This window comes from Rhizobium sp. 05L419 (assembly GCF_056397845.1).
On the sequence record NZ_JBFTOF010000027.1, the window covers coordinates 1 to 57,671 of the forward strand.

Consider the following 57,671-nt stretch of genomic DNA (forward strand, 5'->3'; position numbering starts at 1 on the left):
GGGGGCCAGGTACATGACCCTTGAGACCATGGCGCAAATGAGCGATGATCCCCAAATCAGTCTGCCCGCTGTGGCACGCTGATATCCTCCGGCTCTATGTCGGAAAGCACGGCCTCCGCCGCGACCTACACCACCTCCGGGGACACGATCGGATCAACCGCTCCCCTGCGGCAGCGGAGCACCGGGATGCACCAACCCAGTAGTTCGCAGATCACGCCAGAAGGTTGCTGGAATAACTGTTGTGAAGTTGCGAATGTTGGCCTCGACTGTTCAAAATATTATGGGCGATCAACGGGATCCGATTCTATTCAGACTTTCCTTGGCGGCTTTGGCAGCCACCCCAATTTTGAACCTTGCCTTTCTGTTCAACGGATTCTATATTCCGTTCAACAGCGGAGAAGCCTATGGGTACCCAACCACGAACTGCTGCGGAACGTGAAGCGAAAGCCGCGTTGACGCGCAATAAGCTCGTGCTCGAGCAAGCGAAGGCCGTCGGTCTCCTTGGCACCGCGAAGAATACCCGCTTGTCAGGGCGAGTGCCCTCAGAGCTGATCGAGGCGGCCAAGAAGCGGGCTCATGTCACCTCCGACACTGAGCTGCTGGAGTTGGCGCTTTCCCGGTTGGCTCTTGAAGATGACTTTGGCGCGCGTTTGGTTGGCCGCAAGGGCAGCGTCCCGGCGGATATTGATCTTGGGGTTTGATCTCTCTGAAACGCTTCGATTACTAAAGCCCCAGAAACACGTCGAAACACTTGAGCGCAGGCGCGACGAGGATCTCCCATGGGTTAATAACGAACCGTCAATTGGAGGGCCGGTGTTTCTGGACACCAGCGTCTATCTGGATGTGTTGCGGGGGCGCTCGCCGGTGGAAGTCGATACGTTGCTTACTTATCGACTATGCTACCATTCGGCAGTCTGTCTGTCTGAGCTGACGCATGCCTTCGGACGGCTGGACCCAAAGCATACTTCCACGAAGTGGGCCCTCGAAACGATCCAGGCGACCGTAGAAGAAATTCCAGAGCACCGCCTTCATGCGCCAGACGCAGCCATCTGGGGGCAGGCAGGTGTGTTAGCTGGTTTGCTCTTCCGCTTGAGCAACCTGCCGGAGGGAGAGGGACATGAGCGGCGCTTCGTCAATGACGCTCTCGTTTTCCTGCAGGCGCGGCAGCTGGGCGCGAGTGTGCTGACCGGCAACGTTCGGGACTTTGATTTCCTCTCGCAGATCATACCAACCGGCCGGATTATTCTCTATCGAGCTTCGCTGGGCGCGTGATCACCATAAATGCCGAGTTCTCCCTTTCTCTCGCCACGGCACCGTAAACTTAACGCCGCGAAGACAATATTTTGGAGTACGGCTTTGCTTCATGCGGCGTGAAGGCGTGCGAGTTGGCGCCAGGCATCCAAGGCTGCGGCTCGCAGTTCACGATGGTGTGTGGATGGAATGTCGTGGCGGGGAATGTAAAAGAGGTTGGCGATCGGGTCGTGGATGGAAACGAAGCGTTGAAGATGCCTTGCTGACTTAAAGCGTTTCATGATCCTCTCACGCCTTCGGATAGGCTGATGGGAGTTTTCTGCCCGATTGTTCAGGCCTTGTGCGAGCGATGTTCGACGCCGGGCATGATTTCCCGCTTCGCCGCACCGTAGGATTGAAGCTTGTCTAACGGTGCCCCTATCCTCTCCAGTGTGGCGGATACGGTGACGTCCAGAGCTTTCCATCGGGGAATTTTGCGCGCATGTAGAGGGCCTGGCCGACCGTCAATGGGTTTGCTGTTGCTCCGAACTTGTTGTTGGTGATCAGTCGACGAAAACGCCGACGCTCGCGGCCCGGCCCATGGCATCTATCACGGTGAGCTTGGAATAACCTCCGCCATCCGGCATCCATTGATTGGTTCGGCGACGAGAGAGATCTGGCAACGGCTTGCCGTTGGCTAGCCAGCGGAATGGCGCTCTCCCGCCTTGCAGCTTCAGCATCAGCGGTGACAGGTCGCCGCTCTTGGCGCCGAGATCGACATGCGCGCCCTCGGGCGGGTAGACGATCTGAGGTGCGGGCTCGCGGCCGGACGTCGCCAGAAGCCCGCTTGGATTGATGGCGAACCGGCGCTGGCTGATCGGCAGTTGCCCCTGGGCGATCCGCATCGCACCCGATGGCGGCCGGGGGAGCGGTGTTGTCGCAATGTCCGACTTCGCAAAGCCTTCGAACAGTATGGGGGCGGCAGTACCGTAACCGGTCAATCCCGGTACGGCGCCGTTGTCGGGCCGGCCGACCCAGACGCCGAGAACATAACGCCCGTCATATCCGACGGACCAGGCGTCGCGGTAGCCGTAACTCGTACCCGTCTTGTAGGCGATGCCGCGCTGGGGGGCTCCCGCCGGCGCAATGACGCCCGATAGGATATCGGCAACGTTCCAGACGGCGACCGGATCGAGCAGGGCTTCGCCGTCGATCCTGCCGGGTTGGCTGTTGATGCCATCCCCGATCCTGACCGCCTGACCGTGATTGGCCAGTGCAGTATAGAGCTGCACCAGGTCCTTGAGCGTGATGCCGAGGCCGCCAAGGCCAATCGCCAAGCCCGGTGTCTCGTTCGGTGGCAGAACGGGACGCACGTCTGCGCGCCGGAAGCGGATCAGAAGTTTCACCGGGTTGACGGCATCGAGCAGTTTGACCGCGGGAACGTTCAGCGACAACTGCAAGGCCTCGCGCACGGTGACGTCGCCCTGATAGCTCATGTCGAAGTTGCGCGGCCGGTAACCGAAGAAATCGGCAGGTCGATCCTCGATGATCGTTTCCTGGCTGACCAATCCCTCTTCGAAGGCAAGACCGTAAATGAATGGCTTCAGCGTAGAGCCTGGTGAGCGATTGACCCGCGTCATATCGATCCAACCGGAGCGGCTCGCATCGAAATAGTCAGCTGAACCAACTTCACCGACGATCTCGCCGGTCCGCGCATCCGCCATGACCATCGCGAGAGAGAGTTTCGGTCCAAGCTTGAGGGCAGCAGCCCGCGCAACCGATTCGAGCCCGTCCTGTACCGGTTTCTTCAGGGTCGTGCGATGCCGCCAAAGGCCGGGCTCCTTGCGCAATGCGGCTTCCGCAACATGGGCAGCGAGCGCGGGGAGCTGCATGCGCCGTTCCGGAACGAGCACGGCCTCGGCACGTTCCGCCTCGCCGTCTCCGACCGCTTCAACGACGGCCACGCGCTCCAGGACGCGCTTGCGCGCGGCTTCCGCCGCCGCAAGATTGCGATCGGGGCGGCGTCGTTCGGGCAATTGCGGAAGAGCAACCAGGAGGGCAGCCTGTGCCACAGTCAGACGCCTTGGCTCCTTGCCGAAATAGGCAAGGCTCGCGGCACGCACCCCTTCGAGATTGCCACCGTATGGCGCGTGAGTGAGGTAGAGGTCGAGAATCTGCTGCTTGGAAAGCCGTCGTTCGATCTGGATTGCGCGCGCGACCTGCAGCAGCTTTGCCGACAACGAGCGGCCCTGACGCGGCTCGATCAGTCGTGCCACCTGCATCGACAGCGTGGACGCGCCGGAAACGATGCGACCGCTCATGACGAGCTGCAGTGCAGCGCGACCGATCGCCCATGGATCGACGCCACCATGCTGGTAGAAGCGGCGGTCTTCGTAGGCAACGAGCATCCGCAGGAACTGCGGGTCGACGTCGCCGACACTGGTCTTCAGCCGCCAGCGACCTTCCGGCGTTGCAAAGGCGCGCAATAGCTGGCCGTCGGCGTCCAGCACTTCGGAGGATACCGTGCCGGCCTTTTCGAGTGGCGGCGGAAAAGCCCTGTCCGCTGCGTAGAGCGCAACGAGCGCTGCGCCGGCCAGAAAGACGCCGCCCACAGCAACGATCGCAAGTTTCCGCCTCAGTCTCATGGCTGCGCTGCCAAAACCTCCATCTTGCCGGTCGCCGTACGTGCAGACAACTGCGGACGATACATGTCCTCGACGCTGGCGGCCGGATGATCGTAAGTGCCGGGAGTGACGGCGCGGACGACATAGGCGACGTTGATTTCGCGGTTGTCGTCGGCCGAACGATTGAAGGCCGCGACGAAACGGTCGTTGCGGAATTCGGTGTGGGCAGCCGTGACTTCGCCGATCCAGTCGAAGTTGGTGAGCTGAGCGCTGTCAACGAGACTTGGATTGTCGATCTGGAAGCCTGCCGGCAGCAGGTCGGTGACGACGATGCGTGACGGCCAGTTGTTGCTCTCCGTGACGTGCACAACGACCACGTAGCGCTCGTTCTGCTTGGCTTCGGTGACGTTCGCCTGTTCGCCATCCAACGTGTAGTAGGTCCGATCGATGGCAAAGCCGTCACCGCCGGCCGGCAGCGGCACAGTTGGGGCGGCAACTGTCGTCACGACGGCCGATACCGGATCACTCGTCTGGTTCGTGAGCGTCAGCGGATTGCCCATCAGGGCGTCGCCCGTCATCGTGGCCATATAGGCGCCACCGTGCAGCGCACCGTTGACGTCGAGCTTGAGTGAATCGTCGCCGCCCTGGATCGCCCGGGCAGCAAGCAGCATCCATGCCTGTTCCTGCGTACTGGTATACTTGGCCCGGTTCCACTCCTTGGCGACCGCCTTGGCGAGTTCCGGAACCACGGGGGGAACGGGACGGCTTTCCGCCGCCAGCGCAAGAATGGCCGCACTATCCCGGAGAACGGAGCCGTAGTCGGTGCGGGACAGGTTGACCCGGGTGACCATCGACTGCTCCGACATCTGCAGAGCGTCGACGAAGATATTCTTCGAGCGTGTCGCGTCGCCATAGAGCGCAAGGGCAGCTGCGATGTGGGCCTTGGCAAGGGGGGTCGGGAAGTCGTTGATCATCGTATCGGCGTAATAGCGCAAATCGCTGATCGCGGCCTTCTTGTTGCGGGCAAGAACATAGAGCGCATAGGCGATCTGGTCGCCCTGATCCTTGACGTTGACATCGTAGCTGAGGGCATTCTGAAGATTTTCGAGCGCCTGCGCGAGCGCCCGATCCGGCACGTCGTATTTCTGTTCGCGAGCCCGCGTCAAAAAGTCGGTGACGTAGGAATCGAGCCAGAGGTCGCCGCTATCCGGCCCCCAAAGACCAAAGCTGCCGGCTGATGCCTGATAGGAAAGCACCCGGTAAATTGCGTCCTGAACACGTTTTCTTACATCCGCGTCGTCTTCCAGACCGGATTGCTTGGCGAGATCGCTGAGATAGAGCAGTGGCAGAGCCCGGCTCGTCGTCTGCTCGGCGCAGCCGAACGGATAGCGGTCGAGCGACATCAAGAGCGCTGGAATGTCGAACGCGGCAGATCTGGTGACACTGACGCTGACGGAAGCGCCCGGCAGCACGCTGTCGGCGAGCAGAGCCTTGTCGACCGTCAGCTTGGCGCCCGGTTTGAGCGCCAGCACGCGGCGCTCGGTCACCGGCAAGACCGCAGGCCGAACCGGCACATCGACAGCCTGGTCCAGCGAGAGCCCGCCGGCGTCGGAAAGGTTGATCGAAACGCTGCCGTTGCCTGGCTGCCTGCCAGTTACCGCAAGCGTCACGGCCGATTTGGCACCGGCCTCAAGGCGGATCGTTTGCGAACCGTTGACGACTGCAACGGCATCATTGCCCGTGATTGCCAGCTTGTAGTCGCCTGCCGGCGCATCCGTGTTGGCTATATCGAGACGAAGCTCCGATGTGTCTCCCGGCGCCAGAAAGCGCGGGAGGCTGGCCGTGACGACAACCGGATCGCGGATGATCACATCCTTCGTCGCTTCGCCGACGCCGGTTTTCGACCATGCCACCGCCATGACGCGTGCGGTGCCGTTGAACTGCGGAATGTCGAAGCTCACATGCGCTTTGCCCTCGGCGTCCAGTTTCACGGGGCCGGAGAAAAATGCGACAAGCTTCTGTGTCGGCGGGCTGCCCTGCAGAGCCACCGCGCCGCCATCACCGCCGGTTCTGAGCTTGCCTGTCGCCCCCAGCGAGCCGTCGATAAGACGACCGTAGAGATCGCGAATTTCAAGGCCGAGCTGACGCTGTCCGAAATACCAGTCCTGCGGATTCGGCGGTTCGTAGCGGGTCAGATTGAGAATGCCGACGTCGACGGCCGCAACCGTCACATAGGCATCCTCGTTGGCGCCGGCGCCGGCCACAGCAAGAGTGATGGGCAGCGGCCCGCGCGGCAGCATCTTGTCCGGCGCGTCGATTTTCACCTGCAGCGCGCGTTCGGCCGGATCGACCTTCAGCCATTTGACGCCGATGGCGCGCATCGGCAGGTGGCTGTCTTGCGCATCGCCAGGACGGAACAGGGTTGCCGTCACGTAGGCACCTGCACCCCAGTCGGCGGTGACGGGGATATCAACCTCGCCGCCCTTGTCGCCGATCGCGGCGTTCTGGACGGCAACGAGCGTCTCGGTCCCTGCCGCAATCATCAGCTCGCCGGCATAGCGTGAAGAAACCTTAAGCTTGGCCGTTTCTCCGACCTTGTAGCTGTCCTTGTCGAGTGCGATTTCCAGCCCATCTGGCGTTTCCGTCGACGTTGCCTGGACGAACCATCCGGCATCGAACTCGACGCTCGACGTCGGCCCCTCGGCTTGTGTGCTTTCGACCTCCAGCCGGTAGCGGCCCCATCCGACGGGCGAAGAGATCTTGCCGCCGTCCATGCTTGCGTCGACGTTGCCGTTGGCGACCTGCTCGGCGGTATAGACCGGCTCGTATTTCCACGCTGTCCCGTCGCGATACCACTGGTAGTCGCGGTTGAGTTTGTAGAGCTTCCAGCGAAGCCCCTTCATCTCTTCTTTCTGACCGTCTGCGCTGACGCCGATTGCGGTGAAATTGGCGATCGAGTTTTCGCCGAGATCGCCGGAGAATTCCGGCTTGATGCCGATCATCGGTCCCTGGTTCTTCACCGGAATGACCAGCGAGCGCTCGATGGCACGGCCCCCGGTCTCCTGCATCCGGATGTAGACCGTTGCGTTGAGAAGCTGCGTCGTCGCCGGCAGTTCGCCGACCGTCAGATCCGTGACGCCCTCACCATTTTCGTCGAGTTCCGGCAGCCCTTCGATCGACTGGCGTGAATCCTCGTTTGCCTCTTCGTCGGCAAGACCAAAGAAATAGCCAGGGAAGACTTCGCTCTGGCGGGTTGGCTTGATGACGACGTCGCCTTCAAGCGCCAGGCCCGCGGCCGGCGCACCGTAGAGATACTTCCCGCTGATATTGACCGTCGCCGCCGTCTCAGGGCCGATGACCTTGGCTTCGGTCTTGATCTCCATATCGGTACGATCAGGCACAAAATCATCGACGAGGAAGCTTTTCGTCGCGATCGGTGAGCTCTTCGGATCGGTATGGATGTTCATCGTCCAGGTGCCACGCATCGCGTTTGTCTGAACGTCGAAGTCGAGCGTATAGCCGCCGATATCGCTGGTCTGGCGAACGATCCGCCGATCCTCGACCCCGTCTGGCCGCAGGAAGATAAAGGTGAGCGGAAGGTTCTCGATCGCATTGCCGTCATTGTCGCGGGCAAGGGCGGCAGCATGAACCGTCTCGCCGGCGCGGTATATGCCACGCTCCGTCCAGGTCAGAACGTCGATGGCGCCGGGGGAGCTGCGGCCGGTAACGCCGCGGTCGGAAAGGTCGAATCCAGCACGCGTCATGTCGAGGAAGACGTAGTCGGACGCCCCGTTCCTTGCCGTTATCACGGCCGGCGTCAGAGCCGATGTTCCGCGGATCAGGCCCGCGGTGAAGGTCGCGCGGCCGTTTTCGTCCGTCTTCGCCGTTCCGAGCACCTCATTGTTCTTTGCCAGTAGCTGCAGCTCGACGCCTGCCATCGGCTTCGCCGAGGCCAGCGAGCGGGCAAACACGTTCAGGCCATCCGTCCCGGCATAGGTGGTGATGCCGATGTCGGACACGACGAACCATTGCGTTGCCTGGGCGTTCCAATCCTGATCTGGCGCATTCGGTGCCGTTGCGGTCAGCACATAGACGCCCGGCTTGCGCTCCGGCAGCACCTCGTCCACCGGGAAGCTCGTGACCACATCCTTGTTCAGGTCGTTGGCGATATCGATCGCGCCCTGCCAGACCAGCTCGCCGCTTTCACTTTCGATGCGCTGGGCGCTGTAGCCGTCGAGTTGGGTGAGAAACTGCGAGCTCGTCAGCAGCGGGGCGATGCCGCGATCGCCAATGCGATAAAGCTTGAGATTGGATGACACCATATTGACCGAAACGATCGGAATCCCGCGCCTCGCCGTCGACGGCAGAACAAAGCTGTCGCCTGTGAAACGCACGCTCGCAGTGCGATCCTTGATATAGATGTCGAGGCTAACTGGAGCCTCCAGAACCTCGTCGACGGAAGACGGGAGACCGGTGCGGAAGGCTATCTTGTAGTTTTCGCCGTGCGCCAGGCCCTCGACGCAGATCTGCTTGTCCTTTGTTTCAAGTGCCTTCGGAGAGGCACCGTTGAGCGTCACGAAAGGCGTGTAGTCGGTCGTCTTGACGAGCGAATCCGAGAAGGTGACGCAAGCACGGGGTGATGCACTGTCTGCGTCGACCGTGTGCTCGGTGATGCGAAAGCCTTGTGTCGACTTCAACTGCAGGAAGGCGGCCTGCACCTCCTTGGAATTTACAAGCGCTAGGCTTGCCTTGTAGGCATTGAGGGCCGCACGGTAACTCGTATTCTTCTCAAGGGCAGCTGCAAGCACGGCGAGCGCGTCTGCACGGCTGGTCGCGGTTCGCGTGAGATCGTAACCGTTGAGAGCGGCTAGGACCGCCTGCGCGTAGATGTCACTGCCGCTATTGGCATCGGTTTTGACGAAGCTGTCGCCGGCACGCGCCGTTTCGAGCCACAGGTCGGCACTCTCCGGCGTCAGCGCCAGGGCGCTGCGGAAGGATTTCAACGCGTCGACAACATTGCCGGCAGTCAGATCAATGCGCCCGTTGGCAATCAGGCTGTCGGCACTCTGGCCCCGCTGATCCTCGGCAACCTCGAGGTTGGTCTTGTCGTCGCGCGCTTGCTCAAGGACGTCGCCCGATAGGAATGTGATCCGGGGCGCAGCGCCAACATCCGGCTCCTGCTCGTTGGTGGTCTCGACAATTCTTCCGGCAATCGCCCCCGGGAAGGCGTTCATCGTCTTGAAGTCTGACTTGAGGAAGCACCACTTCGCAGTCGGATTATAGGTGAATGCCCTGCAGACCTTGTCGCCGATGCAGCTCGTCTTGCATTGCTCGAGCGTGACATTTTGCTCGGTGCGCAGATCGAAGCCGAAATAATCAGCGTCCCGGACGGTCTGGATCGTGCGTTTCGTCTCCGCAGCGTGAGCCGCAACGCCCACGAAGACAGTTGAAAGAGCAACGGCGACAGCCGCGAAAAGCACGCGTGCAGACATAGAGCCTCCCAAGATCCTGGCGCTGGATTGCGCCACTCTCCGGTCTCCCGTTCCGCTTGTCAACTCGGCTCATGAGCTATGCGGCAACCAACTCTGGTTGTTTTCTCAACGCCAGCGAAGAACCTCAAGACAGGCGCAGCCGCCCTCGGGAGCAATCTGCTACCGTTAAACATTTTTTAATGTTAACAAAGTCTTACGCTGACATAAATCTGCATCGCGGCGGAACATATCTTCTGCGGGCCCGTTATGGGATCGAGTTCTTTCGACATGGAAGGCAAGAACTGTGATTGGTACCAGCGTAGAGCGTAATCCAGAGAGCAAGGCTGCCGGCAAACACCGCGTCTTGATCGTCGAGGACGAGCTGTTCATCGCTCTCGATCTCGAGGCGACAGTCAAGGCCATGGGATTTGACGTGGCCGGGCTTGCAACCGGCAAGGACCAGGCAATGGAACTAGCACCGGCAGCCGACATCGCATTTGTTGACGTCAATCTTTCCGATGGCCCGACGGGACCGGAGATCGGCCGTCGGCTGGTGGAAGAATTCGGCGTCACGGTGGTCTTCATGACCGGCAATCCCGAGGCGGTGGCGGGCCGACTGCAAGGGGCACTGGGCGTCGTCACAAAGCCGGCGATACCGTCAGCAGTGGAGAGATCGTTGAAGCACGCCTCGGATGTGCGCCGCGGGTTCGGCTGACTGCCACGCCAGACCGGAGATTTTGCGCGACGCACTTGCCCCAATCAGGCATAACGCGCCTTTCGCCGGGCCGTCAGCCTCAGATGAGGCCTGTCAGAAGGCCGACGCCAGCCAGACTGGCAATGCCGCCTGCCGCGCGCGTTGCAAATGTACCGTGGCGGTCGCCGATTTTTCCGATCAAATAGCCGCTCGCAAGACCTGCGGCGTGCAGGGTCGCGGTCGCGATCATGAAGCCAGCCGCATAAGCCATGCCACCGGCAGCCGCTGGCATTTCAGCGCCGTGGGCGTGACCATGGAAAATCGCAAACAGCCCGACGATGCCCGCCGCGATCGCGACCGGAGCCTGAATGCCAAGCGCAACGACCGCCCCGAGAACGATGACCGACAGCACGATGCCGGTTTCGACGAAGGGAACGGCAACCCCCATCATGCCGAGTGCACCGCCTAGCGCCATCACCAGCACAAAGGTCATCGGCACAATCCAGACGGCACGGCCGCCGAGCTGCCATGCAAGAACGCCGACCATCACCATAGCCAGCACGTGGTCCAGGCCGGAAAGCGGATGGCTGAAACCATGAACAAAGCCGAGCGTATCCCCAACGCCGGTGTGGGCAAAAGCCAGCGACGGAACAACAAGAATAGCCGCAAGCGCGGCGCTGAATTTAACGCTCTTTGAAAACATGTGTGCCCCTTGAAATGTGCGATGTCGCGTCGGAAAATGACACGGCAGACTAGCCCGATAAAGAGAAAAAACGCGCACTACCGTCATTTGACGTAGGGGTTGGATGGTGTCGGCAAGCGGGTCAGACCGGCGGCAAAGTGCCGATCCCTGCAACAAGCGCGACGACGGCGACGCCGAGGCCCACTTCGGCCGCGGTGGCGAGCTTCAGCGCCAGCGGGAACCGTCTGCGACCAAGCCGCGGCACAACGACATATCGGTTGACGATTGCCAGCGTCACCATAACACCGACCAGCCCGATTTTCACGACAAGCAGCAACTGATAACTGCGAGACCAATCAGATGGCACGCTTGCGACGACCAGCATCGTATTGGCGATGCCCGACAGAAGAACAAGCGCGACGGCAACATGCCCCGCCGTCGAAAAGCGCGTCAACGCCAGGCGCGCATCCTGTTGCCATCGCGGATCGTAAAGCAACGGCAAAACAGCGAGAACCGGCACGAGAGCACCGAGCCATGCGCCGCCCGACAGCAGGTGAATGCCATCGTTCGCCCGGTGGACGATCCGCAGCCAGCCACCGTTCATCGCCGCATGCCCGCTGATCACAAGAGTGAAGAGGAGCAGTCCGGCGCAAACGGCCCGGGCCGCTGGCCGGTGCCTGTTTGGTAGTGCAGACGTGGTGACAAGCAGTGCAGCGAGACAGGCCTGCGCCAGCCACGCACGACCCACGCCGGTATCAAGCGCAACGGTTTGCAGCACGGTAGGCGAAAAGGCATCGCGCCATCCCTCACCTATAGCAGCCGCCCGTAGTGGAAGCATCACGACCGTTGTTGCGACCACCGTCAGGACCGCAACGTTGCGCGGCCTGCAAAGCCGATGATCCAACAGCCGCGACAGCTGTGCCGGCACGAGACAGGCGAGATAAGCCGACATGCCCCACAGGAACAGAACCGCCCCGTCGAACAAAAAGCGGCAGAGGATCAGGTCACGGTCAAAGGTCAAGGTCAGGGCTTGACGACAAAGTCATAACTACCCTTGGTCTTGTGGCCATCGGTCGAAAGCACGTGCCACTCCACCGTGTAGCGACCGGCATCGAGCCTATCGGTCACCGGGACCATAAGCGTCTTGCCCTCGTCCAGCAGCTTTGCATCGCCGATCTTAACCACGGCCTTGCCGGGTCCAACGATTGTGATTCCGGAGAATTTGAACTCAAGTTCTTCGGAAAAATGCAGATCGATCTCGGTCGGCGCGTTTGCGACCGTGGCGCTGTCGGCGGGAACGCTGGTAGTCAGGTGCGCATGCGCCAGCGCCTGACCGGAAAGGCCGAGGCTGACGATAGCGGACACGAAGAGAAGGCGGGTGAGTTCATGCATGCGGATGTCTCCTAATCGAATAGAACGGGAATGACGGGTGGAATGGGCCTATTGCGGCTTGGACATATCCATGCCGCCCATGTCTGTGTGACCACCCCCGTCGCCCTGACTTGATCCGCCTGCGTTGCCAACGGCAAATTCCACGTCGACGGCACCGGCCTTTTCGAAGGTTAGCGTTGCCTTGATCATCTCGCCTGCCTTGAAGGGCTGCGCCACGCTCATAAACATGATGTGATAGCCGCCTGGCTTGAGCTCGACCATCTTGCCGGCTGGAACCAACAGGCCGCCGCTCACCGGCCGCATGGTCATAACCCCGCCGTCGACGCTCATCAGGTGAACTTCGGCCGACGCTGCCCGATCGGAGGTCACGCTGACCAGCTTGTCGTCGGTGGCACCATTGTTGGTGATCTTCATGTAGCCGCCACCGACCTTGGCACCGGGAACCATGGCGCGGGCATGCGGGTGACCGATCTCGATGTCGCCCACCTTGAAGCCGTGAGCGGTTGCGAAAGTGGCGAACAGACCTGCGAAAAACAGGGCCGCTATTGGATTAATGAACTTTTTCATTGTGGTTGCTCCTTGCGGGACGGCGTTTCGTCTTGACCGCACACGATGTCGCGCCAGCGTAGCGCTTGCCGACGGCCTTGGGTGCGGGACGAGATTGAACATGACATAATCTGCATATGACCGAACGCGACGCAGGCAGGCGCGGCGCTGGCATGGCAACGGGCGTTACGACGTCTGCCGGAACGCAGGCTCAAGCAAAAGCGAGATTGCCGGGAGGAGCCCTTGCGCCTCTGCTGTGGGGAAATAGTTGCCCGCGAAAGCCGACGCCCTTGGCCGGCCGCACATGGTTGGCTTCGATGCGAAGTCGCTCGCCGCCGCCACAACCGGGAACAGGCAACAGGACAGAGGCACTTACCCGGCAGGCTTCGCACTTAACGGCATGCGCCGGTTCGTGCGTATGCTTTCCCTCGACCTTGCCGGCGATACAGATGACGGGCAACGTGCCGTCGGGGAGAACGTATTCTGCAAACTCGGAAGAAATGTGGGCGCCGTTGGCGAAGACCGGGGACTGATGGGCAAAACCGACGAACAGCAGAGCGATGGCGCATGTCACGCGCACCAGCCACTGAGCTATGTTCGTTTTTCCGACTTTCACCTGTTCCTCGCCGTCTCCCGGTTCCGCTGTCTGTACGGAGGTTTCCACTAAACTGCAATGAGGCAATTTAGGCAACTCGGACAGGCCGGACTAACCTGCAGTGACGAAACGTGCACGGCGTCTACCGGCGCGTGCCAGCCGATTCCGGATCGGCGACGTAAGGCCTGGTGGCGAGCTCCATAAACTCGATCATCCCTGCCCAACAGACTAGCGGAACTCGTGAGAACGTCTAGCGGGCCTCCAATACCGACCCGTCTTCCCAAACGTTTCCGCTCCAGACATTGCCTTCACCACGTGGATCGAATGACGTTGTAGGGCCGTAGGACCCACATTTTCCATTGGGGCCCCGTGTCCAGACGTTGCCTGTCACGACAATAAATGTTGGATTGGCACCAAAGGGCTTTCCCGGATTGTATCCGAACGATGTGCAATAGCCACCCGGCGTGGCGAGAAACAGGTTGCGCTCAAACGTGAATCGAGTGAGCACGGCAAAGTCTCCATAAATCTGCGCGCTGCCGGAACAGCCACCTTCGTTGTCGTCTTCAACGTCGCAAACGATGGTATTGTGCCGAAGCGTCACATCATGCCAGCCATTGGACAAAAAGCCGCCGAGATGCTGCGGCTGACCGGGTTGAAGATACTGCCCGTGCAGCCAGGAATCCTCGATGAGGCAATTGGGCGTGCACTGGATGCTCGTTTGCCCGCCTCTGACGTCAACCCGCCGCACTGTGATGTCGGAAAAGCCTATGGCGGGTCCCTGCCATCTGCCTCCATCAACAAGACTGTCTTCGATCGTGAGCGAGGCGCCCGGAGCGTCAACATCGATCCGGCCCGTGGTGCTACGCGTGATGCGGACGCCGGGTGCCTTGACAAACAGGTCGCAGTCTACCGACCGTGCGTCGATGACCGTGTTCGGCTCGGTTATTTCGCATGGTCCGTCATAGGGCGTAAGCACGGTTCCCTTCGGTACGCCTGTATTGCCAGGTCCGGGGAAGGTACTAAGGTCGACCGGTATCAGGGGAACTTCGCTTGATTGAACCGGGCCTGGACCCAGCGCAATCAACACAAAAACGGCAATGGCCGGCCATCCCAGACGTGCGGTCAATGGTTTCGCCTCCATACTCAGTGAGCAAGAGCGCCCTGTCTTGGTTATGATGGTGTGACCGCTCATCGGGGGGGCGCTTTTCCGTCAGGGCCGAGCGGCAGCATTTCCCGGTTCCACCGACCGCTCAGACTTGCAGCATTCGCACCGAATGCCAGGGCGAGCATGATTCCGGCCCTGTAACTGCGAACGAGAACCACCCCTGCAAACGCGAGCCCGCGAGCGCGCCAGCCTTTCACCCGATCCGAAAGACCAATGCGGACCAATTCTGCCGCGGGCGAGGCGGCAACGGCCGCAGTGCGCAGAATCCAAAGTGGCCACCAGCCCCGCCGTGCCTGAATGCGTGCGAAATCATGCGCTGTATGTCGGTCCCATTTTCGAGCAAGTTCGCCAAGGGTCTTGCGCGCCGGGTGATAGACGATCATCTTCGGGCAGTAGTGGGTTCGAAAACCCTGCCGCAACGCCCGCTGCCCCCAATCCCGGTCCTCGGCGACATCGATTCCGCCAAACGGACCGACTGCGGCAAAAACCTCTGCACGCACTGCCAGGTTACCGGTTCCGGTAAAGCCCTGCTTTGCGATGTATTCCTTCATGCGGTAGGCGAACACACTCTCATAGGCTTCCAAAAGCGTCAGGTGGTCAGGATCGTCACATGCGATCCGCACGTCGCCACCCAAGATGGCTGTTTCGGGATGCGTCGAAAATCGATGCTCGATTTCGGACAGCCAACCGTTGCCCGCAACGCAATCAGCGTCGATGAACGCCAGGATATCACCGGTGGCGTTCGCCACGCCGCGGTTGCGCGCCGGTCCCGGGCCGGGAACCGGTTCGGACAAAAGAGTGACGGCGGGGAACCTGGAGCAGATTTCCAACGGTGGAGCTTTGGAGCCGTTGTCGACGACGATGATTTCCACGGCCTGCTGCGTCCCAGTCTGGGAAGACAGGGACGTCAGGCACACTCTCAGCGCCTCAGCCTGATCAAGATGCGGGATAATGACGCTGATCATTGACGTCCAATCTCCGTCGAAACAGGTCGCGGTAAGCGCCGAGATACCGGTGAGCTTCTCCCGTCCAGCGAAACTTTCGTTCAGCCACCGCACGCCCGGCTACGCCCATCTGGTGGCGTCGTTCCGGGTCGTCGACGAGTTCGAGAATGCCGTCCGCGAGAGCCCCGGCAGAGTGCTCCGACACCACGAGGGCGGCGCTTCCGGCATCGCTAGTTGCCTGGCGCAAATTGAACTGGACGATCGGCAGACCGAGCATCATGTATTCGAACACTTTGTTCATCGAGAGCTTGTCGTTGAAATCGTTCGGCGGATCGGGAATGATCCCGAGATTGAGCGCCGAAAGATGGGCCATAAGCGGCTGTCCGGTGAGATAGCCGGTGAAATGCACCGTGTCGCCAAGTTTAAGTTCTTCGGCCATCACCTTCAGGCGCCCGAACTCCGGCCCATCGCCGATGATCAGGCAATTGATGTCATTGCGCTTTCGCACATGCACGATCTCTGCGACCGCCTTGACCAAGGTCTCCACGCCATCCTGCGCGCCCATGATCCCGATGTAACCGATGAGATGCTTTCCAGGAACAAGCAGTGACTGATCCGCGTCGGTCAGCCGAAATCTCGAGGCCTCGGGATAGCTTTTGACGACAACGACGCGGTCGGGAGCCATACCCCCGCGTTCCACGGCAATATCACGAAAGGTTTCATTGGTGGCGATGCTGGTATCTGCCGCGCGAAAAGTCTGCCTTTCGAAGAACTGGAGCAACTTATGAAAAAAATCCTTTCGCCCGAATTTGCTGACATACAGCTCGGGGCTCAGGTCGTGATGATCAAAAACAAAGTAAGTTCCAAACAGCAATTTGTGTACGAGAGCCACCAAGAACATCAGGTCTGGCGGGTTGCATGCCTGGATCGCATCAATCGGCTGTCGGCGCCGAGCGCGAAACGAGAGATGGAACTGGTGAAAGAGTGCGAGCCAATACTCCCGGAAATACCCCGCGGCAGAAACTGCCTCCCGAAGGGGATGCCGATAGATGTGAATGCCGTTCAATACCTCGTAGGCCTGGTCGTGTCCTTTTCCCATCGGGCAAATGACCGAAACCTCGTAGCCACCCTCATTCAGCGCCTGTGCTTCTTGCCAGACCCGGCGATCAAAGGGAACAGGCAGGTTCTCGACCAAGATTAGAATGTGGTTTCTCATAGAAATGACAGCCTCCCAAGCTCGTGCATTCAACACGAAGAGGAGTGACCATACGACCGTGTAATCGTAACCCTCAAGTTAGCAAACGGGATAAGCAATAGACCTTTTGTGTAACTACCTTTCAATCGTAATTGTGGCTACAGATATCTTCACTAATACTTGTGCCAATGCTTGCGAGCATATGTTTTAGCGTGATTGCGAAGGAATTGGTGGGCTGTGTCAAACTCTGATTTCAAAGCGACAGACGGGGCTGTCGTGATCCGCCCGATCGCTCCCGGCGATGTTCCGGCGGTTGCGAATTTCCTTCATGCCGAGTTGAACGGCAGACTTTCGCCATCGACTTGGGCGGCGGCGATCCAGCCCTCGTGGCAATCGATATCCCCTAATCATGGCTTCATGCTTGCCAGCGAGAACCGCATTCGCGGCGTCTACGTCGCGTTCTACTCACAGCGCCGTATCGGCGATCAGGAAGAGAATTTCTGCAACCTCGCCGCATGGTGTGTCCTCGAGGCTTACCGGTCCCACGGACTGAGGCTTCTCAAAGCGCTGCTCGACCAGCGCKGTTATACTTTCACCGACCTATCGCCCAGCGGCAACGTGGTTCCACTGAATGCACGCCTGAATTTCCAGCATCTGGACACCGCCGCAGCGTTGGTACCCAACTTGCCGCTGCCGCGATGGGGAAGCGGAGTTCGCATCGTTTCCGAACCGTCAATGATCGATTCATGTCTTGAGGGGCGGGATCTCGAGATCTATCGGGATCATGCGCGTGCCCCGGCAGCACATCATCTTGTCGCGCTTCGCCGCGACCAGCACTGCTACGTCATGTTTCGGAGGGACCGGCGCAAGCAGCTGCCCTTGTTTGCGTCAATCCTGCACGTCGGCAACCCCGAATTTTTCCAGACGATCGCCGGCCATGTCTACAGTTGCCTGCTGACGCGTTTTGGAATTATGGCGACCTTGATTGAGAACCGTCAGGGTATTTCACCTCCAGGCTTATCCATCGCGCTTCGATCTCCGCGACCCAAGATGTTTCGCAGCAGCCGGGTTATCCCGAGCGAAGTCGACTACCTCTACAGTGAACTTACGTGCGTGCCTTGGTAGTAAGGAGTAGGGTGTCCATGCAATCAGCAACCACGACAAATCTGTCGCATCTGCTTCGCCGGGGGGCGTTGCTGCATGCTGCGGCGCCTGCGTTGACATACAAAGACACGACATGCAGCTACTTCGAACTATGGCAGCGGGTTTGCGGGTTTGCATCAGCTCTTGCAGCAATTGGGCTGCGGCGCGACGACCGGGTAGCCGTGTTTCTTGAAAAGCGTATCGAGACCGTCGTCACGATATTTGGCACAACGGCAGCGGATTGCGTCACAGTGCCGGTGAACCCGCTTCTTCGGCCTCAGCAGGTCGCCTACATCCTTGCGGACTGTAATGTCCGTCTCTTGGTGACGTCGTCCGATCGTTGGGCCCAGCTCCGCGACTGCCTGGCCGGCAACGAGTCGCTCGAGCACGTCGTGTTGGCGGATCAGGAGACGGACGAGACTGACCGGCTCGGCGGTGTTCGTCGAACGCATGGCTGGATGTCGATGTTGTCCAGCGCCACCGGGGACGTACCCGATATCGCTTCCGTCGATTGCGATATGGCGGCAATTCTCTACACGTCGGGAAGCACCGGCAAGCCAAAGGGCGTTGTGCTTAGCCACCGAAACATGATTGTCGGCGCCGAGAGCGTCAGCGACTACCTTGCGAACGGTCCACACGATACAATCCTCTCCGTGCTGCCATTGAGCTTTGATGCAGGACTGAGCCAACTGACGACAGGGTTCAATTCGGGCGCGCATGTCGTATTGCTCAATTATCTCCTGCCCGGCGACGTCGTCCGCTTGTGTGAGAAGCATMGGGTCACGGGCATCACCGGTGTACCACCTTTCTGGATTCAGATTGCGGCTCTGACCTGGCCGCCCGAGGTGGCAGCAAGATTGCGCTATTTCGCAAATACAGGCGGGCGAATGCCGAAGGCGACGCTCGAGCGTCTCCGGGTCCTGTTCCCCAAGGCAAAGCCATTTCTCATGTACGGGCTGACCGAAGCCTTTCGTTCGACCTATCTCGATCCCGCCGAAATCGACCGCCGTCCGGATTCGATCGGCAAGGCCATCCCGAATGCCGAGATCCTGGTTGTCAGGCCCGACGGGTCGCGATGCAGCCCGGGTGAGCCCGGAGAACTCGTGCATCGCGGCCCGCTCGTGGCGATGGGCTACTGGAACGACCCGGTGCGAACGGTCGAACGATTCCGAGCGCTGCCTGGAGCCAACGCAAACTGGAGATCGCCCGAGATTGCAGTCTTTTCCGGTGACACCGTCGTCGCTGACGAGGAAGGGTTCCTCTTCTTCGTCGGACGTCGCGACGAGATGATCAAGACGTCCGGCTATAGGGTGAGTCCGACGGAGATCGAGGAGGTCGCCTATGCCAGCGGCCTTACGCGCGACGCGGTTGCTCTTGGGATAGACGACGAAGCCTTGGGTCAGCGCATTGTTCTCATTGCCAGCCCGATGACGAATTCGCTCGACGTGAGCGCTTTGCTGACGGCGTTCAAGCGACGCCTGCCGCAATACATGGTGCCGTCTCAGGTTATTGAAATGACAGCGATTCCAACAAATCCGAACGGGAAATTCGATCGGGTTCTTTTACGGGAGCAATTGAGGTCGTGAGTTCTCACCCATCCATTGCCATGTTCGAGGCGGCGCAAAGCTGCCTGGCCGTCGGCGGCATTTCCCTCGATCGGCTTTCGGAGCGCGTCGGCAGCACGCCGTTTTTTGCCTATGATCGCAGGCTCATCACCTCGCGGGTGAGCTACCTTCGCTCCATGCTTCCTGCCGACGTCAAGTTGAGTTACGCGGTCAAAGCCAATCCAATGCCTGCAGTTGTCCAGCATCTTGCTGGTCTTGTCGATGCCTTTGATGTTGCTTCGGCCTTTGAGATGAAGACCGCGTTGGATACACCTATGCCGGCATCGCACGTCAGCTTCGCGGGGCCCGGAAAGACAACTGCGGAACTGATTCAGGCTGTCGCGGCCGGCGTGACCATCGAGATGGAATCTTCCAACGAAGCTGCGCGCATAGCCGAGATCGGACACAGGCTCGGCGTCAGGCCAAGAGTGGCCTTGCGTGTCAATCCGGATTTTCAAGTCAAAGGTTCCGGCATGCGCATGGGCGGTGGCCCTCAGCAATTCGGCATCGACGTCGAGGAAGTTCCGTCGCTGTTGCAGGAGCTCGCCGCTGCAGATCTGGAGCTTCTCGGGTTTCACGTGTTTGCCGGTTCCCAAAACCTCCACGCGGATATCCTTTGCGAAGCCCTATCAAGCAACGTCGCCCTAATGCTGCGGCTCGCCGGCGATTGCAAGTGGCCGGTTCGTTACCTCAATCTTGGAGGCGGATTCGGGATTCCTTATTTCGAGAAGGATCGACCTCTGGATCTCTTTCCCGTCGGTCAAAGGCTCGAAGCGCTGATGCAGAGCGAAATTCGTCCGAATCTGCCCGACGCCCGTGTCGTCATCGAGCTCGGCCGATACATCGTCGGCGAATCCGGCGTCTACGTCACGCGCGTTGTCGACCGCAAGGTATCCCGTGGGCGCGTCTATCTGGTGGTTGACGGAGGACTTCACCACCAGCTGGCCGCATCGGGCAATTTCGGCCAGGTCATTCGCCGCAACTACCCGATTGTGGTTGGGAACAGGATGCGAGAGACAGAGCTGGAAAACGTCTCCGTTGTCGGCTGCCTATGTACGCCGCTCGATCTACTGGGAGACAACGTTATGCTTCCACACGCAGAAATCGGCGACCTTATCGTCATCTTTCAAGCCGGCGCCTATGGCCTGACCGCCAGCCCGACGGCATTTCTTGGGCATCCGCTGCCACCGGAAGTCTTGGTCTAGAACATGAGCGGCAATGGTTCAAACATATCGGGATAGCGAGAAGGGTATCATGAATTCGTCAACACTCGAAGCCGTGAAAGATGTCATCGTGGAAACGCTGGGGATAGAAGACCGGGGTCGGATTGAAGGGGCCGCGACGCCGTTGTTCGGCAACATACCTGAACTCGACTCCTTTGCTGTGCTGAGCCTGGCCGCCGCAATTGAATCGCGCTTCGGATTTCAGATCGACGACAGCGAATTCACTGGTGAGCTGTTCGAAACCGTGGGGTCTCTGGCGCTGTTCGTGGATCGCAACCGGCTTCACTAGAAACCCATACGGGGATCATGCGCGTCGAGGCGACGGACTTTGCGTCGTGTTCCAGCTGCGCAATGAGGGGTCATAATGTGCGCGAAGGCGCCGAATTCCAGCAGGGGGCTGCAGATGTTAACCAACCAAAAGGACGGGCAAGCGCCGCTCGAGGCTGAGGTCGGTCAGGCGGCGGGGCTGGCGGTCGTCATCGTTGCATTCAACAGCGCCAGCGCCTTGCCCCCTTTGCTCGATTCACTGCCGGCGGGTTTAAGTGGTGTTGAGAGCTTCGAGGTGATCATCGTCGACAACGATTCACAGGACGGGTCCGCCGAGATCGCCGAATCTCATTGCCTCCGCCCCACGGTCATCCGGATGGGCCGCAATGCGGGATACGCCGCAGCGATCAACGCGGCGGCGTCGACGGTACAGCCTGATTGCCATCTTCTTATCCTCAACCCCGACCTTCGGCTCTATCCAGGTGCGGCACGACCGTTGGTGGAGCACGCGGCAACGCCGTCGATCGGCGTGGCCGTTCCCTTGAACTTCACCGAAGAGGGAACCATCGACCCTACCCTGCGCCGTGAGCCCTCCGTACTCACTGCCTGGGCAGATGCCCTGTTAGGCGGGTCACTTGCCGGACGGATGGGATTGGGAGAGGTCATCAGCGGCGCTGAGCGATATGAGCGCCGCGGTTCCGTGGAATGGGCAACCGGTTCGGCCCTGCTCGTCTCAGCCCGGGCGCGACGCATTGTTGGCGAATGGGACGAAACGTTCTTCCTCTATAGCGAGGAAGTGGACTATCTGCGACGCGTCCGCGAAGCAGGCTTCGATGTCATTTACGAGCCGCTATCTCACGTGATGCATGAAAGTGGGGGAAGCGGCAGGAACGCCAGACTTTATGCGCTGATGACCGCCAACAGGATCCGCTACTTTGGCCGCCATCACGGCGCTGTGCGCACCGCATTGTTCAGGCTCGGGATTGCTGTCGGCCAAGCGATGCGGTGCTGGCGGGGATCGTGGCACCGGGCGGCATTGTCATGCGCCTTGAAACCTCTGAGACCGGCTTCGGATTTCATGATGGGGTCGCGGAGTTGAATGATGAAGACGACGAAACGCCGGATCATCAACTTCCACGGGGTTGGAGAGCATGCGCGGGTACTTGAACCCGGCGAAGCGGACTATTGGCTCGGTCTGGATCGATTTTGCGATGTTCTCGATCGCATCGCGCGCCATCCCGATCGCGAGCTGTTGTCAATAACCTTCGACGACGGCAATATCTCCGACGTGTTGCTTGCCGCTCCGCAGCTGAGGCAGCGCGGTCTCGACGCCGAATTCTTCGTGCTGACAGGCCGCATAGGTCAGGCCGGATCTATGGGAGCAGACGACATCCGTGCACTCATGGCCATGGGTATGCGGGTCGGCAGCCATGGCATCGATCATCGCGATTGGTCCGGACTTTCAGCGAGAGACCTGGAAAATGAATTAAACGCCTCCAAGAAGATACTTGAGGAGATATGCGGGTGCACCGTTCGCTCCGCGGCAATCCCCTTCGGGCGATACAACGCCACGGTTCTGTCGAAGCTGCGCAGCGCCGGCTATGAAGCCGCCTATTCAAGTGACAAGGGAAGCGCCGATGCAGTTTCGTTCCTGAAGCCTCGTACGTCGGTCAGGCACGAGACGACGGACAGTATGCTTGGACGGATACTCTCCGGAAAGATGCCAGCCTGGAGCCGGTTGCGCAGGGCTGCTGCCATGGCAATGAAGGTTTCGACTTAAGTGCAGACCAGGCGCCGTCCGGCGTCCCTACAAGCCGTCAGCCACATTCCTTATTCTGGTTGCCGCGTGGATCGTGTTGCTTGGATATATTACGCGGATACCCGCACTCGATCTCAGGATATCATCACTCTTCCTCACCGGTGCTGGCTGCACCGTAAAACTCCAGGACCTTGCGTGCGGACGATCATTGTCTATACGAGCGACAACGGCGCCGAGATTATGACGTGGCCGGACGGCGGCAACACACCGTTCAGGGGCGAAAAAGCCACGAACTGGGAGGGCGGCTACCGCGTCCTACGCTCATCCGCTGGCCGGGCGTCATCAAGCCGAACACCATCCACAACGAAGCGTTCTCACACTACGATCTGATTCCGACGTTCTGCGCGGCAGCAGGTGAACCGGACATCGTCGCCAAGTGCATGACCGGATACGACGAGGGTGCCAAGACCTTCAAGGTCCACCTCGACGGCTATAACATGCTGCCGTTTCTCTCCGGCGAGGCCTAGTGTCAATGAAACGCCGCCTTGATTCTATTCAAGGTTCTCCAAACTTTCCAAGCTAAATATTCATGTCCTCTTCCGGACCCGAAGCGGGGATTAAAGCTGGTGGCGGGGCCCCTGGGCTTCCGGCCTTTTCAAAGGTGCTGAACTGAAATTTCTGCACTGATCCCCATGGGGTGGTGTGTTCATGCCGCCGCGTCCTCACGAGCCTAAACTGCTCGCCAAGAACAGCTTGCAAGCTCATCGCATCATAACGGGCAACAGGAAGGCCGCTGCATTTCTCCGGCCCATCCAAAGCAAAGGTGCCGATCACGGCTTTGCCCCCGTCTTTAAGGGCCTGTGCCAGCACGCGAACATAGGCTTGCTGATCGCCAACTGTTGTCAGGAAATGAAAAGCGGCCCGGTCGTGCCAGAGATCATACTCGCGGTCAGGCGTCCATGAGGTCACATCCGATACAACCCATTTCACAGGAGCCGTGTCAGCCAGTCGGGACCTTGCCCTGCCGAGGGCTGCGCTAGAAAGATCAAGGACGCAAACGTGGGCCTGATCGGCGTCCACCAGTGTGTCTACCAACCGCGACGCTCCACCACCAATGTCGATTACTGACATTCCTGGTGCCAATCCCGCTTCGTGCAGCAGAGTCAGTGACAGCTCCGGAGTGTCTTCGTACCAACTGACTTCGCTATCAGACTTGGTAGTGTACACACCTTGCCAATGCGTCCGTCGGTCAGGCGTTGCCATCAAATCGTCTCTGTTAAAAGCGTAGTTTACCAGATGTCGGCCAATTCAGTAGTAAAGCTTTTATGAAGGGGCGCGCCGTTCTCCCAGGGCACATCAATCGGCGGCTTCTGGCGCTAAGCCGTCAAATGAGACTTGGAGCTGCCCGGTTGCGGACAGCACCATTTGGTGTGATCCAACGGGAGCTTGGGAGTACGTTGAAAACGGTTCAGTGTGTTAAACCCCCGTTGATCTTATTCAGCAATTTCCAACAGAAATTCCGCAGCTTTACCTTTAAGTGCTTGAACATGGCCGAATAAGTCGAGCTTCCCAAGCTGAATATTCGCCAAGAGGACGATGGCCACTTTTGGCGCTCCCAATCAGTACGTCATACACGGGCCGACTGGAACAGCTCGACCAGGTTCCCAGAAGGATCGACCAACAATATCTGCATCCCACCAGGCCCGGTGACCATCTCATTCCGGAACCGTACGCCAGCCGTCCGCAACCGCGTCACCTCAGTAGCCAAGTCATCGACGATAATGTGAATGCGGTTCCAGCCTCCGGGACCAGGCTGCTCACCATCCGGCATTGGCCGTCCTGCCGAACTCTTCGGCCCGCTGAGCAGGAGCCGCAATGCTCCGCGCCTCACATCTGCAAAAGCGGGGGCGTGGTTCGATAGAAGCGCGAAGCCAAGGTGGCCGGTATACCAGGCGATAGCTGCCTCAACGTCATCGACCATGTAGCGGACATTGACGGTCGTCTCAATCATCGCTCGTCCTCCGAACCCACCCGATGCACCCTGGGTGTGGCGCTAGCCACCGGTTTGGCGCGAGCGCCACTATAGTCCTTGTCCTGCAATGGTGGATATTGTTGAAAACGTCTGTTTCTCAAACCCTGATTTTCTTAAAGCCGGCCAATTTTGCGTTCAAGCAGCGTGTGGACCGCGTAGCGGAAGCGAGGCAGCATCGAGCGGCAACATTCGCTCAAATCGCCTATTGGCTGACTTTTCGGTGAGCCTGTATTCTTGACTTTTTCAACACTATCGGCCCAAAGCAGCCCTGTATGGCGCGAGATCATTGCGCAATTTCAAGACGCAAACGGGCGGCCCCTCCGGCCACCCGTCTCGCGTCAGGCTCGCTCAGTTGCCCGGCTTGTTTTTGATGGCTGCTTCGATTTGCTTTTTTACAGCTTCAAGGTTGAACGAGGCCGGGTCTTGCATCGGCGGGTAGTCGATTGCCGTGAGCGCAAGTTTACCAACTTCCTGCTGAACACTGACGAAACGCCAGAATTCACGAGCGTAGAAGTCGTTCATGTAGCCTCCACCAAGGTCATTGAGGCTTTGACTGCCAATCGACGGCGTCCGCTCGAAGGGGTCCTGACGAATATTGACCATCGTGGGCATGTCCGTTGTGACCTTTGCACCCGGCCAACCCTGCGGCTGCTGCAAGAACTGGTACTTGAAGTCATCGATGCGAACTGCCCCCAAAGCAGGGCCGCCGAAGTAGAAAAATTCATGACGGGCTGATGGTCCTTTGCCCAACAGCAAGTCCAACTGATTGTAGCCATCGAGATGGTTCTTATAGGTATTCTCGCCAAGTTCCACACCCTTGAGCAACTGGTCAGTTATCTCTGGGTTTCCAGCTGTCGCCACCAACGTCGGGAACCAATCCAGGGCCGAGAAGATGCCGTTCTCGACTGTACCAGGCCTGACCTTGCCCGGCCATCGGATGATGGCAGGAGCACGGAACCCGCCCTCCATCACGGTACCCTTGGTGCCCTTGAACGGCGTCATGCCGCCGTCAGGCCAAGTGAAGACTTCCGCTCCGTTGTCCGTGGTGAAAATGACGATGGTGTTGTCGGTCTCACCCGCATCCTCGACGCATTTCATGAGAGCGCCGACGCTGTCGTCAAGCTGCGCCATGCCAGCTTCTTCGAGGCCATAGTTGGTGCTGCTGTTCATAAGGGCTTGGTATTTGGGCGACAGAAAAGTCCAGACGTGCATGCGCGTCGTATTGTGCCAGACAAAGAACGGTTTGCCGCCGGTCTTGGCCTTATCCATGAAGTCGCACGAAGCCTTGACCAGCACTTCGTCAAACGTTCCCATGTCGTATTTGGCCTTTGGCGTGATGTCGTGCATGTTGGGCACGTTTGACATGTCGGCGTACGGTGCCAGTGGCCCTTCATCGACGATACGCTGCTTGCCGACCTTGCCCCAGCGCGGCAGCTCGGTGGCGTCGTCCGTCTCGGTTGCAAAGCTGTGGACCAAATTGCGCGGCCCGACCTTGTCTCGATAGGATTGGTCATCGGGGAATGAAAACCAATAGGGATCGGACATCGCATCGAGGTGATAGAGGTAGCCGAAGAATTCGTCGAAGCCATGTAGCGTCGGTAGATACTTGTTCAGATCGCCGAGATGGTTCTTGCCGAATTGCCCCGTGGCGTAGCCCTGTGTTTTTAGCGCAGCCGCAATCGTTGCCGCCTTGGCGGGCATGCCCACGTCCGCGCCCGCCTGCCCAACCGTGGTCAAACCGGTGCGCAGCGGAATTTCTCCGGTGATGAAGCTCGCCCGGCCCGCCGTGCAACTAGCTTCCGCATAGTAGTCCGTGAACATCATGCCCTCGGCGGCTAGCTTGTCGAGGTTGGGCGTCTTGCCTGACATGATCCCCCGGTGATAGGCCCCGATGTTGAACCAGCCGACATCGTCACCCATGATGACGAGAATGTTAGGTTTGGAAGACTGTTGTTGTGCAACTGCTGACCCAGCGAGCGCGGTCGCCAACGCCGAAGCCAACATACCAAAGCAAAGGTTTCTCATGCTACTCATGATGCTCTCTCTCCGTTTTGGACTGCATTCAGGGCATAAAGGTGCCCCTCCTCATGTCTGCGGATAGGACTATCTACATGGCCTGATGAACGGCCCTGGCGTTCGAAGAGTGTTACGCTCGACAGGGACTAGCGGCTGGTAACAAGAAGACTTTGGCAAATATCCAAAATGAGGACGTGGTGTCCTTCGACACTCCTGAATTCCTCCCGAGCGCTGGACATTACTACAGGTCTGGCAATCCTAATATTGCCCTAAAGGGCTATAGGGAACTCCGAGTATCAGCCCGTAGAACGAGATGCCCCTTCCCGAAATGGTCTACGAGGGCTGCCCGCGTTTCGCGCACCCGCAGGCGTGGCTGCACATTCGCTTCCTTTGCTGTCGTTTCGAGCGACTGACGGGAGAGGCACAAAAGGAAATCCTCCGTTCCCATGTTCGGCAGGAACGCATCGGCGCCGATCGCCTCACCGGCGACGCGAGAGACGGCGCCGCTGTTCGACGTGGCGCGCCGGCAAGACAGTACGTCAATCAGGGCAAAGCGGGCCGCAACCCGGACCGTGTCCATGTCGAACGACAGCCGACCGTCTTCTGCAAACAAGCTGGCGGCATGACGTTCGAATCGGCTCCGTTGGCGCCGGAGTCGATCCGAACGTTGAGGCCGGCATAGGCGAGTACGAGCAACGCCATCAGCATGTCGTCCTCGACCGGTGCCCGGGCGAGCGCCTCATGCAACGCATCGGTGCGGAAGTCACCGATCATATCCAGGTCATTCTGGGTGACTTCGGGTCGTGACTTTGACACGACCGCCATGTCATCAGATTGCGAACCGTCCCCGGTTGCATCCGACTGGCCCTTGGCCGCCTTCGCTTCTGGCAAGCGATAATGGACGGTCTGGAGCTTGCCTTTGCGATCGAGATACAAGCCCGTGTGGTCGCCCTTCCTCGCTGAGAGTTGCGCGGTGAACGACCCAACCGATTTTCCTGAAGATCAAAATTCTTGGTATGGAGGCGTCGGCCGGAGGGCAATTCGCAATCGCAGCTGTCGTCCTCATCGTGCTCGCCACGCTGGCGGCGCGCCATCGACGATGAGGCCAGGTATCGAAAGACCCAGAAGAATTATCGGCGCGCGGACATTTCCGTCGCGTATGGTGCGAGCAAAAAAAATGGGCCAGCGGAAACCGCGGCCCATGAAGTGTGGAGATCTTTGACCTCCAGAGGGGAACAGCTGCTGCGGCGGAACTGGGAGGAGACCGCCATGTGCATCAGCTGCGAGCGTTATGCTTCTTTTTTGACCAATTGGAAAACATTTTTTGTGCAATGCAGCTATGCAACTGCTGCGTTGGTCTCCATTTCGACATCCACAGCAAGCTGAGCACTGCTTCCGTTCATCCTCGAACCCATCGAGGGGGTGCTCAAGCCGAGACACCGCACCGAGTGGCGCGAACAACTATTCTTTCGAGAGAGGCGATGCGTCGCCCCCCGAACGTGGAGTCCGACAGTGCCATGACACGGATTGCCAAGTCGACGCCTTCAACGACAAGATTCTGGCGTTCGTCAGCCATGGTTATTTCCACTCGAAGATTGGGATAGGCAAATGCCCGCCCACGGCCGTGGCCGGGGTCAAGCGGCGTGGCCGGCGATGTCACGTGGCGGAAACAACAACGCGGCCCGCAACGGGCCTCGGTGCCGGATGCGTGAGCAGCCGCTGGGCAAGCGATCGTTACCGGGATCGGCAGAGACGGACGCGGGCCGGCTCCGTGCCCTCGGCAAAGAGCGCGGCCGCCCAGACCGGGCGGTGGCTCAGGGATGCGGCCACCCGAATAAAATACGGATGGCTATGAGCCCTGTTTTCGAAACCAGGTTGAAGGGTTGGGCGATGACGTCTGTGGTGTAAACCTGTTTCCCGTGCCGTCATTGCCGGAATCGTCAGCGCGACGCCGAGCAACTCCGGGTCCACCGCTTCTTCAGCGGCAAGAGCGTCGGCGCGAACCTTGCCGATCAATCGGAAAGGTTCATTTTCTGAAGTGCCTCCGCCATTGATTTTGCGTCCGACGCGACCATCGCACTTTGCAGGCAGGTCTCGATATCGCCGATGCTCATGCCCTCCAGCAAAGCGATTTCGGCGACGGTCCGGCCTCGAGAAATCCACCGAAGGCAGGTCTTTTCAAGTGGCGAGAGTATCCATTCCTTCATGACAAAAATCGCACTCAGTCGCGCCACGGTCGGCGGCAGGTGTGGTGCCGGGTGCCAGCATTGAAGTCTCGGTAGAAACCATGCCCCCGAGAAAAGTGGCTGCCGCCGAGACCTGTGCGACGGCAGCCGAGGTGCCCCGGGAGGAGGCTGGGAGTTCAAAATCTCGTCTTCAGCATTCGCATGTTATGTTATAACAGATTGCATAATCCTTGCCCCGCTGTTGCTCCTCATCTCTAGCGTCGGCACCGGCTCTGGCATTCGATCGATCTCCGGTGGTGTCTCGGAACCTACTTTCCATCTAGCCATTCCTGCAGCTCCGCCTCGGCCCGCTCCAGGGCGCTGTAGTTCAGCAGTTTGCGCAGGAAAGCGACGGTGACGGCGCGGGCGCGGAGATTGAACCGGCCGTCCTCGTGGTCGTCGCCGGCGCTCTGGTAGACATCGAGTTTGTCGTAGAGCTGCTGCAGGCGGTTCTGCACGCTGCGCAGCGACAGGCCCCGGCGTTTGGCGATGGCCCGGTCGGTCAGGCCGAGCGCGATATCGACGAGGATCTCGTATTCGGAATCGGTGAAGCCGTTCGTCTGACCGAGGCTTTTTTGCTGCAGGCCCCGCACCTCGCGGTCGATGACGCACTGGCTCTCGATGAAGATCGAACGCAGCGCAAGCTTCAGCCGCTCGTCGGAGGCGGATTTCAGCACATAGCCATAGGCCGCACCATCCGGCACGATCCGCGAGACGCCGCGCACATAGGCCTCGTCCGAATAATTCGACCAGAACAGGATGCGGGTCTCCGGCCGCTCCTTCCAGATGGTGCGCGCCGCCTCGATGCCGTTGCGGTTCGCCATCTGCAGGTCCATGACGATATGCGCCGACTTGTGGTCGCGGGCGAGCTTCTCGCCGACGGTTCCGTTCTCCGCCTCGATCACCGTGTCGCATTCCGGCAGGGCCGCGTTAACAGCCTCGTGCAGATAGGACCGGTGCAGTGGGTCGTCCTCGACGATCAGAACCTTCATTGCGCCCATCTCCTTAGTTCGGCTCGCTCGCCGGGTCGTGCGGGTCGAGCGGCAGCACGACGCGCACCACAGTCCCGCGATTGTTGTGGCCTGGCCCGGTCGTGAAGCGCGCCGAAATCAGCCGCGCCCGGGTCTTCATATTGTCGATGCCGCCGCCGATCCGTCCCCGTGCCTTCGCGAGCCCGGTGCCGTCGTCGGAGATTTCGATCGACAGCCGCTCGTCTTCAGCCTCGAGCCGAACCGTGACGGCAAGCGGCGCGGCATGGCGCACTGCATTGTTGATCGCTTCCTGCGCGATCCGGAACAGCGCGACGCTGACCGTCGGTTCCAGTCGCTCCAGCGCCCCATGCGTCTCGTCGACGAGGCCCCATTCGATGGCCGATCCGGTGTCGCGGGTCGATCGGTCGAGATGATGCTCGATCGCTTGGGCGAGGCCGAAGAGCTGGAGCACGGAGGGTTTTGCCTGTTCGATGATCTGCCGCAGATCCTGCATGCAATGCTGCAGCGAACGGGAGACGGGCTCCAGCGCCTCGGGCGCCACCTCGCCGTTGCGCGACAGCCGATCGATCCGGCGGGCGAGCCGGGTCAGGTCGGCGAGCGTCTGGTCGTGCAGGTCCATGCCGATCCGCTGGCGTTCCTGCTCCAGCGCTTCGGTCAGCTTCAGCGCGCCTTGCCGCAAGCCCTCCTCGCGGGCGCGGGCTTCGGCCTCGACGATCGCCGAGCGTTGCGCCTGCTCGGCCGCCTGCAGTGCGTAGAAATAGGGCGTCAGCAGGTCGGCAATGATGCGAGCGCGTTCGATATCCTCCATCGTATAGACGCCGGCCGTTTGCGACGAACAGGAGAGTGCGGCGATGATCGTGCCCTGCACTTTCATCGGCACATGCAGGCGACTTCGCAGCGACTGTTCGACGATCGGCCGCTTGAACGCGCCCTCGAAGTGGAAACGCGGGTCGGTCATGGCGTCGTCCGCCAACAGAAAGTCCACCTCGCCCCGGAGCAGCGAGCGGATGGGGCTGTTGACCACAGGCGCGCCGGCAAGGTCGCCCCAGGCGGTCTCGATGCCAGTCTCATAGGCCGTGTGGTAGTTGCCGCCCTCAAGCAGTACGCAGACATCGAGATGGTCGTGCGGGATGATATGGGCGACCTCGGCCGCGACGGAGCGGATCGCCGAGCGGAAGTCGAGCTGACCCGCAAGCAGCCGGGAAATGCCGAGATAATGGTCGAACATGACTGCGGGTGCGAGATGCAGCATTGTAGTTCCTCCCCGAGGCGGCGGCAGGCTCCTCAACCCGCCGCGATCTCTTCATAGTAAGCGCCCGCGAAAGCACCGCCGTCTTGCGTAAACCCGCAGCTTGTTGCGCAAAACCCGCAAACGACTTGCTGCCTTGCCCCTGTACAGGCCGGTCGATCTCCCGCATCCTGCCCTTACTGAGAGGAGGAAGCTCAGTGCAAGAACAATTTTCACTCGAGCTCGATTGAGCCGGCAGGAGTGAAGCGATCCGCCGACCGGCGCGATCATCAGGGAGGAAGATATGACAATCCGAAAGATGCTTTTGGCATCGGCTGCTATTGCTTGCGCCGCGATGCCCGTTTCCGCCTTTGCCGACACGTCGGCGAAGAAAATCGCCCTTTCCAACAACTATGCCGGCAACTCGTGGCGCCAGGCCATGCTGACGAGCTGGGGCAAGGTGACGGGCGAAGCCGTGAAGGCCGGCGTCGTCGCCGCAGCCGATCCTTTCACCACCGCCGAGAACCAGGCCACGGAACAGGCGGCGCAGATCCAGAACATGATCCTGCAGGGCTATGACGCGATCGTGCTAAACGCCGCCTCGCCGACGGCGCTGAACGGCGCGGTCAAGGAAGCCTGCGACGCCGGCATCACCGTCGTTTCCTTCGACGGCATCGTGACCGAACCCTGCGCCTGGCGCATCGCCGTCAACTTCAAGGAAATGGGCCGCAGCGAGGTCGAGTACCTGTCGAAGAAACTTCCGGCCGGCGGCAACCTGCTCGAGATCCGAGGCCTTGCCGGTGTCTTCGTCGATGACGAGATCTCGGCGGGTATCCACGACGGCGTCAAGCAGTTCCCGCAGTTCAAGGTCGTCGGCTCGGTTCACGGGGACTGGGCGCAGGACGTGGCGCAGAAGGCGGTTGCCGGCATCCTGCCGAGCCTGCCCGATATCGCCGGCGTGGTGACGCAGGGCGGTGACGGTTATGGCGCCGCACAGGCGATTGCCGCCACCGACCGGAAGATGCCGACCATCATCATGGGCAACCGCGAAGACGAGTTGAAGTGGTGGAAGGAGCAGAAGGAAGCCAAGGGCTATGAGACCATGTCCGTGTCCATCGCGCCCGGCGTCTCCACGCTCGCCTTCTGGGTCGCCCAGCAGATCCTCGACGGCAAGCAGGTCAAGAAGGACCTCGTCGTGCCCTTCCTGCGCATCGACCAGGACAATCTCGAAACCAATCTCGCCAATACCCAGGCCGGCGGCGTCGCCAACGTGGAATACACGCAGGCAGACGCAATCAAGGTCATCGAGTCGGCAAAGTAAATCTCCCGGCGACTGCCGCGCGGCCGCAAATGGCCGCGCGGCATCCTTTACGAGCAGGCATGGCGGGCAGCATGGATGAGGTTTTGAAGGCGGTGATCGCCGTCGATGGCGCCAAGGTGAGCTTCGGCGCGGTCAGGGCGCTCGACGGCGCGACGCTCCGGGTCATGCCGGGCGAATGCGTCGGGCTCGTCGGCCACAATGGCGCCGGCAAATCAACGATCGTCAGCGTCATCAATGGCGGCCTCACACCGCATGAAGGAAGCGTGGCGAGCGACGGCGAACGGCTGGAGCGCTATGGCATCAACGCGGCGCGTGCCCGCGGCGTGCGCTGCGTCTTCCAGGAGCTTTCGCTCTGCCCTAACCTCTCCATCGTCGAGAACACGCGCATCATGCATCGCGATCTCGGCGGCTTCGGCTGGCGCAGGCGCGCCGCAAACATCATCGAGAAGAGCCTCGACACCGTCTTTCCCAGCCATGGCATCGACAGCGGCCGGGCTGTGGGCGATCTTTCGATCGCCGAGCGGCAGATGGTCGAGATCGCCATGGCTTTTTCCGACGCCGGCACCCCGCCGCGGCTGGTGATCCTCGACGAACCCACTTCGTCGCTCGATGCCAGTCTTGCCCGCCAGATGCTCGACCATGTCCGCCGCTTCATCGCCACCGGCGGCTCCGTCATCTTCATCTCGCATATCCTGCACGAGATCCTCGAAACCTCCGACCGCATCGTCGTCATGAAGGACGGCCGTGTCGTCGCCGAACGTCCGGCGGAGGGCTTCGACCATCACGGGCTCGTGGAAGCCATGGGCACCGTTGCCAAGGAAGAGACGGGGCAGCGCTCGGCGCGCGAACAATCCACTGCGCCGCTCATTCTGTCGCATCGGACGAAGGGCCTGCCCTTCGCGGCGCGCAAGGGTGAGATCATCGGACTGGCGGGACTGGCCGGCCACGGGCAGACCGAGTTGCTGCTCGCCCTGCATGCCGCCCAGTCCGGCAACTGGCTGCCCGAGCGCGATCCGCTCGTCACCTTCGTTGCCGGCGACCGCCGCCTCAACGGCGTTTTCGAGCTTTGGAGCATCCTGCGCAACTTCTCCATCGCCTCGCTTGGCGATCTGTCCCGGCGCGGACTCATCCTTGCAAACGAGGAAGAGACGAAAGGCGCCGACTGGAAGCGGCGGATCGAGATCCGCACGCCCGATATGACCAACCGCATCCTGTCGCTTTCTGGCGGCAACCAGCAGAAGGTGCTCTTTGCCCGCGCCCTTGCGACGCGCGCACCTGTTGTGCTGATGGACGATCCGATGCGCGGCGTTGACGTCGGGACCAAGCAGGAGGTCTACGCCATCATCCGCGAGGAAGCAGCGCACGGCCGCACCTTCATCTGGTACTCGACCGAAATGGACGAGGTCCGCCTCTGCGACCGCGTCTACGTTTTCCGCGAAGGCCGCATCACGGCCGAACTCGCCGGTGACGCCGTCAACGAGACGAGTATCATCGCCGCCTCCTTCGAAGGGATCGCCGCATGACGTTCCGGCTGTCGTCCGACGCCCTGCGTCTTGCCATTCCCGCCTTGTCGCTGACGCTGCTGCTCGCCGCCGTCTTCTGGCTGCAGCCGCGCGCCATGAGCTATGTCGGGCTCAACCTGCTGTTCAATCTGGCTGTGCCCATCGCGCTCGCGACGATCGCCCAGATGCTGGTGATGGCGGTCAACGATCTCGATCTCTCGATGGGCACCTTCGTCAGCTTCGTCGCCTGCGTCACCGCGACCTTTCTGCGGGATGCCCCGGTGATCGGCATCCTGATCCTTGCCGGCGCGATCGCCACCTATGCGGCGCTCGGCGTCGTCATCCATCTGCGCAATCTGCCCTCCATCGTCGTTACTCTTGGCATGAGCTTCGTCTGGGGCGGCCTTGCCGTGTTGCTGCTGCCCGCACCGGGCGGCCAAGCGCCGGACTGGGTGCGCTGGCTGATGACCGTCAAGCCGCCGTTGGCGCCGATGGCGATCGTCGCCAGCATCACCATCGCCATCGTCGCCCATCTCCTCGTCATGCGCTCCTCGCTCGGCGTGCTGATCCGCGGCATCGGCGGCAACCAGCGCTCGGTCGAGCGCGCCGGCTGGTCGATTGTCGGGGCGCGCGCCACCGCCTATGGACTTGCCGGCTTTTTCGCGGTGCTCGCCGGTATCGCCCTCGTCGGCCTGACCACCTCGGCCGATGCCAATATCGCGCTGCGCTACACGCTGCTGTCGATTGCCGGCGTCATCCTCGGCGGCGGCGAGTTCATCGGCGGCCGCGTCTCCCCTGTCGGCGCCGTCATCGGCGCGCTGACGCTGACGCTCGCCGGCTCGTTCCTGTCCTTCCTGCGCATCTCGCCGGACTGGCAGATCGGGGCTCAGGGCGCAATCCTGATCATTGTGCTGGCGCTCCGTTTGATGCTGAACCGCGTTGAGAAGCGGGAGAAACGCCGATGACCCTGATGCTTCGACTTTTCGGAAAACCCTGGATCTGGTCGTGGCTTGCCGCCTTCATCGTCTGGTTCCTGACGATCATGGTGACGCTCGGGGCGAGCACGCTTGGCCTGTCGCAGGCAGCCCTCACCTTCGCCGCCTTCTCGGTCGTCGTCGGCCTCGGACAGATGTTCGTCATCACCCTTGGTCCCGGCAACATCGATCTCTCGGTTCCCGCCACCATGACGCTTGCCGGCACCGTGGCGCTGAAGCTGATGAATGTCGAAAATGGCATGATCCTGCCCGGTCTTCTCGTTGCCATCGTCATCGGCCTTGTCGTCGGCCTTGGCAATTATGCGCTCATCAAGGCGCTGCGCATTCCGCCGATCATCGCCACGCTGTCCATGAGCTTCATCGTGCAGTCCGCCGCGATCTGGACGAACCGGGGATTGCGCATCAAGCCGCCGAGCCTGCTGGCCGAATTCACCACGTCGAACACGCTCGGCGTGCCGAATGTGGCGATCGTCGCACTCCTCATCTCGCTCCTCGCCTGGTTCCTGCTCGAAAAAACCATTTACGGGCGCTGGATCTCGGCGATTGGCCAGAGCATGCCGGCGGCGCGCATGGCGGGCATTCCGGTCGACGGCACGCGTTTCGTCACCTATCTCTTCTGCGCCGTGCTCGCATCGGTCGCGGGTTATCTGCTCGCCTGCTTCTCCGGCGGCGCGGCGCTCAACATGGGCTCGGAATATCTCTTGATGTCGATCGCTGTCGTCGTGATCGGCGGCACGGCAGTCGCCGGCGGCGATTCCAATGTGCCGGGCATCTGGGGCGCATCGCTCTTCATGTTCCTGGTCGTCTCCATGCTCAATACCTACGGGGTCGGCGCGGGCATCCGCCTCATCATGACCGGCCTCATCATCATCAGCGTCATCATGCTCGCCGGCGGCCGCCGGGCCGGCATGCGATAAACGGGAAGACCGCCATGGACGAGGCCACTATCTACGAAATCCACGACCCGCGCTTCCGGCAGATGATCGTCACGAGCGCCGGTCTCGACGAACTCTACTCCGGCTGCCGCTGGGCGGAGGGTCCTGTCTGGTTTAACGACGCCAACCAGCTAGTGTGGAGCGACATTCCCAACCAGCGCATGCTGCGATGGACGCCGGAGAGCGGCGTCTCCGTCTACCGGCAACCCTCCAACTTCGCCAACGGCCACACGCGCGACCGGCAGGGCCGGCTGATCTCATGCGAACATGGGACGCGCCAAGTCACCCGCACCGAGATCGACGGCTCGATCACCATGCTTGCCGACCGTTTCGAGGGTGCCAGGCTCAATTCGCCGAACGACGTGGTGGTGAAATCAGACGGCACGATCTGGTTTACCGATCCGACCTACGGCATCATGTCGGACTATGAAGGCTATCGCGCCGTGCCGGAGCAGCCGACCCGCAACGTCTACCGGCTCGACCCGGCGACCGGCGCGCTCGCGGCCGTTGTCAAGGATTTCACCCAGCCGAACGGCCTCGCCTTCTCCCCCGACGAGACCATTCTCTACGTGGCGGATTCGGCGGCAAGCCATGACGAAAGCCTGCCGCGCCACATCCGCGCCTTCGACGTGATCGACGGCAGCAGGCTCACCAACGGCCGCGTCTTCTGCCTCATCGACACCGGCATTCCGGACGGCATCCGCACCGACGTGAACGGGAACCTCTGGTCGAGTGCCGGCGATGGCGTCCATTGCTTCGACCCGACGGGCAAACTGATCGGCAAGATCCGTATACCGCAAACCGTCGCCAACCTCACCTTCGGGGGGCCCAGACGCAACCGGCTGTTTATTGCGGCGACGCGGTCGATTTATGCGGTTTATGTTGCGGTGAGTGGGGCGCAGGTGCCGTGAGGTTGTCGCCTTGAAGAGATCGGAACCAACGACCCTGTTGTTACCAAAGCCCCCGCCTCAAATTCCCAGTGGCGGACATCGGCTCATCGGCTCGGCCAATGACCGATTTGGTGAAGGGTTTCGGGTGCCGTCAGGCGTACGAAAGCCTCTCATGCAGGAACCCGTCGGTCGGCTTCCGGGCTCCGATTTTCGAAAGCAGACCTTGAGCCTGGCGGGCGCGTGATCTGACGCGAAGTGGACGTTCGGTCGCCCTCGGACGAACGCACGCGCCGACGACCCCCTTCGTAAGTCCGAAATCCTTGGTTTCAGTCCCATCATTTCAGCTATAAGGTGGGAGACATCGCCCAAAGGGGATTCAAGGCCAATGCCCCCAGAGAAGAAGGACCGTTCGGCTGTTGCGCTGGAACAGCGCGACGTAAGCGCCGACCAGCGCATGTTCTCACCTTCCGTTGCGCGAAATTCGGCGCCGATCCTCGCGGTCCTAAAACGTGTCCTTCCAACACGTGGCGCCGTGCTGGAGATTGGATGCGGGACCGGCGAGCACGCCGTGTGTTTTGCGGGAGCAATGCCCAACCTCACCTGGCAGCCGAGCGATCCGGATGTCGACGCCCGCACCAGCACGTCTAGCTGGATCAAATTTGCAGGGCTGAAGAATGTGCTGGCACCGCGGGATATTGATGTGTGCTCAGGACAATGGGGCGTCGAACAAACGGGGCATTTTGGCGCCATCGTGTCGATCAATATGATCCACATCGCGCCATGGGCGGCAAGCTTAGGATTGTTCGCAGGAGCTGGCCGTTTGCTTCACGCTGGTGGGCTTCTTCTTCTCTACGGCCCATTCATGCGCGACGGGGCACACAACGCCCCCTCGAACGCTGCTTTCGACGCGGCTCTAAAGGAGCGCAACCCATCCTGGGGTGTGCGTGATATCGCTGATCTTGAACAAGTGGGTGAGGCCGCTGGACTTAATCTCCGCGAGACGATCGAGATGCCTACCAACAATATGTTGCTGGTCTTCTCCAGCGGTAGTGCCTGAACGACAAGCGGGCGCGAAAGCGACGTGGGCCTATAGCAGCATTCGGGCCCTTTGCTGCCGTTCGAGGTCGATCCGAGGAACGTGCGCTATGTGCTAGAATGCGGCCGAAGGCGGAACGCAACAGACGCACAGCGAGGGGCCGTGTGATCGAACCGGAATTCGCGCGACCGAGTGCCAACGTTGTGCTCTTGGAAGGGGAGACGAGGACTATGCCGACACCAGAGCAACCCAGTCTAATAGTTCGACAGAAATCCCCACAAAACACCGAGTTTCCGTTTGCGTCGCTCTCCGATTGGCTGATCCCAACCGAGCTGTTCTTCGTGCGAAACCATTTCCCCTCGCCAGACCTCGATGCGCGAGACTGGAGATTGCGCGTTGGCGGGGCGGTGGAGCGGCCGATCGAACTTGACCTCGACAGCATCAAGGCGATGCGGAGCACGACTTTCACCGCCGTCGTCGAGTGCGCAGGGAACGGCCGCGTCTACTATGTGCCAGCGAAGGAGGGGTTGTAGTGGCAGAACGGAGCCGTCGGCAATGCCGCGTGGACAGGTGTTCTTCTGCGCGAGATTTTGGAAATGGCGGGCGTTAAGCGGACCGCACGTGAGGTTCTGCTCGTAGGCGCAGACAGCGGCGTCGTCGACACGAACAGGAAAACGGCTTCTCCCGGCCCCATCGCTTTTGCGCGCAGCTTACCGCTTGAGAAGGCCATCGCTGACAGCACGATCCTTGCCTATTCGATGAACGAGGAGCCGTTGACGCGCGATCACGGCTACCCGCTACGCGCGGTCGTGGGTGGCTGGTTCGGCATGGCTTGGGTCAAGTGGATCACGCATATCACGGTTGTGGAACAACCGTTCCTTGGCTACTGGCAGGCGCGCGACTATTTCCGTTGGGAGCGCAGCCTCGGGGAACCCAGGCTGGTCCCCCTCGCGGAGATGGAGGTCAAAGCGCAGATCGCGCGTCCCGTGCAGGGGGCGCGTCTCATCGCCTGCCAACCGTATCGGATTTTCGGAGCCGCCTGGAGCGGAGAGGCTGTTATCCGGCAGGTGCAGGTCTGCACCGGAGATGGTAGGGGCTGGCGCGAGGGAAGGCTCCTCGAAACAGAACGTCCCTTTGCATGGCGCTTGTGGGAGTACATGTGGACCCCTGAAGAAGTGGGGCGATATAAACTGCGATGTCGCGCGATCGATGGGGCGGGGTGCGTGCAGCCCGACCTCCAGCGTTCCGACTGCGAGAGCTACGCGGCCAATTGGATCGTTCCGGTGGAGGTTACGGTCGTTCCCGAGCCGCAGACGTACGACGAGGAATTCGTGATCTAATCACCCGCATGGGGCGGAATGGCGGCTTGGCGCAACTGCGACCCGCGTTGTCACTGCGTCATGTCCGCTTTGCAGCAACGGCGGCCAGTGGCTCGATGACCATTATGCGGGCGCTTTGCAGTCTGGAGACTCTACGCTGCCACGGCCTTCGGGGCCTTTACCGTTGCGAAAAGCGGCGAGGCGAGAAGATAAAGTGCTGCACCCACCAGCCATATCGTGCCGATCCAGATGCTTTTGGTCGAAAAGAACACTGCAGTGGTCAGCACCGGCCCCACTATGCCTGCCAGGCTCATCAGGCTGGCCAGCACACCCTGCAACTGGCCCTGCTGGTCATCGCTCACGCGGCTGGTCACCAGCGATTGCAGCGCCGGCATGGCAACGCCGCCCAATGCAAACAGAGGCGCTACCGCGTAACCCATCCAGCTCTGGTCGGCGAAGGCCATCAGCACATATGCCAGCATGTCGAAGGCAATGCCGATCATCAACGTGCCCAGGTCACCAAAGCGGCGCGACAGCGGTCCGACGAGAAAGGCCTGCGCCAGGGCGCCGCTGATGCCGAAAGCCGACAGTGACAGGCCCATATGCACCGAATCCCATCCGAACCGTTCTGCGCCATAGAGCACCCAGATTGTTCCCGGTATGGCTGCCACCAGACCGAATACGACAGAGACGGCTACAAGTGGTAGGAGCGGCTTGAAATTCCAAAGCCACACCAATGGCGCCAGCGGATTGAGTTCCTTGAACGCGAACTTGCCCGGACTAGCCTTTCGACTTTCCGGCAGGACAAACAGCGCGATCAGCAGGTTGAGGCCATTGAATAGGGCTGCCACAAGAAACGGCGAGCGGAGCCACCACGCGCCCATGACGCCGCCGATGACGGGACCGATGATAAAGCCCAGGCTCATCACGGCGCCAACCGTCCCAAACCGCCGCGCACGCTGCTCGGCTGGGGTGATGTCGGTGATGTAGGCGCTTGCCACCGCCATATTGGCGCTGCTTATCCCCGCCATGGCCCGCCCCACCACGAGCACCCAGCCGAGCGGGGAAAGTGCCATGACGAGGTAATCGAGCAGGGTGCCAGCCAAAGAGAACAGCAAAACCGGGCGCCGGCCAAACCGATCACTGAGTGCACCAAGGACCGGCGAGAAGACAAATTGCATGATGGCATAGACCGCCAGCATGATCCCATAGAGCAATCCGATGTCGCCGCCGCCTGTCACCTCGACCAGCAGGTCCGGCAGGATGGGAAAGATCAAGCCTGCGCCAATGGCATCCAGGGCAATGGTTGAAAGAATAACGATTAGGGCCTTGTTCATGCTGGGACGTCCCGATAAGCTTTATCAGTGATAAATTTATCGGTGATAAGCTCCCTTATCGATGATAAGTCAATAGGTGTTCTAATTATGGCTATCGGACGTGATCGCATTATCGATGAGGCCCTGCTGCTGCTGGACGAGGTGGGCATAGACAAGCTGTCCACCCGCAGGCTTGCAGAGCGGCTGGGCGTCCAGCAGCCGGCGCTCTACTGGCACTTCCGCAACAAGTCGGAATTGCTCGACGCCATCAATTCCGAGATGCTGCTGCGCTATCACAGCGATCGCCTGCCGAAACCCGGACAGGATTGGGTGACGTTCACGCTGGCCAATGCCCGTAGCATTCGCAAGACGCTGCTCACCGTGCGCGATGGCGCACGGCTGACCGTAGGCACACGGCCTTCCGTCGCCGAATTTGCCGATGCGGAAAAGGTCTTGCAGCTCTATGTCGATACTGGATTTTCCGCAGAGGAGGCGTTTGGGATCGCCATTTGCGTCACGCGCTATGTGGTCGGTTATGTTCTTGAAGAACAAGGAGAGCGCGAACGGGAACAGATGGACCAAAACGCGCCCAATACCGACTTCGTGGCGGAACTGGCGCCGTTCCCCCTGCTCGCAAAAGCCCTTGAGACCTTCCACAGGGTTGGAACGGTCAACACTGAAGCCGTGTTCGAGAGCGGGCTAAGTTACCTGCTGGCCGGCATGCAGGAGAAATTGCGGGCGAAACAGGTAGGATAACCCGGCAACGCTCAGACCAGCGTACTACCGCGTCCACCGCAGCACATTATAGGCCGCCACGTTTTCATTGATGTTGAGACGCCACCGATCATCTCTTGCTTCGGAGAATGAAAGGCCCTCAATTAGCGGCCTTACAGACGGGTCGAGCGGCGCATATTTGTCGCTTCGCTGAGCAAATGATTGCAACGCCTCGGCCTGTTTTTTGTGGTTTGACAAATCGAGCAGGTAACCGAGTCGTCGGACCGAAGTGTTTTCGAAATGCTGCGCGACTGATGCCAATTTCCTAGGATTCGCGCGGTCGCCGATATCCTTCGCGATCTGGGCCACACAATTGATGCCCGTAGCCCGCTTAAAACAACGGATACAGTCCAGGAGCGTTAACTCCACACCTGCAGTTTGAGCGTATCCAGTGTCCGTCTTGAGGGACGTCAGCCAATCTTTTTGGTTGGTAGCGCTGAAGATACTCGGCGCCAAATAGATGAACTGGATCCGGTGGCGCCCAATGATAATCGATCGGAACTGCTGCGGCACGACAACTTGAAACACCATTGCTGCCTGGTGCGAAGAACCATGCATGGCCGCCGCGCGCAGAAGGGATATGCGGTAGTCAGTGCCGAGATATTTCATCAAGGGATCGATCCAGCGCGCAGGATCTGGAGCGCCGGCAGTTCTATCTTCAGGCCGCAGGATGATATAGAATCCGTGCCGCGGATTGGCTAATCTTTTCCTGGAGATTTGTCGCGTCAAAGCCGCGGTAAAGGCTTCAGGCTTCAGGCTTCAGGCTTCAGGCTTCAGCGAGAGCTGCGCCAATGCATCTTCACGGGTAAACGTCGAGTACCCGCTCATCAGTTTGTTTTCGATGTAATCATCCAGCGAAGGCATCCGTCAATCATACGCAAAACAGAAATATAGGGGTTTTGCATATGATCGGCGACAGATTGTCGCCTGTGGCTCAGCACCGAAGGCTCTCCCTGCCGAAATCTGCTACAAGCGTCTGGAAAATTCATGCAGCGCTACGCCTCACATACGTTCAAGACGACATCGCCTCTTCTACCCGAAGGCACCTGGCAGCCAGCGAAGACCATCAGAAACTAGAGGGTGCTCGTCCGCTACGCGACCTTTCTGAGGTGCCAACCGCATACACGCAAGCGCGGAGCATCACGCTAGAGGTAGTCCGCGCGAAGTCACTCGAGACCGAGTGCTTCGGCAATCAGCAAGAATAGCACAGTCAGATTGGAGCTATCGTATGGTTTCTTCTGTGGCCAGCGCGATCGAAAGCAGATGCTCGTCACCATTTGGCAATCCGGAGAGCAACAGGCCGACCGGCATGCTGGCATCGCCGGCGCCACAGGGGATCGAGACGCCGCAGCCGTCGAGGAAGTTGCCGATCAGCGTGTTGCGCAATGTCTTGGCATTGGTTTTCACGAAGAGTTCGTCATCGCGCAAAAGCGGTGCGGTCAAGGGCGCCACATGCGGCAAGGTCGGTGACGCCACCAGTTCACCCGGTCCGATGTTTGAGGCAAATTCCGCCTTCAGCCGCTCACGTGCGGCGAGCGTCTCAATATAGCCCGTCAAGGTGATCTGTTCACCCAGGCGCGCGCGGGTAACCACGCGGGGATCCATACCCACTGCCTGCGGCCCCGCCAGGCGTTCCTCGTGCGTCGCAAAGGCTTCCGCCGTTACCAGCGGGCCATGTTTTGCCATCAGCGCGAATATCCCAGCATAGGCCGGAAAGGCCTGCCGGCGAATTTTGGCTCCGGATTTTTCCAGGCGCTTCAAAGCCGTTTCAAAGGCGGAGATGACGCCCTCTTCCGCATCGTCGAACACGATGGTTTCGGGAATCACCAGCGACAGACCTTCCACCGAGCCGCGACGAACGTCGGGCGCGCTAAGACCACGCATCGCCGCATCGATCCACACGGCATCCTGCACGGTGCGGCAAAGCGGGCCGAGTGAATCGAGGCTTTTCGACAGCGGAAAAACACCGCGCATGGAATAGCGGCCCCGCGTAGCCTTGTAGCCAACAATACCGTTGAAGGCGGCCGGAATGCGCACCGATCCACCGGTGTCGCTCCCGATCGAAACCGGCACGAGCCCCGCGGCCACAACAACGCCGGAGCCCGACGAGGACCCGCCGGGCAGCCGCGCGCCATCGGTTGAGGCCGGATTTTCAGGCGTTCCGTAATGCGGGTTGATGCCGAGACCGGAAAAGGCAAATTCGCTCATATTGACCCGGCCGATACTGACCATGCCGGCACCGGCGAGAGCCGCGACCACATCGGCGTCGTGAGTGGCTGGCACAGACTGTTTCAAGACTGCCGATCCGGCTGTCGTTGCAATGCCCTCGATATCGAAGAGGTCCTTCCAGGCAACGGGAATACCATCGAGCCGGCCAAGCGAGCGGCCCTCCCTGATCCGCTTCGAGGACGCCGATGCCTCCAGCAGAGCCCGCTCTTCCAGCAGGCTGACAAAGATCGACTGATCATCACTGGAGCGAATGGTGGCGAATGTTTCCTCGGTCAGCGCGACAGGATCGAGCGCGCCGCTCTGGATCAGCACGGAAAGCTGGGCGACGGTTTTTCCACGATTGCTCTGGGCCATCGTTCCCTCTTCTATCGTCCGACGAGCTGCATCCAGCGGCGAACCAGATAATTGTGTTCATCCATTGTCGTGTTCCACACGGCAATGCAGTTGGCTCTTTGCCAGTAGGAACCGCCAGCCCTGACGCGTCCCTTGCTGATCCGCACCGATCCATCCGGTCCCGGAAGGTCGGTCGCAGCCGGCAAGCCTTCGTACCAGTAATCCCACTCTGCCGGTGTCATGAACTGCCGGGAACGCTGCGGCGTCGAGATGTAATAGCCTTGACGGGCAACGACTGAGCCGGGCCATCCCGAAATCCACCAGTTGAGATACTCGTAGGCGACGTCGAGCATGCGGCCGCTCAGATCTTTCGACAGGCACAGACCGCCATGCCAGGCACGATAGCCCTCGACAGGGACCGCCTGCTCGACCGGAATACCCTGCCCGTTCAGAATGTTAATCCCCGTCGACCACATGCTCTGTACATCGGTTTCACCATCGACCATCAACCGAGCGGCATCCTCTGCCGTTCGCCAGAACTCCCGGAAGAAACCGTCCTTCTTGCGTGCTTCCAGCAGATCGATCAGCCGATCGATTTCGGCCACCGTCATATTGCCGATATTGTTGAACGACATCAGCCCGGCGGCCTGCGCGGCCAGCGCCGCATCGAAAATGCCGATGGCCGGCTCATCGACCAAGGAGACGCGGCCCGCCCATTTCTCGTTCAGCAGCGAGGCCCAGGAGTTCATCTCGACGGTATGCTTCACCACGTCAGTACGGTAGGCGAAACTGTCGAAATTGTGCGTCGTCGGCAACATCGAAATGCGCGGCGATGGCGTATCGCCGAGCGCAAGGTTGGACTGGACGAACAGCTTCTTGGCCGGCACATCGCCCTGCCCCAGCCGCGCGTTGGGCCCGATATGCCCGGTCTTGGTGAGATCGTTGATCTCGGACCACAGCTTGATCCGCTCGGTGCTGATCGGCTGCACGGCGCGCCAGTACCAGACGATATCCAGATTGTGGAAACACTGGTCGTAAATGTCGTAGCTTCCAGGCTCCTGCGCTGCCTTGTGCTGCGTCGTGAGGAAGTCGTTATTGTCGAAGGTGACGTCGATTCCGAGATCCTGCTCGGCCTGCAGGCGCAGTTCCTCCAGCAGGGAAATCGCAGTGCCGAGTACGCGCAGTTTCGGCCTGCCTTCGAGATGGAGTGCAGGCGTGGCAGGTGACTGCGATGCTGTCTGATGCTTGTTCATCAAGAGGTCTGGACGTCCTGTCGTGCTGCCTGCGCGCCATCCGTGATGGACGGCACCGGTCGTGCGAGGGTGAAGGTCTCGAAAGATCGTTTCAGCAGACTGGCATCGAGTCCGTCAACAATAAAGACGATATGCGACCGTCGATCATCCGATGGCCAGGCATCCATGTGGGTGGGCGGGTGGACCAGATGCTGGACACCATGAATAGCAACTGGTCGTGCCTCGCCTTCCAGATTGAGGATGCCCTTCACGCGCAACACCCGTTCGCCGTGCCGGTTGAGCAGCATCGTCAGCCAGACGCCGAAGGCCGTCCAGTCGATAGCACCCTCGGCGCTCATGACGAAAGAGGTGACGGCCGCCTGATGCGTGCCGCCATCGGGGGTCTCCAGCATGGCTGGCGTTTCGCAATAAAATCCGCTCGGCGACTGGGCAAGACTGCCCCGCGTCTCCTGCGTCTCGTCGAACAGGCCCACAATATCGAGCGCCTCATCCGCCGTCGATAGCAGCGCGGCATCGGGGTTGATCCTGCGCAACCGCTCCAGAAGAAAGGTCAACCCGGCTTCGTCGGCAATGTCCGTCTTGGTCAGCACCAGCCGGTCGGCAATCGCCGCCTGCCGGTTGGATTCGATATAGGTATCGAGCTGGCGCATGCCGTTCACGGCATCGACCGTCGCGATGACGTTGCCCGGCCGGAAGTGATGCCGCAGCACCGGGTCGGCCTTCAGCGTCGACAGCACGGGAAAGGGATCGGCAAGGCCGGTGCTTTCGATCACCACGCGCTTGAAATTCGGAATGAGTCCACGCTCGCGCCTGGAATGCAGGTCGCGCAGCGCATCGGCCAGTTCACCGCGAACCGTGCAGCAGAGGCATCCCGATTGCAGCAACACCATCGTCTCGTCGATCCGCTCAAGCAGATAATGATCGAGGCCGACTTCGCCGAACTCGTTGATGAGCACGGCCGTCTCTGCCAGCGCCGGGTCGGTCAGCAGCCGCTTCAGCAGCGTCGTCTTGCCCGAGCCGAGAAAGCCGGTGAGCAGGTTGACAGGAGTAAAGGCCGGGCTATTCGCCATCGCGCGCCGCCTCCATCCGCTCGATGATATCGATATTCAGCGGATCGCAGATTCGGCCTGAAAGCCGCTCGGCAGCCGGCCAGAGATGACCGAGATCTTCGATGATCTCGCTTTTACCGGTACGCGTCGACAGCACGAAGGATGCCCCCTGCCAGTCCGACAGCGTCATGCCGAAACCCGCCAGCACCCGGTTTGCCACCCGCACCCGGTTGGCACGCTCGCGCCGCCGGTCGATCCGCTCGACATTGCGCGTGAAAACGCCGGGCCGCGCCACGGCATCGGCCCAATGTTCATTGCCTCCAAGAATCCCGCACAGCGAGCACATGCTTTATCTCCGAACTTAGAAACCCCTCCCAACCCACCCACAAGGTGGAGGGTTGGGAGGGGTCTTGATCCTACTTCTTGCGCGGAAAGCGCTTGGCAAAGTCGTCGGCGATTTCATTCATGGTCACGAACTTCACGCCCGGATGCTTGCTCATATGGGCAAACAACCGTTCCAGCATCATCAGCACCTGCGGCCGGCCCGCCACGTCCGGGTGGATGGTAATCGGGAAGACGGCATAGTCCATTTCGCGGTAGACCCAATCGAACTGGTCGCGCCACATCTGCTCGATATCATGCGGATTGACGAAGCCGTGGCTGTTCGGCGCCTTCTTGATGAACATCATCGGTGGCAAGTCGTCGAGATACCAGGAAGCGGGAATTTCGATCAGGTCGGTTTCCTGTCCGCGTTTCAGCGGCACCATCCAGTCGGACGGCTTCTTCGAATAATCGATCTTGGTCCAGCTGTCGCCGACCCGCACATAGTAGGGCGTGAAGTCGTTATGCATCAGCGAGTGGTCGTACTTGATGCCGCGCTCAAGAAGCAATTCATTGGTGACGTTGGAAAACTCCCACCACGGCGCCACGTAGCCGGTCGGCCGCTTGCCGGAAAGCTTGGTGACGAGATCGATGCACTTGTCGAGAATTTCGGTTTCCTGCTCGCGCGTCATCGCGATCGGGTTCTCATGGGTATAGCCGTGAATACCGATCTCGTGGCCGGCATCGGCCACCGCCTGCATCTGCTCCGGAAAGGTCTCGATCGAATGACCGGGTATGAACCAGGTCGTCTTGATGCCGAAGCGGTCGAACAGTTTCAGCAGGCGTGGACTGCCCACCTCGCCGGCAAAAAGCCCGCGCGAAATATCGTCCGGCGAATCCTCGCCACCGTAAGAGCCGAGCCAGCCTGCAACTGCATCGACGTCGACGCCGAAGCTGCAAAAGATTTCCTTCGACATGGTATGTCTCCTTGTAGTTTCTTGTTGGAAAATGTCGTCTCAGTGAACGGGAATGACGGTGGCTTGCGCCGGGTTCCACGACAGAAGAACGCCGGACCCGACCGGAAAGGCCTCCGGCTGATATTTGTCGATATGCGCTTCGAGCGAGACTGCGCGGCCATCCGGCAGGCTGGCCGTCAGATGCGAGATGTGACCGACCACATCAAACCTCTCTATTCGCGCATCGACGACATTACCGCCGATATTGCTAACGAGACGCTCGCGCAGCCCGGCGTCTGCCGCATGCACCTCCATGGCCTCTGCGGGTATGACCAGATTGACCTTCGTCTTGCCGGGCACGGCGCCATTGGCACGCCCAGACAGCATGCCCACAGGCGTGGACACTGCGATATTGTCGCCTTGGGCGCCCTGCACTTCGCCCTGAAAGATCGTATTTCGGCCGATGAATTGCGCCACGAAAGGCGTGTTCGGGCGGGTATAGAGCTGGTGCGGCGGGCTGATCTGCTCGATGCGGCCCTGGTTCATGACGACGATGCGGTCGGACAATGCCAGCGCTTCAGACTGGGCATGGGTGACGAAGATGAACGTGATGCCCAATGTTTTCTGCAGCAGTTTCAGCTCATTCTGGATCGCCTTGCGCAGATTGGCGTCAAGCGCGCCCAGCGGCTCATCCAGCAGAAGAATATCCGGTTCGACAACAAGGCCGCGCGCAAGCGCGATGCGCTGGCGCTGGCCGCCGGACAACTTGTCCGGCTTGCGATCGGCAATATCCTCCAGCCCGAGTGTTGCGAGGATACGATCGACCTTGGCGTCACGCTCGCTTTTCGCCATACCCTTGACCTCCAGGCCATAGCCGACATTGCGGCGGACGGTCATATGCGGAAACAGGGCGTAGCTCTGAAAGATCATCGAGGTCGGCCGCCCCTGCGGCGACACGTCGTTCATCCGCACGCCCTTGATCGTCATGTCGCCGGAGGAAATGCCCTCAAAGCCGGCGATCATCCGCAGCGTCGTCGTCTTGCCGCAGCCGGATGGTCCCAGAAACGCAATAAACTCACCCTTGGTGACGGACAGGTTGAAATCGATGACCGCCGGTGTCCCGTTGTCGTAAACCTTGCCGACATTGATGAGTTCGAGGTCGTAGATCATGAGTGTCGCTCCGGACAGTATAAGGATGTGTCTGATTGTGACCCTTCCCCTGACGGGAAGGGCCGGTGCAGTTCAGCCCCTCCTCCCCACGACCGGAAGAGGAGGAGAAGAGCTTATGCGCTCAGGAATTCGTCCCATTTCTGAATGAGATGGTCGTATTCATCCGGCCACTGATGCCAGTAGGCGACGTTGGCCGCGCGCTCTTCGAGCGATCCGCCATCGCGCAGATCGCCTTCCTTGATGCCGCGCTCTTCGGCGCCAGCCCACGGCTTGCCCTCGTACCAGAAGGCATATTTTTCCGGCGCCATCACATCCTTGATGTTGGTCGATGGCGAGTAATAACCCTGTTCGGAGACGGCGATGCCCGGTTCGCCGGAAAGCCAATAGTCGGCATAGGCGATGACGGCTTCCCGGTTGGCCGTACCGGCGATCATGGTCGGGCCGATGGCCCAGCCGCGATAGCCTTCCTTCGGCACGGCGTATTTGCAGGGCTTGCCCTGGGCCTTGACAGCCATGACAGCCGGCTGCCAGGCGTCGCAGACGACCATTTCGCCCGATGCCATGAGGTTGACCAGTTCGCCGAAATCGCCCCAGAGAGCGCGGAACTGGCCTTCCTTTTTCTTGGAAATCAGAAACGCCGCAGCCTCGTCGATTTCCGCCGCCGTCGCGTTGCCCGGGTTTTTCACATCCGAGAGACCCAGCGTGTTCATGGCCATGATGGCCTGACCGAAGGCGATCAGCGGATCGGTATTGAGGCCGGACTTGCCCTTCCACTTGGAATCGAAGATCGCAGCCCATGTATTGGCTTCTTCGGCGCTGACCACATCGGGATTGTAGCCGATCGAATCGTAGTTATAGACCGCAGGCACCATGTTGAGCGTGGTCTGCGCCTCGTCGGCCCAGATCTGGCCGGTGATCTGCGCTTTGGCATCCCACTTGTCGTTCGGCTTGGTGAATACGTCGCGAATGTTTGCCCAGTTCTTCAGCGATGCCGCCGGGATGACCTCGACATTGTCGGTCATGACGATCGACGGCAGACGCTCGGCGATGATTTCCCAGCAATCGTAATCCTTCGAACCGGACAGGATCTTGGTCTGCGCATCCGGGAAGGTCGCTGCCGTGCCGGACGTGTTGCCCACGCCGGATGCCTTCTTGAACTCTTCCAGAATACGCTCCTGAACCGTCACCGAAAGACCGATGGTGCGCAGGCTCTGGCTGGCAAGATCGGCGGCCTGGGCAAAGGCTACGCGAGACGACAGAAGGTGCGTGCCGCCGCCCATGGCGAGCGCCATCATGCCTGCGGACCGCTTCAGAAGGGAGCGGCGATTGATTTCCATGTTGGACATGTCTCTTCTCCAGTTGATTGTTGTTCCCCGAACCCCGTCTGATCGCGGCCCATTCTTCATTCTCCGCAGGCCGCAGGCGGCGGTAACGCCCGCCGTGCGGCCCTGACGGTTCAGTAGCGCCCCACGAGGAGGCCTCCATCCACGACCAGCACCTGGCCGGTCATGTATCTCGCGTCGTTCGACGCCAGAAATGCGATGACATCCGCGATATCCTCGGGCGTGCCGAGCCGCCCCATCGGGATGAATTCGGCGGCTTTTTCAGCGCCCGCCGGACCCAGCGAATTTTCTTCCGACAGCAGCTGCGCCGTGCGGATATATCCAGGTGCGATGCCGTTCACCCGCACACCGTCGCGGGCCAGTTCCACGGCCAGACCCCGCACGAGGCCGATGACGCCGGACTTGGCGGCGGAATAATGCACATGCTCGTCCCATCCATAGGCAATGCCCATGATCGAGGAGAGCGCGACAATGCTGCCGGATTTGCGCGCCCGCATGCCGGGTGCCGCCGCCCGAACCAGCCGGAAAATACCCTTGAGGTCGATGTCGAAGGTCAGGTCCCACTTCTCGTCGGTGAGATCGGAAAGCGGCGTGCGGTGCGCGATACCGGCATTGGCGACGATGACGTCAATGCCCCCATGGCGGGCTTCGATATCGGCAACCAGAGCCTGCGTCGCCTCGGTCGAACGTACATCATAGAGCTTGAATTCGGCAGACCCGCCAGCGGCCACGATGGCCTGCGCCGTCTCCGTTCCCTTTTGCTCGAGAATGTCGGTGACAACGACGTGGTCGCCCCGCGCAGCAAGAGCTCTGGCCGTCGCCTGCCCGATGCCGATCCCGGCGCCGGTGACGATGGAAATGCGTTTTGGTGGTTCTGTCATACTCGTTTCCCTCACAGCATCACATCGCCGGAATTCGGCCCAAGCGTCTGGCCGACGAACAGGCTCGCGGCCGGCGACGCCAGAAAGGCGACAGTCTCGGCAACTTCCTCCGGCTCGCCGAAACGGCCGAGCGGCAGGTCGGCCTTCTTTGCCGCACGCCAGTGGTCCGAAAGCTCCATGACAAGCGGCGTGTTGATCGGACCCGGCGCGACCGCATTGACACGCACGCCGCGTTTGGAAACCTCGCGGGCCAACGCCTTGGTCATGCCGATGATGGCAGCCTTGGCACCGGAATAATGGGTCAGCTCGATGCCGCCGATCTGGCCGAGCTGCGATGCGACGTTGACGATCACGCCCTCGCCCCGTTTCAGCATTGCGGGCAGCACCGCCTTGGTCATCAGGAACGTGCCGCGCACGTGGACTGCGAACATCCGGTCGAAATCCTTGACCTCGAGATTTTCAAACAGCGCCTGATGAGCAATTCCAGCGTTGTTGACGAGCAGGTGCGTCTCGCCATGCGCGGCCAGAGCGGACGCATGGATGGCGGCAGCATCAGCCTCGGAGGACACGTCGCCCGCAACTGCTGCCGCCGTTCCGCTCGCAGCCTGGATTTCACGTGCCACAGCCTCGGCCCGTGTCGGCGAAAGATCATTGACCATCACCGCATATCCATCAGCGGCGAGCTTTTGCGCGATCGCACGGCCGATACCGGAGCCGGCACCGGTGACGATCGCAGAGCGCATTTCCTCCACCATCATGCTTCCTCCTGGATCGCCATCTGCTTGGCACGGCGCACGGACAGCGTCATCAGCACGGCATAGGTGCCCAGCAATGCGAAGGAGAACAGCGTCGTCAGCACCCCGAAGGCAAAGACGTTCGGATGCACTTCGACCGAGAAGGTGCCGTAGATGGCGAGCGGCAGCGTCAGGTCACGGCCGGACGCAAACAGCGTGCGCGAGAACTCGTCGTAAGACAGTGTGAAGGCAAACAGCATGGCCGACAGCACGCCCGGAAAGATCAGCGGAAAGGTGATCTTGCGGAAGGTGCGGGCCGGCGAGACGCCGAGCGACCAAGCCGCCTCCTCGACGCTCGGATCGAAGCGGTTGAAGATCGCAAGCATAACCAGAAACGCGAAGGGGAAGGTATAAACGACATGCAGCACGAAGGCCGTGCCCCACCAGTGACGGTCGATCCCGAGCGAATTGGCGACCAGCGCCATGCCGAGGCCGACGAGAATGCCGGGCACCATCATGCCAAGGACGATCAGATAGAAGACGACGCCGGAGCCCTTGAACTTGCGGCGGAACGCCTGGGCTGCCGAAACGCCAAGCACCGTCGAAACGATCATCGTCATCACCGCCAGCGCCATCGAGCGAAACAGCGCCTCGTTGATCGGCAATGGCGAGATGCGTGATGGCGGTGTCAGGCCGAAGAGATGCTTGTACCAGTAGGTCGACCACTCGACGATCGGAAACTGTGGCCCGCCCTCCGGTCCCGTCTGGAACGACAGGATCGCCAGAACCACGAGAGGACCGTAGAGGAAGACGAGAAAGAGCGCAGTATAGGTGCCAAGACCGAATTTGATGCCGGATGCGTTCATGATCAGAGCTCCTTCCTGAGATCGACGACCCTGAGGAGTGCTGCAACCACCGCCCCCATGAGGATCGTCAGCACCACGCCGGCCACCGCCGCAAAAGCCCATTTCAACGATCCGACCTGGGTGACGATGATGTTGCCGAGCAGGTTCACCTTGCGGCCCGACAGTGCGGCAGAGGTCGCGAATTCGCCGAGAACCATGACCGAGACGAAGATGCCGCCGACAACCACGCCCGGCATGGACAGCGGCAGGATGATGGTGCGGAAGATGCGGCCGAAGCTGGCGCCGAGATCCTGCGCGGCCTCGATCACCGATGGATCGATACGGCCGAGCATGAAGGCGATCGGCCCGACCATGAAGACGCAGTAGATCTGCGTCATGCCGATGATCACCGACAGTTCGGAAAACAAGAGAACCTCGATCGGCTGCTGCACGATGCCGATCTTCATCAGGATCAGGTTGATGGCGCCTTCCTTGCCGAGCATCGGCCGCCAGGCCAGGACCCGGATAAGGAACGAGGTCCAGAAGGGAATGACGCAGAGGACCAGAAGAACGGTCTGGATCGTCTTGTTCTTGACGAACAGGCCGACGAAAAGTGCTGCCGGATAGCCGACGAGCACCGTCGAGACCAGCACGATCAGCCAGATCCGAACCGTCGTCCAGAGCGCACCCAGATAGGTCTCGCTGCTGAAGAACATGATCCAGCTCTTCAGGGTCAGGGTCGGCTCGATCTTGAAGGTGGTTTGCGTCCAAAACGAAACATAGACCATCATCAGGATCGGCAGCACCAGGAACAGCACCATCCAGATGACACCGGGCGCCAGCAGCCACAGCGCCGGGCCGGCGAGCTTTCTTTTGGCGGTCGTTTCGACCTGCGTTTCATCGCCAATCGCGGCCATCGTCATCTCTCATTCTCCACAACAGGCAAGGGCGTTTGTGACAGGGTGTTTTCAGGCAAAGACAAGAGCATCCCCCCGCTTCCAGACCAGCGCGTAGCGGCCTTTCTCGGCATAGGTCTGTGGGGCGGCGCGGCTGAGATGGGATTCCACCTCGAACATGCGGCCATCATCGAGCGAGAAGAAAGAATTGATCGCCGCCCCGGAATATTCGCTGGCGACGAAATTGCCTTCGAGACGAACCTCGTCGTCTTGAACCGGTGCATCCTTGTCGCGGATATCGACCCGGTCGTAGCGGATCGCATAGGCAGGCGGCGATGCCGCCTGACGAAAGCCCCCGAGGGCAAATCGTCCAGCCGGACTKACGAAGACATCGCCTGCAACGCCGCCGGAAAACAGATTGTAGCAATTCAGAAAGCGCGCCACGGCGGGCGAAGCCKGGCGATTGTAGAGTAAATCGGACTGAGCGGTCTGGGCGATGTGGCCACGATCAAGAACCAGCACCGTGTCGCCCATGGCAAGCGCTTCGCTTTCGCTGCCCGTCACATGAAGGAAGGTCACGCCGCAGCGCTCGCGGATGGCCCGCAGTTCAGTGCGCATGCGCGAGCGCAGATTGGCATCGAGCGCGCCGAGCGGCTCGTCGAGCAGTACCATCTTCGGCTCGGTTACCAGCGTGCGGGCAAGCGCGACGCGCTGGCGCTGGCCGCCGGAAATCTGTGTCACGCCCCGGTCTTCAAGGCCACTTAGCCCGACCAGCGAAATGATGTCGCGGACCTTAGCCTTGACAACAGCTGTGTCGGTGACCGGGTCAAGCTCGCGGTTGACGAGACCAAAGGCGATATTCTCGGAGACGGAGAGGTGTGGAAACAGGGCGAAACTCTGGAAAACGAAACCAATACCGCGATTGTGCGGCGCGATGCCGTCGATCCGCTTGCCGCCAAACAGGATCGACCCCTCTTCCGGCTCCTCGAAACCGGCAATGACCCGCAGAAGCGTGGTCTTGCCGGAACCGCTCGGTCCAAGAAGCGAGATATAGGCATCGTCGGGCAAAGACAGTTTGACCCTGTCCAGCGCCTTGTGGCCGCCGTAGGATTTCGAGACATTCATGAGTTGAAGAGCTGCCGACACCGCTATCCTGCCAGTTTCAAGGCAAGGAACATCCTTCAGCAAAGCTTCGCCGATGCCCGAACCACTGATGGCTTCTGGCAGGCAAGCAATAGCCGTTCGCGCAAGCATCACTTACGCGTCAAAAAGATGTTCCTTGGCGTTTCAAAAAAGTTCCACCTGTCACGCTTCTTGCGAGCGTCTCGAGTAACGAAAACATGACATGAATGATTTTTGTATTCAATAGGCTTTTTAAAAAAATCAATTTCACGCCTAAGTTCTGTTTTGGGCGGCCGAAATACATCGTAAAAACAGCCGCCCCTCGATTCCGGCGTGCGACCCCTTCAGAGAGAAAAGGCGCCTCCGGACGTTACAAAATAACGAATACGATCAAAAAACGCGAGCAAAAACGCAACGGGAATCCGGCTCCTCCCAATGCGCCATCGTCAAACGGCTTCAATTCTCATTTTTAGGTCAAAATGAATATTTTTGTGATAATGTATTCAATATACATTTTACATTGCCCTTGTCCTAGCTCCCCGCAAATGCGTAAAACTGACCCACGGGCCATGAGCCAAAAGGAAAGCGCCGGATTTGATGACTGAAGATCGCAGCGGGCCGAACGTACAGAAGCGATATGAAATCGCTGAGGATATTCTGCGCAGCAACATCATCGACGGTGTTCTGCCGGAGGGCCTGGTGCTGCTCGAAGGGCCGATTGCAGACATTTTGCAAATCTCCCGCGCGCCGGTTCAGCGTGCGCTGCAGACCCTGGAAGCCGAGGGGCTTCTGCATCGCTTCAGCGGCCGGGGCTATCTCGTCGGACCGCCGGATCGGGGTATCGAGCCCAACCGCACCGATATCAAGACGCTCGGCCTGCACATTCCGCGTCACGCCGACCAGGCGCTTCAGAGCCGGTCGTCCTGGGAGCGTATCTACAATACCGTCGAGGCGGACGTGGCGGGCTGTGTGGTGTTCGGCCAGTACCGTATCGTCGAGATCGAGCTTGCCAACCATTTCAACGTCAGCCGCACCGTCGTACGCGACGTGCTGACCCGGCTGCGCGAGCGCGGTCTGGTGCGCAAGAACCAGAGTTCGCATTGGATCGCCGGGCCGCTGACGGCCCAGATCGTCAAGGACCACTTCGTGCTGCGCCGCATGCTGGAGCCCCAGGCTATCGTCGTCGGTGCCGGGCATGTCGACCACGCCGTACTGACCGATCTGTTTACCCGCCTCTCGGCGCTGGAGCGCGAGCAGCCGAAGGATTATTTCGGCACGGTGGAAACCATCCAGTCGCGTTTCATCGAAACCTGCGTTCTGGCGACACCGAACGAAAGGCTGAAGGACCTGATCCGCAACAACCTGCTGCCGGTGACGGCGACCGAGCGGCTCCTTCGCCGCCTGGGTCTGCCCGGCGACCCGGCGATCATTACCGAGCTGCGGCTGATCGTCGAGCTTTTGATGCGCGGCGCGGCGACGGCAGCGGCAGCCATGATGGAGAGCCATCTGGACGCCTCGGTCAACCGCACGATCGCCCAGATGAAGATCGTTGCGATCATTCCGGGACCGAGCGTCACGGCCGATTACCTGACGCGCGTTCTGGAATAGCGGCAGCGCCGCCTTCCGAATTGCATTGCCGCAATCGCCGTGTCGCAAAGCCAGCACCGGATAATCCTCCCTTAAGCCAGAGCCGCGCGAAGACTGGCCAAGAGCGCCTGCCTGTCGGCCCGCGCCTTCAGCGCCTCCCCCATCGTCACCTTGATGAACCGGGCCGGCGTATGCGGCTGCAACTGGCCGATCAGGTCCATGTCGGCTGAAATCACCGTGCCGACCATGAAATATCCACCGCCGGAAACGGCATCGCGATGAAGGATGATCGGCTCCGTGCCGCCGGGCACCTGGATGGAGCCGTAGGGATAGCAACTGTCGACGATATTGGACGGATCGGAGCCGGCACCGAACGGCTGGTCGCGATCGACGAAGTCGAGCTTGCGGCCCCCCTTGAAGCGATAGCCCATGCGGTCGGCCTCGGGCGCGACCTTCCATTCGTCATCGAAGAAATTCATCTGCGACTGCTCGGTGACGCGGTGCCAGTAGAGACCGGGCAGCACGCGCAACTCCACCGGCGCGCCCTGCTTGCGGCGCAGCGCCTCCGGCACCGTCTTGCCGTCCGTTGCAAAGCTGCCCTTGCCCACCGGCAATTCGTCTCCGGGCGCAAGCGGCCTTCCCTTGAAACCGCCGAGCGCACCGATCGGATAGGTCGACCGGCTGCCCAGCGCTTCCGGCACATCGATACCGCCGGAGACGGCGATGCAGATGCGGGCGCCGGATTTTAGGAAATCGAACGTAAGCGTCTGCCCCGCTTTCACAAGGAACGCTGTCCAGCCCGGCTTGATGGCTCCATCGACCTTCGGCGGCATGTCGGCGCCCGTCACGGCGACCAGAGCATCTTCCGTGAACTCGAGCTTCGGGCCCATAAAGACGGCCTCAAGCCCTGCGGCCCCTTCGTCATTGCCGACGAGAAGATTGGCGGCCCGCATCGCATAGCGGTCCATCGCACCACCGACCGGAATGCCCAGATGGAAATAGCCCGGACGGCCGAGATCCTGAACGGTGGTCGCGAGACCATGATGGAGAACCTTAATGGCCATGGAGCATCCCCTCCAGCTTGGCATTGGTGCCGTCGATATCCTTTTGGAATTCGCGCAGGTCGAAGCTGACCTCGCGGATCGGCGGTGCGAACCGCCCCTTGTCGACATCCTCGATAGCCTGGTCATAGGCATCGCGGCCGATCGGCTTAAATTTGACAATATCGCCCGGGCGGAAGAACACCATGAAATCGCTGAGGTAACTGGTGGTCTGCGTCGGATCGAAAATCGGCATCGGCGTGATGCCGAACATCTGGTAGCCGCCGGCGCCGCGCACGGAATAAATGCAGCCGAAGCAGCCGCCATGGCCGACGGTTAGCCTGGGTGTATCGGTACGCGGGCGAAGATATTTCGGCACCTGGATCTGCCTCTGGCGCTCGACCATCTGGTACATGAACGGCAGCCCCGCGACGAAGCCGACCATCGAGACGAACCATGGCGAGCCCGAATGCGCCGCGATGAAATCATCGACAGACCCGAAATCGTTGATGCGGGCGGCATAATCGAGATCGGTTCCGGCCGAATACTGATGGCGTTCGCGAAAACGCATCAGCGTTTCGTGCGTCCAGGGATCGTTGTAGAAGACCGGGATCTCAACGATGCGGGTCTTCAGCACAGGTTCGGCCTTGGCGGCGGCGCCCTCGATCGACTTCACCTCACGCAGAATATCGTCGGGATGGATGATGTCGGGATTGAACTTGATCTGGAACGAGGCATTTGCAGGGCAGATCTCGGTGACCCCCTTGATGCCGCTTTCGCGCACGCCTTTCGCCATC

At 60.4% G+C, this 57,671-nt stretch carries 51 protein-coding genes and 5 pseudogenes (1 of these 56 running past the window's edge); 20 read left to right on the top strand and 36 right to left on the bottom strand.

What is annotated here, in order from left to right:
* Positions 1-404 precede the first annotated feature (404 nt).
* Both AC1DMK_RS25490 and AC1DMK_RS25495 read left to right on the top strand, forming a co-directional pair.
* Positions 405-701, top strand: coding sequence for a hypothetical protein (locus AC1DMK_RS25490; protein ID WP_037063073.1), 297 nt, complete (start codon positions 405-407; stop codon positions 699-701).
* A complete protein-coding gene (locus AC1DMK_RS25495; RefSeq protein WP_477863057.1) occupies positions 691-1,272 on the top strand; it encodes a type II toxin-antitoxin system VapC family toxin in 582 nt (193 codons plus the stop codon). The genes AC1DMK_RS25490 and AC1DMK_RS25495 overlap by 11 nt, the downstream gene beginning before the upstream one ends.
* 89 nt (positions 1,273-1,361) lie before the next feature.
* On the opposite strand, the pseudogene AC1DMK_RS25500 reads toward AC1DMK_RS25495, so the two are convergent.
* The 3 genes and pseudogenes from AC1DMK_RS25500 to AC1DMK_RS25510 form a co-directional block, all read right to left on the bottom strand.
* Positions 1,362-1,657 (bottom strand): annotated as a pseudogene (locus AC1DMK_RS25500) (DDE-type integrase/transposase/recombinase); the annotation flags it as partial.
* 136 nt (positions 1,658-1,793) lie between these two features.
* Complete coding sequence (gene pbpC, locus AC1DMK_RS25505) at positions 1,794-3,875, bottom strand: penicillin-binding protein 1C (protein ID WP_477863059.1); 2,082 nt, start codon at positions 3,873-3,875, stop codon at positions 1,794-1,796.
* Positions 3,872-9,346, bottom strand: coding sequence for an alpha-2-macroglobulin family protein (locus tag AC1DMK_RS25510; RefSeq protein ID WP_477863061.1), 5,475 nt, complete (start codon positions 9,344-9,346; stop codon positions 3,872-3,874). Before AC1DMK_RS25510 ends, pbpC begins: the two co-directional genes overlap by 4 nt.
* Before the next feature lie 286 nt (positions 9,347-9,632).
* On the opposite strand from AC1DMK_RS25510, the gene AC1DMK_RS25515 reads away from it, so the two are divergent.
* The gene (locus AC1DMK_RS25515; protein ID WP_477863150.1) at positions 9,633-10,040 is read left to right on the top strand and encodes a response regulator; all 408 of its coding nucleotides are present in this window, start codon (positions 9,633-9,635) and stop codon (positions 10,038-10,040) included.
* A 79-nt stretch (positions 10,041-10,119) separates the two neighbouring features.
* Here AC1DMK_RS25515 and AC1DMK_RS25520 read toward each other — a convergent pair whose 3' ends face one another.
* From AC1DMK_RS25520 to AC1DMK_RS25560, 9 genes and pseudogenes are all read right to left on the bottom strand, one after another.
* Positions 10,120-10,722, bottom strand: a complete 603-nt coding sequence (locus AC1DMK_RS25520; protein ID WP_477863063.1) for a HupE/UreJ family protein — start codon at positions 10,720-10,722, stop codon at positions 10,120-10,122.
* Positions 10,723-10,843: 121 nt separating this feature from the next.
* Positions 10,844-11,722, bottom strand: coding sequence for a copper homeostasis membrane protein CopD (gene copD, locus AC1DMK_RS25525; protein WP_477863065.1), 879 nt, complete (start codon positions 11,720-11,722; stop codon positions 10,844-10,846).
* A gap of 2 nt (positions 11,723-11,724) precedes the next feature.
* Positions 11,725-12,093 (bottom strand): copper homeostasis periplasmic binding protein CopC, encoded by a 369-nt coding sequence (gene copC / locus AC1DMK_RS25530; protein WP_477863067.1) that lies wholly within the window; start codon positions 12,091-12,093, stop codon positions 11,725-11,727.
* Between the two features lie 48 nt (positions 12,094-12,141).
* On the bottom strand, positions 12,142-12,660 hold the full coding sequence (locus AC1DMK_RS25535) for a copper chaperone PCu(A)C (protein ID WP_477863069.1): 519 nt from the start codon (positions 12,658-12,660) through the stop codon (positions 12,142-12,144).
* A 190-nt stretch (positions 12,661-12,850) separates the two neighbouring features.
* A complete protein-coding gene (locus AC1DMK_RS25540; protein WP_477863071.1) occupies positions 12,851-13,255 on the bottom strand; it encodes a hypothetical protein in 405 nt (134 codons plus the stop codon).
* Between the two features lie 229 nt (positions 13,256-13,484).
* Positions 13,485-14,360 carry a hypothetical protein gene (locus AC1DMK_RS25545; protein ID WP_477863073.1) on the bottom strand — a complete coding sequence of 292 codons (876 nt, stop codon included), beginning with the start codon at positions 14,358-14,360 and terminating at the stop codon, positions 13,485-13,487.
* A 62-nt stretch (positions 14,361-14,422) separates the two neighbouring features.
* Positions 14,423-15,364: a glycosyltransferase family 2 protein gene (locus AC1DMK_RS25550; RefSeq protein ID WP_477863075.1), complete on the bottom strand. Its 942-nt coding sequence runs from the start codon at positions 15,362-15,364 to the stop codon at positions 14,423-14,425.
* Positions 15,336-16,028 carry a glycosyltransferase gene (locus AC1DMK_RS25555; protein WP_477863152.1) on the bottom strand — a complete coding sequence of 231 codons (693 nt, stop codon included), beginning with the start codon at positions 16,026-16,028 and terminating at the stop codon, positions 15,336-15,338. The genes AC1DMK_RS25550 and AC1DMK_RS25555 overlap by 29 nt, the downstream gene beginning before the upstream one ends.
* Positions 16,029-16,061: 33 nt before the next feature.
* Positions 16,062-16,559 (bottom strand): annotated as a pseudogene (locus AC1DMK_RS25560) (glycosyltransferase); the annotation flags it as partial.
* A 396-nt stretch (positions 16,560-16,955) separates the two neighbouring features.
* On the opposite strand from AC1DMK_RS25560, the gene AC1DMK_RS25565 reads away from it, so the two are divergent.
* The 7 genes and pseudogenes from AC1DMK_RS25565 to AC1DMK_RS25595 all read left to right on the top strand — a co-directional run.
* Positions 16,956-17,663, top strand: coding sequence for a hypothetical protein (locus AC1DMK_RS25565; protein WP_477863077.1), 708 nt, complete (start codon positions 16,956-16,958; stop codon positions 17,661-17,663).
* A gap of 17 nt (positions 17,664-17,680) precedes the next feature.
* Positions 17,681-19,267: an acyl-CoA ligase (AMP-forming), exosortase A system-associated gene (locus AC1DMK_RS25570; RefSeq protein WP_477863079.1), complete on the top strand. Its 1,587-nt coding sequence runs from the start codon at positions 17,681-17,683 to the stop codon at positions 19,265-19,267.
* A complete protein-coding gene (locus AC1DMK_RS25575) occupies positions 19,264-20,490 on the top strand; it encodes a pyridoxal-dependent decarboxylase, exosortase A system-associated (protein WP_477863081.1) in 1,227 nt (408 codons plus the stop codon). The genes AC1DMK_RS25570 and AC1DMK_RS25575 overlap by 4 nt, the downstream gene beginning before the upstream one ends.
* Positions 20,491-20,539: 49 nt before the next feature.
* Positions 20,540-20,797 carry an acyl carrier protein gene (locus AC1DMK_RS25580; RefSeq protein ID WP_037063242.1) on the top strand — a complete coding sequence of 86 codons (258 nt, stop codon included), beginning with the start codon at positions 20,540-20,542 and terminating at the stop codon, positions 20,795-20,797.
* Between the two features lie 114 nt (positions 20,798-20,911).
* Positions 20,912-21,874 carry a glycosyltransferase gene (locus AC1DMK_RS25585; protein WP_037063244.1) on the top strand — a complete coding sequence of 321 codons (963 nt, stop codon included), beginning with the start codon at positions 20,912-20,914 and terminating at the stop codon, positions 21,872-21,874.
* Between the two features lie 3 nt (positions 21,875-21,877).
* Positions 21,878-22,555 carry a polysaccharide deacetylase family protein gene (locus AC1DMK_RS25590; RefSeq protein ID WP_477863084.1) on the top strand — a complete coding sequence of 226 codons (678 nt, stop codon included), beginning with the start codon at positions 21,878-21,880 and terminating at the stop codon, positions 22,553-22,555.
* 180 nt (positions 22,556-22,735) lie between these two features.
* Positions 22,736-23,052 (top strand): annotated as a pseudogene (locus tag AC1DMK_RS25595) (sulfatase-like hydrolase/transferase); the annotation flags it as partial.
* Positions 23,053-23,113: 61 nt separating this feature from the next.
* Here the strand turns inward: AC1DMK_RS25595 and AC1DMK_RS25600 are convergent.
* The 8 genes and pseudogenes from AC1DMK_RS25600 to AC1DMK_RS25635 form a co-directional block, all read right to left on the bottom strand.
* Positions 23,114-23,797: a class I SAM-dependent methyltransferase gene (locus AC1DMK_RS25600; RefSeq protein WP_477863086.1), complete on the bottom strand. Its 684-nt coding sequence runs from the start codon at positions 23,795-23,797 to the stop codon at positions 23,114-23,116.
* Between the two features lie 364 nt (positions 23,798-24,161).
* Positions 24,162-24,545 (bottom strand): VOC family protein, encoded by a 384-nt coding sequence (locus AC1DMK_RS25605; RefSeq protein WP_477863088.1) that lies wholly within the window; start codon positions 24,543-24,545, stop codon positions 24,162-24,164.
* A 369-nt stretch (positions 24,546-24,914) separates the two neighbouring features.
* Positions 24,915-26,600 carry an arylsulfatase gene (locus tag AC1DMK_RS25610; protein WP_477863090.1) on the bottom strand — a complete coding sequence of 562 codons (1,686 nt, stop codon included), beginning with the start codon at positions 26,598-26,600 and terminating at the stop codon, positions 24,915-24,917.
* 289 nt (positions 26,601-26,889) lie between these two features.
* Positions 26,890-27,536, bottom strand: a pseudogene (locus AC1DMK_RS25615) (plasmid partitioning protein); the annotation flags it as partial.
* 780 nt (positions 27,537-28,316) lie between these two features.
* Positions 28,317-28,598, bottom strand: a complete 282-nt coding sequence (locus tag AC1DMK_RS25620) for a hypothetical protein (RefSeq protein WP_477863092.1) — start codon at positions 28,596-28,598, stop codon at positions 28,317-28,319.
* On the bottom strand, positions 28,595-28,789 hold the full coding sequence (locus AC1DMK_RS25625) for a LuxR family transcriptional regulator (RefSeq protein ID WP_037063110.1): 195 nt from the start codon (positions 28,787-28,789) through the stop codon (positions 28,595-28,597). The genes AC1DMK_RS25620 and AC1DMK_RS25625 overlap by 4 nt, the downstream gene beginning before the upstream one ends.
* A gap of 287 nt (positions 28,790-29,076) precedes the next feature.
* On the bottom strand, positions 29,077-29,799 hold the full coding sequence (locus AC1DMK_RS25630; protein ID WP_008536437.1) for a response regulator transcription factor: 723 nt from the start codon (positions 29,797-29,799) through the stop codon (positions 29,077-29,079).
* Between the two features lie 13 nt (positions 29,800-29,812).
* Positions 29,813-31,051 (bottom strand): sensor histidine kinase, encoded by a 1,239-nt coding sequence (locus AC1DMK_RS25635; RefSeq protein WP_037063114.1) that lies wholly within the window; start codon positions 31,049-31,051, stop codon positions 29,813-29,815.
* A gap of 280 nt (positions 31,052-31,331) precedes the next feature.
* On the opposite strand from AC1DMK_RS25635, the gene AC1DMK_RS25640 reads away from it, so the two are divergent.
* The 8 genes and pseudogenes from AC1DMK_RS25640 (at position 31,332) to AC1DMK_RS25675 (ending at position 39,046) form a co-directional block, all read left to right on the top strand.
* Positions 31,332-32,348, top strand: coding sequence for an ABC transporter substrate-binding protein (locus tag AC1DMK_RS25640; protein ID WP_037063117.1), 1,017 nt, complete (start codon positions 31,332-31,334; stop codon positions 32,346-32,348).
* Between the two features lie 71 nt (positions 32,349-32,419).
* The gene (locus AC1DMK_RS25645; RefSeq protein WP_477863096.1) at positions 32,420-33,871 is read left to right on the top strand and encodes a sugar ABC transporter ATP-binding protein; all 1,452 of its coding nucleotides are present in this window, start codon (positions 32,420-32,422) and stop codon (positions 33,869-33,871) included.
* Positions 33,868-34,815 carry an ABC transporter permease gene (locus AC1DMK_RS25650; protein ID WP_477863098.1) on the top strand — a complete coding sequence of 316 codons (948 nt, stop codon included), beginning with the start codon at positions 33,868-33,870 and terminating at the stop codon, positions 34,813-34,815. Before AC1DMK_RS25645 ends, AC1DMK_RS25650 begins: the two co-directional genes overlap by 4 nt.
* Positions 34,812-35,762 (top strand): ABC transporter permease, encoded by a 951-nt coding sequence (locus tag AC1DMK_RS25655; protein ID WP_477863100.1) that lies wholly within the window; start codon positions 34,812-34,814, stop codon positions 35,760-35,762. The genes AC1DMK_RS25650 and AC1DMK_RS25655 overlap by 4 nt, the downstream gene beginning before the upstream one ends.
* A gap of 14 nt (positions 35,763-35,776) precedes the next feature.
* On the top strand, positions 35,777-36,691 hold the full coding sequence (locus AC1DMK_RS25660) for an SMP-30/gluconolactonase/LRE family protein (RefSeq protein WP_037063121.1): 915 nt from the start codon (positions 35,777-35,779) through the stop codon (positions 36,689-36,691).
* 364 nt (positions 36,692-37,055) lie between these two features.
* Positions 37,056-37,727: a DUF938 domain-containing protein gene (locus tag AC1DMK_RS25665; protein WP_477863102.1), complete on the top strand. Its 672-nt coding sequence runs from the start codon at positions 37,056-37,058 to the stop codon at positions 37,725-37,727.
* A gap of 209 nt (positions 37,728-37,936) precedes the next feature.
* Positions 37,937-38,584: pseudogene (locus tag AC1DMK_RS25670) on the top strand (molybdopterin-dependent oxidoreductase); the annotation flags it as partial.
* 78 nt (positions 38,585-38,662) lie between these two features.
* Positions 38,663-39,046, top strand: a complete 384-nt coding sequence (locus tag AC1DMK_RS25675) for a hypothetical protein (protein ID WP_477863154.1) — start codon at positions 38,663-38,665, stop codon at positions 39,044-39,046.
* A gap of 131 nt (positions 39,047-39,177) precedes the next feature.
* Here the strand turns inward: AC1DMK_RS25675 and tet(30) are convergent, their stop codons facing one another.
* The gene (tet(30), locus tag AC1DMK_RS25680; protein WP_477863104.1) at positions 39,178-40,362 is read right to left on the bottom strand and encodes a tetracycline efflux MFS transporter Tet(30); all 1,185 of its coding nucleotides are present in this window, start codon (positions 40,360-40,362) and stop codon (positions 39,178-39,180) included.
* Positions 40,363-40,449: 87 nt separating this feature from the next.
* Here tet(30) and AC1DMK_RS25685 point away from each other — a divergent pair, with 87 nt between their 5' ends.
* Positions 40,450-41,097: a TetR/AcrR family transcriptional regulator C-terminal domain-containing protein gene (locus AC1DMK_RS25685; RefSeq protein WP_477863106.1), complete on the top strand. Its 648-nt coding sequence runs from the start codon at positions 40,450-40,452 to the stop codon at positions 41,095-41,097.
* 24 nt (positions 41,098-41,121) lie between these two features.
* On the opposite strand, the gene AC1DMK_RS25690 is transcribed toward AC1DMK_RS25685, so the two are convergent.
* From AC1DMK_RS25690 to AC1DMK_RS25750, 13 genes are all read right to left on the bottom strand, one after another.
* Entirely contained in the window at positions 41,122-41,844 is a 723-nt protein-coding gene (locus tag AC1DMK_RS25690) for a type IV toxin-antitoxin system AbiEi family antitoxin domain-containing protein (RefSeq protein WP_477863108.1), read from the bottom strand.
* Positions 41,845-42,336: 492 nt separating this feature from the next.
* Positions 42,337-43,698 (bottom strand): amidase, encoded by a 1,362-nt coding sequence (locus tag AC1DMK_RS25695; RefSeq protein ID WP_037063127.1) that lies wholly within the window; start codon positions 43,696-43,698, stop codon positions 42,337-42,339.
* 11 nt (positions 43,699-43,709) lie between these two features.
* Positions 43,710-44,930, bottom strand: coding sequence for an ABC transporter substrate-binding protein (locus tag AC1DMK_RS25700; RefSeq protein ID WP_477863110.1), 1,221 nt, complete (start codon positions 44,928-44,930; stop codon positions 43,710-43,712).
* Complete coding sequence (locus tag AC1DMK_RS25705) at positions 44,930-46,000, bottom strand: CobW family GTP-binding protein (RefSeq protein ID WP_477863112.1); 1,071 nt, start codon at positions 45,998-46,000, stop codon at positions 44,930-44,932. The genes AC1DMK_RS25700 and AC1DMK_RS25705 overlap by 1 nt, the downstream gene beginning before the upstream one ends.
* Entirely contained in the window at positions 45,990-46,325 is a 336-nt protein-coding gene (locus AC1DMK_RS25710) for a hypothetical protein (RefSeq protein ID WP_477863114.1), read from the bottom strand. The genes AC1DMK_RS25705 and AC1DMK_RS25710 overlap by 11 nt, the downstream gene beginning before the upstream one ends.
* A gap of 70 nt (positions 46,326-46,395) precedes the next feature.
* Positions 46,396-47,277, bottom strand: a complete 882-nt coding sequence (locus AC1DMK_RS25715) for a polysaccharide deacetylase family protein (protein ID WP_037063135.1) — start codon at positions 47,275-47,277, stop codon at positions 46,396-46,398.
* Between the two features lie 39 nt (positions 47,278-47,316).
* Positions 47,317-48,426 carry an ABC transporter ATP-binding protein gene (locus AC1DMK_RS25720; protein WP_037063137.1) on the bottom strand — a complete coding sequence of 370 codons (1,110 nt, stop codon included), beginning with the start codon at positions 48,424-48,426 and terminating at the stop codon, positions 47,317-47,319.
* A 113-nt stretch (positions 48,427-48,539) separates the two neighbouring features.
* Positions 48,540-49,772, bottom strand: coding sequence for an ABC transporter substrate-binding protein (locus AC1DMK_RS25725; RefSeq protein WP_477863117.1), 1,233 nt, complete (start codon positions 49,770-49,772; stop codon positions 48,540-48,542).
* A gap of 110 nt (positions 49,773-49,882) precedes the next feature.
* Positions 49,883-50,650 (bottom strand): SDR family oxidoreductase, encoded by a 768-nt coding sequence (locus AC1DMK_RS25730; protein WP_037063140.1) that lies wholly within the window; start codon positions 50,648-50,650, stop codon positions 49,883-49,885.
* Positions 50,651-50,661: 11 nt separating this feature from the next.
* On the bottom strand, positions 50,662-51,408 hold the full coding sequence (locus AC1DMK_RS25735; RefSeq protein WP_477863119.1) for an SDR family NAD(P)-dependent oxidoreductase: 747 nt from the start codon (positions 51,406-51,408) through the stop codon (positions 50,662-50,664).
* Entirely contained in the window at positions 51,405-52,250 is an 846-nt protein-coding gene (locus tag AC1DMK_RS25740) for an ABC transporter permease (protein WP_037063144.1), read from the bottom strand. Before AC1DMK_RS25740 ends, AC1DMK_RS25735 begins: the two co-directional genes overlap by 4 nt.
* A 2-nt stretch (positions 52,251-52,252) precedes the next feature.
* Positions 52,253-53,152, bottom strand: a complete 900-nt coding sequence (locus AC1DMK_RS25745) for an ABC transporter permease (RefSeq protein ID WP_037063146.1) — start codon at positions 53,150-53,152, stop codon at positions 52,253-52,255.
* A gap of 45 nt (positions 53,153-53,197) precedes the next feature.
* Positions 53,198-54,271, bottom strand: coding sequence for an ABC transporter ATP-binding protein (locus tag AC1DMK_RS25750; RefSeq protein ID WP_477863121.1), 1,074 nt, complete (start codon positions 54,269-54,271; stop codon positions 53,198-53,200).
* A gap of 573 nt (positions 54,272-54,844) precedes the next feature.
* Between AC1DMK_RS25750 and AC1DMK_RS25755 the strand changes: the two genes are divergently transcribed.
* Entirely contained in the window at positions 54,845-55,855 is a 1,011-nt protein-coding gene (locus AC1DMK_RS25755; protein ID WP_477863123.1) for a GntR family transcriptional regulator, read from the top strand.
* Positions 55,856-55,926: 71 nt separating this feature from the next.
* On the opposite strand, the gene AC1DMK_RS25760 is transcribed toward AC1DMK_RS25755, so the two are convergent.
* Together AC1DMK_RS25760 and AC1DMK_RS25765 are read right to left on the bottom strand one after the other, a co-directional pair.
* Entirely contained in the window at positions 55,927-56,898 is a 972-nt protein-coding gene (locus AC1DMK_RS25760; RefSeq protein WP_477863125.1) for a 5-oxoprolinase subunit C family protein, read from the bottom strand.
* Positions 56,888-57,671: the 3' portion of a 5-oxoprolinase subunit B family protein gene (locus AC1DMK_RS25765; protein WP_477863127.1), read on the bottom strand. Its footprint extends 92 nt past the window's final position; 784 of the gene's 876 nt are visible here — the last part of the coding sequence; its start codon lies beyond the right edge, outside the window; its stop codon occupies positions 56,888-56,890. Before AC1DMK_RS25765 ends, AC1DMK_RS25760 begins: the two co-directional genes overlap by 11 nt.

Coding starts and splice junctions, on each gene's coding strand:
- AC1DMK_RS25490 (WP_037063073.1), top strand. CDS start 405: ATGGGTACCCAACCACGAACTGCTGCGGAACGTGAAGCGAAAGCCGCG.
- pbpC (WP_477863059.1), bottom strand. CDS start 3,875: ATGAGACTGAGGCGGAAACTTGCGATCGTTGCTGTGGGCGGCGTCTTT.
- AC1DMK_RS25510 (WP_477863061.1), bottom strand. CDS start 9,346: ATGTCTGCACGCGTGCTTTTCGCGGCTGTCGCCGTTGCTCTTTCAACT.
- AC1DMK_RS25520 (WP_477863063.1), bottom strand. CDS start 10,722: ATGTTTTCAAAGAGCGTTAAATTCAGCGCCGCGCTTGCGGCTATTCTT.
- copC (WP_477863067.1), bottom strand. CDS start 12,093: ATGCATGAACTCACCCGCCTTCTCTTCGTGTCCGCTATCGTCAGCCTC.
- AC1DMK_RS25535 (WP_477863069.1), bottom strand. CDS start 12,660: ATGAAAAAGTTCATTAATCCAATAGCGGCCCTGTTTTTCGCAGGTCTG.
- AC1DMK_RS25550 (WP_477863075.1), bottom strand. CDS start 15,364: ATGATCAGCGTCATTATCCCGCATCTTGATCAGGCTGAGGCGCTGAGA.
- AC1DMK_RS25555 (WP_477863152.1), bottom strand. CDS start 16,028: ATGGCTCCCGACCGCGTCGTTGTCGTCAAAAGCTATCCCGAGGCCTCG.
- AC1DMK_RS25580 (WP_037063242.1), top strand. CDS start 20,540: ATGAATTCGTCAACACTCGAAGCCGTGAAAGATGTCATCGTGGAAACG.
- AC1DMK_RS25585 (WP_037063244.1), top strand. CDS start 20,912: ATGTTAACCAACCAAAAGGACGGGCAAGCGCCGCTCGAGGCTGAGGTC.
- AC1DMK_RS25590 (WP_477863084.1), top strand. CDS start 21,878: ATGAAGACGACGAAACGCCGGATCATCAACTTCCACGGGGTTGGAGAG.
- AC1DMK_RS25600 (WP_477863086.1), bottom strand. CDS start 23,797: ATGGCAACGCCTGACCGACGGACGCATTGGCAAGGTGTGTACACTACC.
- AC1DMK_RS25605 (WP_477863088.1), bottom strand. CDS start 24,545: ATGATTGAGACGACCGTCAATGTCCGCTACATGGTCGATGACGTTGAG.
- AC1DMK_RS25610 (WP_477863090.1), bottom strand. CDS start 26,600: ATGAGTAGCATGAGAAACCTTTGCTTTGGTATGTTGGCTTCGGCGTTG.
- AC1DMK_RS25625 (WP_037063110.1), bottom strand. CDS start 28,789: ATGAAGGAATGGATACTCTCGCCACTTGAAAAGACCTGCCTTCGGTGG.
- AC1DMK_RS25630 (WP_008536437.1), bottom strand. CDS start 29,799: ATGAAGGTTCTGATCGTCGAGGACGACCCACTGCACCGGTCCTATCTG.
- AC1DMK_RS25635 (WP_037063114.1), bottom strand. CDS start 31,051: ATGCTGCATCTCGCACCCGCAGTCATGTTCGACCATTATCTCGGCATT.
- AC1DMK_RS25640 (WP_037063117.1), top strand. CDS start 31,332: ATGACAATCCGAAAGATGCTTTTGGCATCGGCTGCTATTGCTTGCGCC.
- AC1DMK_RS25645 (WP_477863096.1), top strand. CDS start 32,420: ATGGATGAGGTTTTGAAGGCGGTGATCGCCGTCGATGGCGCCAAGGTG.
- AC1DMK_RS25650 (WP_477863098.1), top strand. CDS start 33,868: ATGACGTTCCGGCTGTCGTCCGACGCCCTGCGTCTTGCCATTCCCGCC.
- AC1DMK_RS25655 (WP_477863100.1), top strand. CDS start 34,812: ATGACCCTGATGCTTCGACTTTTCGGAAAACCCTGGATCTGGTCGTGG.
- AC1DMK_RS25660 (WP_037063121.1), top strand. CDS start 35,777: ATGGACGAGGCCACTATCTACGAAATCCACGACCCGCGCTTCCGGCAG.
- AC1DMK_RS25665 (WP_477863102.1), top strand. CDS start 37,056: ATGCCCCCAGAGAAGAAGGACCGTTCGGCTGTTGCGCTGGAACAGCGC.
- AC1DMK_RS25675 (WP_477863154.1), top strand. CDS start 38,663: ATGGAGGTCAAAGCGCAGATCGCGCGTCCCGTGCAGGGGGCGCGTCTC.
- AC1DMK_RS25685 (WP_477863106.1), top strand. CDS start 40,450: ATGGCTATCGGACGTGATCGCATTATCGATGAGGCCCTGCTGCTGCTG.
- AC1DMK_RS25695 (WP_037063127.1), bottom strand. CDS start 43,698: ATGGCCCAGAGCAATCGTGGAAAAACCGTCGCCCAGCTTTCCGTGCTG.
- AC1DMK_RS25700 (WP_477863110.1), bottom strand. CDS start 44,930: ATGAACAAGCATCAGACAGCATCGCAGTCACCTGCCACGCCTGCACTC.
- AC1DMK_RS25705 (WP_477863112.1), bottom strand. CDS start 46,000: ATGGCGAATAGCCCGGCCTTTACTCCTGTCAACCTGCTCACCGGCTTT.
- AC1DMK_RS25710 (WP_477863114.1), bottom strand. CDS start 46,325: ATGTGCTCGCTGTGCGGGATTCTTGGAGGCAATGAACATTGGGCCGAT.
- AC1DMK_RS25715 (WP_037063135.1), bottom strand. CDS start 47,277: ATGTCGAAGGAAATCTTTTGCAGCTTCGGCGTCGACGTCGATGCAGTT.
- AC1DMK_RS25720 (WP_037063137.1), bottom strand. CDS start 48,426: ATGATCTACGACCTCGAACTCATCAATGTCGGCAAGGTTTACGACAAC.
- AC1DMK_RS25725 (WP_477863117.1), bottom strand. CDS start 49,772: ATGTCCAACATGGAAATCAATCGCCGCTCCCTTCTGAAGCGGTCCGCA.
- AC1DMK_RS25730 (WP_037063140.1), bottom strand. CDS start 50,650: ATGACAGAACCACCAAAACGCATTTCCATCGTCACCGGCGCCGGGATC.
- AC1DMK_RS25735 (WP_477863119.1), bottom strand. CDS start 51,408: ATGATGGTGGAGGAAATGCGCTCTGCGATCGTCACCGGTGCCGGCTCC.
- AC1DMK_RS25740 (WP_037063144.1), bottom strand. CDS start 52,250: ATGAACGCATCCGGCATCAAATTCGGTCTTGGCACCTATACTGCGCTC.
- AC1DMK_RS25745 (WP_037063146.1), bottom strand. CDS start 53,152: ATGACGATGGCCGCGATTGGCGATGAAACGCAGGTCGAAACGACCGCC.
- AC1DMK_RS25755 (WP_477863123.1), top strand. CDS start 54,845: ATGACTGAAGATCGCAGCGGGCCGAACGTACAGAAGCGATATGAAATC.
- AC1DMK_RS25760 (WP_477863125.1), bottom strand. CDS start 56,898: ATGGCCATTAAGGTTCTCCATCATGGTCTCGCGACCACCGTTCAGGAT.